This window comes from Limnohabitans sp. 103DPR2, assembly GCF_001412575.1.
Classification (GTDB): Bacteria; Pseudomonadota; Gammaproteobacteria; order Burkholderiales; family Burkholderiaceae_C; genus Limnohabitans_A.
The window spans coordinates 1,298,488-1,355,724 of the sequence record NZ_CP011834.1 but is presented as its reverse complement, the minus strand read 5'-3'; the positions used below and the strand labels follow the sequence as shown (position 1 = coordinate 1,355,724).

General features: G+C 54.1%; 51 protein-coding genes (2 of these 51 cut by a window edge). 23 read left to right on the top strand and 28 right to left on the bottom strand.

Going from position 1 to position 57,237, the window contains the following annotated elements:
* From L103DPR2_RS06640 to L103DPR2_RS06610, 7 genes are all read right to left on the bottom strand, one after another.
* Positions 1-20: the start of a hypothetical protein gene (locus L103DPR2_RS06640; protein ID WP_197274915.1), read on the bottom strand. Its footprint begins 466 nt before the window's first position; 20 of the gene's 486 nt are visible here — the first part of the coding sequence; it begins with the start codon at positions 18-20; its stop codon lies off the left edge, out of view.
* Between the two features lie 151 nt (positions 21-171).
* The gene (glnA, locus tag L103DPR2_RS06635; RefSeq protein ID WP_055360305.1) at positions 172-1,587 is read right to left on the bottom strand and encodes a type I glutamate--ammonia ligase; all 1,416 of its coding nucleotides are present in this window, start codon (positions 1,585-1,587) and stop codon (positions 172-174) included.
* Between the two features lie 201 nt (positions 1,588-1,788).
* Positions 1,789-2,643 (bottom strand): competence/damage-inducible protein A, encoded by an 855-nt coding sequence (locus L103DPR2_RS06630; RefSeq protein ID WP_055361908.1) that lies wholly within the window; start codon positions 2,641-2,643, stop codon positions 1,789-1,791.
* Between the two features lie 35 nt (positions 2,644-2,678).
* Positions 2,679-3,539, bottom strand: coding sequence for an EI24 domain-containing protein (locus L103DPR2_RS06625; RefSeq protein ID WP_231717699.1), 861 nt, complete (start codon positions 3,537-3,539; stop codon positions 2,679-2,681).
* A gap of 5 nt (positions 3,540-3,544) precedes the next feature.
* Positions 3,545-4,525, bottom strand: a complete 981-nt coding sequence (locus L103DPR2_RS06620; protein WP_055360303.1) for a sterol desaturase family protein — start codon at positions 4,523-4,525, stop codon at positions 3,545-3,547.
* A 25-nt stretch (positions 4,526-4,550) separates the two neighbouring features.
* The gene (locus L103DPR2_RS06615) at positions 4,551-5,372 is read right to left on the bottom strand and encodes a polysaccharide deacetylase family protein (protein WP_055360302.1); all 822 of its coding nucleotides are present in this window, start codon (positions 5,370-5,372) and stop codon (positions 4,551-4,553) included.
* Positions 5,356-6,312, bottom strand: coding sequence for a YncE family protein (locus L103DPR2_RS06610; protein ID WP_055361907.1), 957 nt, complete (start codon positions 6,310-6,312; stop codon positions 5,356-5,358). The genes L103DPR2_RS06615 and L103DPR2_RS06610 overlap by 17 nt, the downstream gene beginning before the upstream one ends.
* Before the next feature lie 151 nt (positions 6,313-6,463).
* Here L103DPR2_RS06610 and L103DPR2_RS06605 point away from each other — a divergent pair, with 151 nt between their 5' ends.
* The gene (locus L103DPR2_RS06605; protein WP_055360301.1) at positions 6,464-7,267 is read left to right on the top strand and encodes an alpha/beta fold hydrolase; all 804 of its coding nucleotides are present in this window, start codon (positions 6,464-6,466) and stop codon (positions 7,265-7,267) included.
* Here the strand turns inward: L103DPR2_RS06605 and L103DPR2_RS06600 are convergent.
* The 9 genes from L103DPR2_RS06600 to L103DPR2_RS14310 form a co-directional block, all read right to left on the bottom strand.
* Positions 7,216-7,941 (bottom strand): pseudouridine synthase, encoded by a 726-nt coding sequence (locus L103DPR2_RS06600; RefSeq protein ID WP_055361906.1) that lies wholly within the window; start codon positions 7,939-7,941, stop codon positions 7,216-7,218. The two genes, L103DPR2_RS06605 and L103DPR2_RS06600, sit on opposite strands and share 52 nt — an antisense overlap.
* Before the next feature lie 45 nt (positions 7,942-7,986).
* Entirely contained in the window at positions 7,987-9,648 is a 1,662-nt protein-coding gene (gene ettA / locus L103DPR2_RS06595; RefSeq protein ID WP_055360300.1) for an energy-dependent translational throttle protein EttA, read from the bottom strand.
* Between the two features lie 129 nt (positions 9,649-9,777).
* Positions 9,778-10,692 carry a 3'-5' exonuclease gene (locus L103DPR2_RS06590; RefSeq protein WP_055360299.1) on the bottom strand — a complete coding sequence of 305 codons (915 nt, stop codon included), beginning with the start codon at positions 10,690-10,692 and terminating at the stop codon, positions 9,778-9,780.
* A 28-nt stretch (positions 10,693-10,720) separates the two neighbouring features.
* Entirely contained in the window at positions 10,721-12,709 is a 1,989-nt protein-coding gene (gene recD, locus L103DPR2_RS06585; RefSeq protein WP_055360298.1) for an exodeoxyribonuclease V subunit alpha, read from the bottom strand.
* A complete protein-coding gene (recB, locus tag L103DPR2_RS06580) occupies positions 12,706-16,350 on the bottom strand; it encodes an exodeoxyribonuclease V subunit beta (RefSeq protein WP_055360297.1) in 3,645 nt (1,214 codons plus the stop codon). Before recB ends, recD begins: the two co-directional genes overlap by 4 nt.
* Positions 16,347-19,772, bottom strand: coding sequence for an exodeoxyribonuclease V subunit gamma (gene recC, locus L103DPR2_RS06575; RefSeq protein WP_082466742.1), 3,426 nt, complete (start codon positions 19,770-19,772; stop codon positions 16,347-16,349). Before recC ends, recB begins: the two co-directional genes overlap by 4 nt.
* A 74-nt stretch (positions 19,773-19,846) precedes the next feature.
* Positions 19,847-22,435 (bottom strand): ATP-binding protein, encoded by a 2,589-nt coding sequence (locus L103DPR2_RS06570; RefSeq protein WP_055360295.1) that lies wholly within the window; start codon positions 22,433-22,435, stop codon positions 19,847-19,849.
* A 24-nt stretch (positions 22,436-22,459) separates the two neighbouring features.
* The gene (locus tag L103DPR2_RS06565; protein ID WP_231717698.1) at positions 22,460-23,305 is read right to left on the bottom strand and encodes an ABC transporter substrate-binding protein; all 846 of its coding nucleotides are present in this window, start codon (positions 23,303-23,305) and stop codon (positions 22,460-22,462) included.
* Between the two features lie 115 nt (positions 23,306-23,420).
* Positions 23,421-23,570 carry a hypothetical protein gene (locus L103DPR2_RS14310; protein ID WP_156339867.1) on the bottom strand — a complete coding sequence of 50 codons (150 nt, stop codon included), beginning with the start codon at positions 23,568-23,570 and terminating at the stop codon, positions 23,421-23,423.
* Positions 23,571-23,592: 22 nt separating this feature from the next.
* On the opposite strand from L103DPR2_RS14310, the gene L103DPR2_RS06560 reads away from it, so the two are divergent.
* Complete coding sequence (locus tag L103DPR2_RS06560; protein ID WP_055361904.1) at positions 23,593-25,410, top strand: DEAD/DEAH box helicase; 1,818 nt, start codon at positions 23,593-23,595, stop codon at positions 25,408-25,410.
* A gap of 22 nt (positions 25,411-25,432) precedes the next feature.
* Here L103DPR2_RS06560 and L103DPR2_RS06555 read toward each other — a convergent pair whose 3' ends face one another.
* Complete coding sequence (locus tag L103DPR2_RS06555) at positions 25,433-25,717, bottom strand: TIGR03643 family protein (protein WP_055360294.1); 285 nt, start codon at positions 25,715-25,717, stop codon at positions 25,433-25,435.
* Positions 25,718-25,808: 91 nt separating this feature from the next.
* On the opposite strand from L103DPR2_RS06555, the gene L103DPR2_RS06550 reads away from it, so the two are divergent.
* The 3 genes from L103DPR2_RS06550 to L103DPR2_RS06540 are packed head-to-tail and all read left to right on the top strand — an operon-like array spanning position 25,809 to position 28,146.
* Positions 25,809-25,997 (top strand): DUF2256 domain-containing protein, encoded by a 189-nt coding sequence (locus L103DPR2_RS06550; RefSeq protein ID WP_055361903.1) that lies wholly within the window; start codon positions 25,809-25,811, stop codon positions 25,995-25,997.
* The gene (locus tag L103DPR2_RS06545; RefSeq protein WP_055360293.1) at positions 25,990-27,528 is read left to right on the top strand and encodes a cryptochrome/photolyase family protein; all 1,539 of its coding nucleotides are present in this window, start codon (positions 25,990-25,992) and stop codon (positions 27,526-27,528) included. Before L103DPR2_RS06550 ends, L103DPR2_RS06545 begins: the two co-directional genes overlap by 8 nt.
* Positions 27,529-27,537: 9 nt before the next feature.
* Positions 27,538-28,146: a flavin reductase family protein gene (locus L103DPR2_RS06540; RefSeq protein WP_055360292.1), complete on the top strand. Its 609-nt coding sequence runs from the start codon at positions 27,538-27,540 to the stop codon at positions 28,144-28,146.
* A gap of 29 nt (positions 28,147-28,175) precedes the next feature.
* Here the strand turns inward: L103DPR2_RS06540 and L103DPR2_RS06535 are convergent, their stop codons facing one another.
* The 3 genes from L103DPR2_RS06535 to L103DPR2_RS06525 are packed head-to-tail and all read right to left on the bottom strand — an operon-like array spanning position 28,176 to position 30,269.
* Positions 28,176-28,559 carry a hypothetical protein gene (locus L103DPR2_RS06535; RefSeq protein WP_055360291.1) on the bottom strand — a complete coding sequence of 128 codons (384 nt, stop codon included), beginning with the start codon at positions 28,557-28,559 and terminating at the stop codon, positions 28,176-28,178.
* Between the two features lie 25 nt (positions 28,560-28,584).
* Positions 28,585-29,328, bottom strand: a complete 744-nt coding sequence (locus tag L103DPR2_RS06530) for a FadR/GntR family transcriptional regulator (protein ID WP_055361902.1) — start codon at positions 29,326-29,328, stop codon at positions 28,585-28,587.
* Positions 29,325-30,269, bottom strand: coding sequence for a 2-hydroxyacid dehydrogenase (locus tag L103DPR2_RS06525; RefSeq protein ID WP_055360290.1), 945 nt, complete (start codon positions 30,267-30,269; stop codon positions 29,325-29,327). The genes L103DPR2_RS06530 and L103DPR2_RS06525 overlap by 4 nt, the downstream gene beginning before the upstream one ends.
* A 156-nt stretch (positions 30,270-30,425) precedes the next feature.
* Between L103DPR2_RS06525 and L103DPR2_RS06520 the strand changes: the two genes are divergently transcribed.
* From L103DPR2_RS06520 to gloA, 5 genes are read left to right on the top strand one after another with little or no spacing between them, the layout of a single operon-like run.
* Positions 30,426-32,162: an IlvD/Edd family dehydratase gene (locus L103DPR2_RS06520; protein WP_055360289.1), complete on the top strand. Its 1,737-nt coding sequence runs from the start codon at positions 30,426-30,428 to the stop codon at positions 32,160-32,162.
* A gap of 33 nt (positions 32,163-32,195) precedes the next feature.
* Entirely contained in the window at positions 32,196-33,200 is a 1,005-nt protein-coding gene (gene denD, locus L103DPR2_RS06515) for a D-erythronate dehydrogenase (RefSeq protein ID WP_055360288.1), read from the top strand.
* A 2-nt stretch (positions 33,201-33,202) separates the two neighbouring features.
* Positions 33,203-34,108 carry a 2-dehydro-3-deoxygalactonokinase gene (locus L103DPR2_RS06510; RefSeq protein ID WP_055360287.1) on the top strand — a complete coding sequence of 302 codons (906 nt, stop codon included), beginning with the start codon at positions 33,203-33,205 and terminating at the stop codon, positions 34,106-34,108.
* Positions 34,109-34,117: 9 nt separating this feature from the next.
* Complete coding sequence (locus tag L103DPR2_RS06505) at positions 34,118-34,753, top strand: 2-dehydro-3-deoxy-6-phosphogalactonate aldolase (protein ID WP_055360286.1); 636 nt, start codon at positions 34,118-34,120, stop codon at positions 34,751-34,753.
* Positions 34,754-34,797: 44 nt separating this feature from the next.
* Positions 34,798-35,187 carry a lactoylglutathione lyase gene (gloA, locus tag L103DPR2_RS06500; protein WP_055360285.1) on the top strand — a complete coding sequence of 130 codons (390 nt, stop codon included), beginning with the start codon at positions 34,798-34,800 and terminating at the stop codon, positions 35,185-35,187.
* On the opposite strand, the gene eda is transcribed toward gloA, so the two are convergent.
* Both eda and edd read right to left on the bottom strand, forming a co-directional pair.
* Entirely contained in the window at positions 35,169-35,813 is a 645-nt protein-coding gene (gene eda / locus L103DPR2_RS06495; RefSeq protein WP_055360284.1) for a bifunctional 4-hydroxy-2-oxoglutarate aldolase/2-dehydro-3-deoxy-phosphogluconate aldolase, read from the bottom strand. The genes gloA and eda overlap by 19 nt on opposite strands.
* Entirely contained in the window at positions 35,804-37,651 is a 1,848-nt protein-coding gene (edd, locus tag L103DPR2_RS06490; protein ID WP_055360283.1) for a phosphogluconate dehydratase, read from the bottom strand. The genes eda and edd overlap by 10 nt, the downstream gene beginning before the upstream one ends.
* A 203-nt stretch (positions 37,652-37,854) precedes the next feature.
* On the opposite strand from edd, the gene L103DPR2_RS06485 reads away from it, so the two are divergent.
* Together L103DPR2_RS06485 and pdxH are read left to right on the top strand one after the other, a co-directional pair.
* A complete protein-coding gene (locus L103DPR2_RS06485) occupies positions 37,855-38,433 on the top strand; it encodes a gamma-glutamylcyclotransferase (protein WP_055361901.1) in 579 nt (192 codons plus the stop codon).
* Between the two features lie 3 nt (positions 38,434-38,436).
* Complete coding sequence (gene pdxH / locus L103DPR2_RS06480; protein ID WP_055360282.1) at positions 38,437-39,069, top strand: pyridoxamine 5'-phosphate oxidase; 633 nt, start codon at positions 38,437-38,439, stop codon at positions 39,067-39,069.
* Here pdxH and L103DPR2_RS06475 read toward each other — a convergent pair.
* The 4 genes from L103DPR2_RS06475 to msrA are packed head-to-tail and all read right to left on the bottom strand — an operon-like array spanning position 39,066 to position 43,062.
* Positions 39,066-40,022 carry an AEC family transporter gene (locus tag L103DPR2_RS06475; RefSeq protein WP_055360281.1) on the bottom strand — a complete coding sequence of 319 codons (957 nt, stop codon included), beginning with the start codon at positions 40,020-40,022 and terminating at the stop codon, positions 39,066-39,068. The two genes, pdxH and L103DPR2_RS06475, sit on opposite strands and share 4 nt — an antisense overlap.
* A 50-nt stretch (positions 40,023-40,072) precedes the next feature.
* Complete coding sequence (locus L103DPR2_RS06470) at positions 40,073-42,124, bottom strand: TonB-dependent receptor (protein WP_082466740.1); 2,052 nt, start codon at positions 42,122-42,124, stop codon at positions 40,073-40,075.
* A 60-nt stretch (positions 42,125-42,184) separates the two neighbouring features.
* Complete coding sequence (locus tag L103DPR2_RS06465; protein WP_156339866.1) at positions 42,185-42,514, bottom strand: hypothetical protein; 330 nt, start codon at positions 42,512-42,514, stop codon at positions 42,185-42,187.
* Positions 42,511-43,062: a peptide-methionine (S)-S-oxide reductase MsrA gene (msrA, locus tag L103DPR2_RS06460; RefSeq protein ID WP_055360279.1), complete on the bottom strand. Its 552-nt coding sequence runs from the start codon at positions 43,060-43,062 to the stop codon at positions 42,511-42,513. Before msrA ends, L103DPR2_RS06465 begins: the two co-directional genes overlap by 4 nt.
* 158 nt (positions 43,063-43,220) lie before the next feature.
* Here msrA and L103DPR2_RS06455 point away from each other — a divergent pair, with 158 nt between their 5' ends.
* The 7 genes from L103DPR2_RS06455 to L103DPR2_RS06425 all read left to right on the top strand — a co-directional run bounded on the left by L103DPR2_RS06455 (position 43,221) and on the right by L103DPR2_RS06425 (position 51,930).
* Positions 43,221-44,408 carry an acyl-CoA dehydrogenase gene (locus tag L103DPR2_RS06455; protein ID WP_055360278.1) on the top strand — a complete coding sequence of 396 codons (1,188 nt, stop codon included), beginning with the start codon at positions 43,221-43,223 and terminating at the stop codon, positions 44,406-44,408.
* A 121-nt stretch (positions 44,409-44,529) separates the two neighbouring features.
* A complete protein-coding gene (locus L103DPR2_RS06450) occupies positions 44,530-45,165 on the top strand; it encodes a TetR/AcrR family transcriptional regulator (protein WP_055361899.1) in 636 nt (211 codons plus the stop codon).
* 8 nt (positions 45,166-45,173) lie between these two features.
* Complete coding sequence (locus L103DPR2_RS06445) at positions 45,174-46,304, top strand: efflux RND transporter periplasmic adaptor subunit (RefSeq protein ID WP_055360277.1); 1,131 nt, start codon at positions 45,174-45,176, stop codon at positions 46,302-46,304.
* Between the two features lie 20 nt (positions 46,305-46,324).
* Positions 46,325-49,501, top strand: a complete 3,177-nt coding sequence (locus L103DPR2_RS06440; protein WP_055360276.1) for an efflux RND transporter permease subunit — start codon at positions 46,325-46,327, stop codon at positions 49,499-49,501.
* A 57-nt stretch (positions 49,502-49,558) separates the two neighbouring features.
* A complete protein-coding gene (locus L103DPR2_RS06435) occupies positions 49,559-50,224 on the top strand; it encodes a protein-L-isoaspartate O-methyltransferase family protein (RefSeq protein WP_055360275.1) in 666 nt (221 codons plus the stop codon).
* 2 nt (positions 50,225-50,226) lie between these two features.
* Positions 50,227-50,565 (top strand): rhodanese-like domain-containing protein, encoded by a 339-nt coding sequence (locus L103DPR2_RS06430; RefSeq protein WP_055360274.1) that lies wholly within the window; start codon positions 50,227-50,229, stop codon positions 50,563-50,565.
* A gap of 45 nt (positions 50,566-50,610) precedes the next feature.
* Positions 50,611-51,930, top strand: a complete 1,320-nt coding sequence (locus tag L103DPR2_RS06425; protein WP_055360273.1) for a TolC family outer membrane protein — start codon at positions 50,611-50,613, stop codon at positions 51,928-51,930.
* On the opposite strand, the gene L103DPR2_RS06420 is transcribed toward L103DPR2_RS06425, so the two are convergent.
* Both L103DPR2_RS06420 and L103DPR2_RS06415 read right to left on the bottom strand, forming a co-directional pair.
* On the bottom strand, positions 51,908-53,182 hold the full coding sequence (locus L103DPR2_RS06420; RefSeq protein WP_055360272.1) for a 3-deoxy-D-manno-octulosonic acid transferase: 1,275 nt from the start codon (positions 53,180-53,182) through the stop codon (positions 51,908-51,910). The genes L103DPR2_RS06425 and L103DPR2_RS06420 overlap by 23 nt on opposite strands.
* A 61-nt stretch (positions 53,183-53,243) precedes the next feature.
* Positions 53,244-54,647, bottom strand: coding sequence for a phosphomannomutase/phosphoglucomutase (locus L103DPR2_RS06415; RefSeq protein ID WP_055360271.1), 1,404 nt, complete (start codon positions 54,645-54,647; stop codon positions 53,244-53,246).
* A 76-nt stretch (positions 54,648-54,723) separates the two neighbouring features.
* Between L103DPR2_RS06415 and L103DPR2_RS06410 the strand changes: the two genes are divergently transcribed.
* The 4 genes in view from L103DPR2_RS06410 to L103DPR2_RS06395 are tightly spaced (at most 7 nt apart) and all read left to right on the top strand, a layout consistent with a single transcriptional unit that may run on beyond the window.
* Positions 54,724-55,263 (top strand): methylated-DNA--[protein]-cysteine S-methyltransferase, encoded by a 540-nt coding sequence (locus L103DPR2_RS06410; protein WP_055360270.1) that lies wholly within the window; start codon positions 54,724-54,726, stop codon positions 55,261-55,263.
* Complete coding sequence (locus L103DPR2_RS06405) at positions 55,263-56,174, top strand: DMT family transporter (RefSeq protein WP_055360269.1); 912 nt, start codon at positions 55,263-55,265, stop codon at positions 56,172-56,174. Before L103DPR2_RS06410 ends, L103DPR2_RS06405 begins: the two co-directional genes overlap by 1 nt.
* A 7-nt stretch (positions 56,175-56,181) precedes the next feature.
* Complete coding sequence (locus L103DPR2_RS06400; protein WP_082466738.1) at positions 56,182-57,180, top strand: tripartite tricarboxylate transporter substrate binding protein; 999 nt, start codon at positions 56,182-56,184, stop codon at positions 57,178-57,180.
* 2 nt (positions 57,181-57,182) lie between these two features.
* Positions 57,183-57,237 carry the beginning of a flavin-dependent oxidoreductase gene (locus L103DPR2_RS06395; protein WP_055361897.1) on the top strand. 1,166 nt of this gene lie beyond the right edge of the window, so 55 of the gene's 1,221 nt are visible here — the first part of the coding sequence; the start codon lies at positions 57,183-57,185; its stop codon lies off the right edge, out of view.

Genomic DNA, 57,237 nt, shown 5'->3' with positions numbered 1-57,237 from the left:
GCACTGAATGCCAGTGACACCAGAACAAACGTGCCAAGACACATCCTCACGCTTGTGCTTTGCATTGCTGGACAGATGTATTTGTTCATTCGGTTTGTATCAGCCAAGAAAAAAGGACGGCCTGAGCCGTCCTTTTGAGGGTCGGGCTCAGGTGCCCAAACTCGCTGTGAATTACAGTGAGTAGTACATCTCGTATTCGATGGGGTGCACAGCTTGACGGAAGCGTGTGACTTCACCCATTTTCAATTCAATGTAAGCGTCGAGCATGGAGTCTGTGAACACGCCACCTTTTGTCAAGAAGGCACGGTCTTTGTCCAAATACTCGAGGGCTTGGTCCAAGCTGTGGCAAACGGTTGGCACCAATGCATCTTCTTCTGGAGGCAAATGGTACAAATCTTTGGTAGCAGCTTCGCCTGGGTGGATCTTGTTTTCCACGCCGTCCAAACCAGCCATCATCAATGCAGCAAAGCAGAGGTAAGGGTTGGCCATTGGATCTGGGAAGCGCGCTTCAATGCGGCGACCTTTGTCAGATGCAACGTGAGGAATACGGATGGAAGCAGAACGGTTGCGGCTAGAGTAAGCCAACTTCACAGGGGCTTCGAAACCAGGCACCAAACGCTTGTAGCTGTTTGTTGTTGGGTTTGTGATGGCGTTCAATGCACGTGCGTGCTTGATGATGCCGCCGATGTAGTACAGCGCGTAGTCTGACAAACCTGCGTAGCCGTTGCCAGCGAACAAGTTTTTGCCGTCTTTCCAGATGGACTGGTGAACGTGCATGCCGGAACCGTTGTCACCGACCAAAGGCTTGGGCATGAAAGTGGCAGTTTTGCCGTAGGCATTGGCCACGTTCCAAACCACATACTTCAATGTTTGAGTCCAGTCAGCGCGCTCAACCAAAGTGCTGAAGCGTGTACCGATTTCGTTTTGACCTGCGCCAGCCACTTCGTGGTGGAACACTTCAACAGGAATGCCCATGGATTCGAGAATCATGACCATCTCTGCACGGATGTCTTGTGTGCTGTCAACGGGAGGCACTGGGAAGTAGCCACCTTTGACGGTTGGACGGTGGCCGCGGTTGCCGCCTTCCATTTTCTTGCCTGTATTCCAAGGGGCTTCGTAGTCGTCGATCTTGAAGAACGTACCAGACATGTCGCTGCCGAAACGGACGTCGTCGAACAAGAAGAATTCTGGCTCGGGTCCGAAGTAAGCCGTGTCACCCAAACCGGAAGCCTTCAAGTAGGCTTCAGCGCGCTTGGCGATAGAACGTGGGTCGCGGTCGTAGGCTTTGCCATCACCGGGTTCCAACACGTCGCAACCCAAGATCAAAGTTGTTTCTTCGAAAAAGGGATCGATGTTGGCTGTGATGGGATCGGGCATCAACAACATGTCGGAGGCTTCGATGCCTTTCCAACCGGCGATAGAAGAACCGTCGAACGCGTGGCCGTCAGTGAACTTGCTTTCGTCAAAGTGAGAAATTGGCACGGAAACGTGCTGTTCTTTGCCACGGGTATCGGTGAAGCGGAAGTCAACAAACTTGACTTCGTTGTCCTTCACCATCTTCATTACGTCTGCGACGGTCTTTGCCATCAGAATCTCCTAAGGATGGATGTTGATAATTGGTTCTTCGGGCTTGCAGTTTTTATGCCAACAAAGGCAAGACGCCACAAATTCCCAAGAGCGCTATTGTGCCCCGAGGACAGGGTTATGACGAAGCCGCTTGCATGATTTTTTAGTGCGCACGCATGCACCATCCAAAAGCAATTAGGCACCATTATAGTGCAATGCTACTTAACGCACCATTTCGGGGCCAAACTCAACTTTGAAGGGTTGAAGGCCCGTTTTCAAGGCTGCAAAAGCCTCAGCAGAAAGACTCTCCTCGCCTTTGACGCCCAGTTCAATGTGTTTTCCCCATTGCGGATGGTCCACGCTTGGCAGACTGAAGACTTTGACACCTGGAAATTGCAACTCAATGGCTTCCATCAAGGGGGTTAGGGTTGCCTCCATGGCACCAAACACAATGACGGAACGCTCAGCACGTTTCGGGGCAGCTCCCCAGCTTTGGCAATAGACGTCCAGTTTGTCTTGCATCATGGGCCAGGCCATGACGGGGAAGCCCGGCACAAAATGAACCATGCCCTGACCTGCACCGCGGCATGTGAAACCCGGAATTTTGTTGTACGGGTTGTGAATGATCTGCGCGCCTTGCGGGAACATGCCCATGTTCAAGCGATGCTGGTTGTCTGCGCGGTCAGGCTCATAGGGCAAACCTTGCTCTAGGGCCACATCGCGCACGCGCTCCAATATCAGCGCCTTGGCCTCAGCTTGCAATGCCAGTGGCACGCCCAAAGCTTTGGCGGCACATTGCCGGGTGTGGTCGTCGGGTGTTGCGCCAATGCCCCCGCATGAAAACACCACATCACCCGATGCAAAGGCCCGCGCCAAAACGGCTGTGATGCGCTCTGGCGAATCACCCACGTACTCTGCCCATGACAACTGCAAACCACGCTCGGTGAGCAACTCGATGAACTTGGGAAGGTGCTTGTCGGCACGTTTGCCTGACAAAATTTCATCGCCAATGATGATCAGGCCAATGGCAGGTGCAGGCTGCGAGGCCTGCACTGGCGTGTGATTCAAGGAGGTCATGCGAGCCTTGTGGTGTTCAATGAAAGCGAATGCATTCAAGCATTCAATATTTTGGATTCGACATCGACGATGTCGGCGGCTTGGGTTGAATCCTTGCGCCAAGTTGCAGGCGGCTCCGCACGAACTTGTGAGAGCGCATCGAGCAAGAAATGCACAAACCAAAGTGCTGAAAAAATAAACACCAGGGTGTAAATCCAAACTGCAATGGGAATGAGGACCACAAAGGCAGCCACAAACAAGGCGCCTGAGGCCCATACCAAGCTGGGCGCCGCACCCATCAGGCCCGTGATCACTCCCATGACGAGTAACTGAAAACGATAGCGTCGCATCAACTCTAAGCGTTCGGCGCGAGAGGCATGGTCGGCCAACACGTCATAGGTCATGACGCGATAAGTCAACCAACCCCAGATGAGTGCGGGCATCACCATGGCCATGGGAGGCAACCACCACAGAGGCAAGGTCAAAACCAAAGCACCCAAGGCCAACACCACAGACAAAAGAGTCCAAGCCAAGCCCTGCAACATCGATCCGCCGCGCTTGCGTTCGAGCTGCGCAAAACGTCGATCGGCCACCATGTTCACCAAGGCGGGTGTCATCATGAAGGAGACGGCCAACAAAGACATGACCACCACCAATGGGGTGACAGCCACAATCAGCAGCAAGGGGGGCACGACCGATTTCAGGCTCATCAAGCCCATGCGCTCTAACCAAAGCCAAGCCCAGTCTAAGGTGCTGCTGGCATCCAACCAAACACGCACACTTTGCAATGCGGCATCCCAGTACAACGCCCCTAAGCCCATCACAATGACCATCATCAAGATCAAAGGGACCAGCGACAAGAAGATCACTTTGGGGTGAAAGCAATAAGCAACAGCACGCCAAAAAGAATCGGCCATGTTCCTCATGCGTTTAGCCTCCGCTCAAAAAGGCGAACCAAACCTAATTTCTGCTGAGCCCAATAACCACGGCCATAGTCTCGCCCTTCTTCGACTTGATCGCGAACGCCCGTGGGGTCGTAGCGATCGGAAAAATCAGCGGTTTTAAATAGCATGTCCCACCAAGGAAAGAGAACCCCAAAATTGTGGCCACCCAAAGTTTTTCGTCCTGCTGACTCGTGCCCAATGCCAATGCTGTGATGCAGTCGGTGAAAACGCGGACTGATCAACAAGCGATCGCCCAGCCAACCAAAACTGCATTTGAAATTAGCGTGCTGCAAGTTCTCCCACAACTGACTGACTGCCACCAAAGCTACAAACTGGCCAGGGCCGACGCCAATCAACTTGGCCACGATAGACAGCAGCATGGCTGTGATCACATCATCGAGCAGGTGATTTCGATTGTCCGTCCACAGCGTCATGTGGCGCTGCGAATGGTGCAGCGAGTGCAAAGCCCACCAGCGGTTGAACTGGTGCTGACCGCGGTGAATCAGGTAGTGCACCAAATCAAAAACAATCAAGTACAGCACAAAACTCACGGCAGCCTGATCGGTGACACCTGGCCAGATGGCATCGATGTTCAAAGTGGGAAAACCTTCAACCCGAAGCAAGCCAAAGCCTGTTTCAATGGCATTTTCAAACGTGAAAAACATGAACAACTTGAACAAGCCCAAACGCTGGACCAAGGTGTAAATGACATCTACACGCACGGCTGCTGCATCAGGCTGCTGTTCGATAGGACGCCATCTTTCCAAAGGTGCAATCAGGCACACCATGATCGCAATTTGAATCAAGCCCACCAACAACCAGCCCGTGCCTTCAAAAGCCACATCGAGCAGGTTGCCGGCACCGCCATTAAAGGCGATGGGTAGCACCACATTTTCAAACAGCAAGGTTTGCAAATTAGCAAACGCTTCCGTGAAAAAATTGACAACATTGGAAAGCATGTTGAAGCGTTCAGCCTAAGGAGTTTCAGTGAGGCACATCAGCCAAGAGTTTCGAATATTGCGGGTGCTGACGCAAGCTGGCAAAGCAAAAACCCTTTTCTTTCAAGCCTAAGACCAGAGGCTCCAGCACGGCAGGTGCCCACGGGTCTTGACGCGACCAGATGCCCAAATGCGCCATCAAAATATCCCCACTGCGGATGTTCTTCAGGGCACTTGCCAAAAGCTTTGGGTTGGGATGTGTTTGACTCGAAAGCTCGTCCCCTAAAAATCCTGCAGGCGACCACCCGACATGGGTGTAGCCGCAATCTTTGGCCGCCTGCAACAAAGCGGGCGATGTTTTGCCACCGGGCGCGCGAAACAAAGGCAAGGCCTTGCGCCCCGTCATGACTTCCAAACGATCACTGGCTTTCTTCAAATTGGCACAGTAATCCGCTGCGTGCCAGTTTAAATTTTGGCCATTCTGCTCACCTGCGCTAGGCCGAATTTTGAAATGTTGCGCGTCGATGTCGGCACGCCAATAGGCATGGTCATAAGTGTGGCTTGCAAAGTCGTGGCCATTGGCAGCTTGCGCTTTCCACCAAGGGGCCCAGTACTGGCCCAAGGTGCCGTCGCCCTCTTGCGTTTTTTCATGCGCCGCAAAATAGGTCACGGGCACTTGGTGCTTTTGTAACACTTGTGAGATCAGGGGCGCGACGCCCATGTGGCCCGTGTCAAAGGTCAGGTACACCGGCTTTTTGCACTGCGGCGTGGTGGGCACACCATTCAGGGCCCAAGCAGAACTTGTGAGGACTGAGGCCAACAAGCCCCAGCCCAAGCACTTCTTGCCGAGCTTACTGACGAGGCGCATGGTCTAAGGTCCACACACCATGCGGCGACTTGCCCACTTTGATTTGTCGAACCACTTTGCGCGTGCTCATGTCGATGACACTCAGTTTTTGCGCCCAACGTGATGCCAACAAAATGGTTTTGCCATCGGCCGTGATGTCCATGCAATCAGGACCGGTTGGGCCGGGGTATTGGTCCACCACGGTGAAGTTTTTGTAATCAATTTTGCTGATGGTGTTGGCCACTCGGTTGCTGACCAGCACGTGTTGTTTGTCACCAATGGCACGGAATGCATGCGCGCCCTTGCCTGTTGTGATTTTTTTGATTTTTTGTGCAGGACCGTTCGAAACGTCATAAACCTCCACCCCATCGCCGCCCGTCAAACCGATCAACAAGTGCTTGTCGTCGGGGGTGCCGAACACATCGGCGGGCATGGTGCCAGTTTTGACGCGCCACTTGATCGCTTGCGTCGCAAGATCTACTGCCACCAACTCATTGCTGTCTTGCATGGTGGCCCACACCGTGGTGCTCTTGCTGTCTATCCAAAGGTGGCTGGGTGTTTTGGAGGAAGATATGCGCTTGACCAAGGTGGGCGTTTGGCCATCCCACTTGTAAATGTCAAGGTGGTTGAGGCGGTTGGCCACCGTCACAAACCATTTCATGTCAGGCGAGAAACGCAACTGGTAGGGATCCAAAATGCCTGACACCACGCGCTGAACTTCTGCTGTGCGTGGATCGATAAAAGTGAGCGAGTCGGACAGTGCGTTGGCCACAATGACCGATTTTTCGTCGGGCGTGAGGTACAAATGATGGGGCTCTTTGCCTGTTGGAATGCGTTTGGTTTCTGTCCAAGTGACGGGGTCAATCACACTGACGTTGCCATCCAGCGAATTCAAAACAAAAATGGGCGCTGGCGCTTGAACTGCGGGAGCGGCAGGTGCTGGCTGCGGCGTTGCGGACATGGCAGAAGCGATGCTGAAAGTGGCCAAGCCTAGTGAGAGTGTCAGTGCGCGAAATATCATCCCTCAAGTGTACTGGGGTATTGCAACAGCGCGTTGGGGCATGGCCTCTAACTTTGACAAATTAAGGACATTCTGATGTCAAAATGTGCGCATGACGTCACCTACTTTGATCGCCGTCAAAGGTCTTGAATTAGAGGTTCTCCACATTCCTCGCGCGCAAGCCTCGAACACGCTCTCGCCCAAACCCAGCTGTGTCTTTTTGCACGAAGGTCTGGGCAGTGTGGCCTTGTGGAAAGATTGGCCCCAAAAAGTTTGCGAAAGCTTAGATTGCGAGGGGTGGGTTTATTCACGCAGAGGTTATGGTCAGTCCGAGGGCATCCCGGATGTGCGCGGCGCTGGGCGCCTTCGTGCCGACTACATGCACCATGAAGCACAGGTGGTTTTGCCCGCTTTGCTGGCAGCCTTGAACATTCAAAGCCCCCTGCTGATCGGTCACTCAGATGGCGGCACCATCGCCTTGATTCATGCCAGTCAATTTGAGGTGGCTTCTTGCGTTGTCATGGCGCCGCATGTGATGGTGGAAGACATTTCCATTCAGGCCATTTCTCAAGCCCGAGACAACTATGACAAATTAAAGCCGAGGCTTGCGGCGTTTCACAAAGATGTCGATGTGGCGTTTTGGCAATGGAACGATGTGTGGCTGAGTGAAGAATTTAGAAGCTTCGACATTCGCCCTTTGCTGCACCACATTCAAGCCCCCTTGTTGGCCATCCAGGGCATGGACGATGCTTACGGCACCATGGCGCAGATTGATGAGATTGCTGAGCAGGTGCCACATACCCAAGTGGTCAAGTTGTCCCAGTGTGGCCACAGTCCGCACAAAGACCAACCCCAGCGAGTGCTTCAGGCTTTGAAATATTTCTCAAGTTCGCTGGGCAAAATCCAACGCCACTGACCTGCCGCCAAATCTTCAGGCAATTGCAAATTGCCGATGGCACTGCGGTGCAAACCTTCAACCCGATTGCCTACTGCCGCCAGCATGCGTTTAACTTGGTGGTACTTGCCTTCGGTGAGCGTGAGCCTCAAATGTGTGTCTGACACTTTTTCGCAAGCCGCGGCTTTGACGGGTTTGGGACTGTCGTCCAACACCACGCCGGCCAACAATTTTTCAACTTGGCTGTAGGTGATCTCGTGCTTGGTAGTCACCTCGTACACCTTGGACATGTGGTGCTTGGGCGAGCTCATGCGGTGAATGAACTTGCCGTCATCGGTCAGCAATAACAAGCCCGTGGTGTCTTGGTCTAGGCGGCCCACTGCTTGCACGCCTTGCACAGCGGCCTTTTGGGGACGCGTTCTTAAGGGCGAAGGCAGCAAGGTGTAAATGCTGGGCCATGTGGATGGCTTTTGCGAACACTCAGTGCCTGTGGGCTTGTGCAGCATGAGGTAGGCACGGTCAAAGTACGGCCACTCGGTGCCCTGCACTTTGAACTTGAGGTTTTCGGGGTCGAAGAAAGCGCCGGGGTCTTCTTGCACCTCGCCATTGACGCTGACGTAGCCCTGCTGCACCAAGCCTGCGCAAACGCGGCGAGTGCCGAAACCTTGGCTGAAGAGAATGTCTTCAAGGCGCATGGGTTTCATGGCACAGCTCCGCGCATAAATTTTGCAGCCAAAGAATTACTTCAAGGCCTTGAAACGCACGCGCTTGGGCTTGGCGCCCTCTTCGCCCAAACGTTTTTTCTTGTCGGCTTCGTACTCTTGGTAGTTGCCGTCAAAGAACACCCACTGGCTGTCGCCTTCGGCGGCCAAGATGTGGGTCGCAATGCGGTCAAGGAACCAACGATCGTGGCTGATGACCATGACCGAGCCTGCAAACTCCAGCAAGGCATCTTCCAAGGCGCGCAATGTTTCCACGTCCAAGTCGTTGGAGGGTTCGTCCAGCAGCAACACGTTGCCGCCTTCGATCAGTGTTTTGGCCAAGTGCAAACGACCGCGCTCACCACCCGACAGCATGCCGACTTTCTTTTGTTGGTCGCCACCATTGAAGTTGAAGCGGCCGCAATAGGCACGGCTTGGCATTTGGAATTTGCCGACAGTGATGATGTCGAGGCCACCGGACACATCTTCCCAAACGGTTTTTTCGTTGGACAAGTCGTCCCGGTTTTGGTCAACGAAGGCCATCTTGACGGTCTGACCAACCTTGATCGTGCCACTGTCTGGTTGCTCTTTGCCAGCAATCAGTTTGAACAAAGTTGATTTACCGGCACCGTTAGGGCCGATGATGCCGACGATGGCGCCAGCGGGTACTTTGAAGCTGAGGTTGTCGATCAGCAAACGGTCGCCGAAGGACTTGCTGACGTTGGTGAATTCGAACACTTCATTGCCCAAACGCTCAGCCACCGGAATGAAAATTTCCTGTGTTTCATTGCGCTTTTGGTAGTCGTAATCGCTCAATTCCTCGAAGCGTGCCAAACGGGCCTTGCTCTTGGCCTGGCGACCTTTGGGGTTGGAACGTGCCCATTCCAATTCCTTTTTCATGGCCTTGGTGCGAGCGTCTTCGGTGCGCTGTTCTTGCTCCAAGCGGGCTTCTTTTTGCTCCAACCAAGTGGAGTAGTTGCCTTTGTAAGGAATGCCGTGACCACGGTCCAATTCCAAAATCCATTCGGCCGCGTTGTCTAGGAAGTAACGGTCGTGGGTAATGGCCACCACGGTGCCGGGGAAGCGTTGCAAGAACAACTCAAGCCAATCGACACTTTCTGCGTCCAAGTGGTTGGTGGGTTCGTCCAGCAGCAACATGTCGGGGCGGCTGAGCAACAAGCGGCACAAAGCGACGCGGCGTTTTTCACCACCAGAGAGTTTGCCAATGACGGCATCCCACGGGGGCAAACGCAAAGCGTCAGCTGCAATTTCGAGTTGGTGATCGGACGCATCGCCCGCTGTGGAAATGATGGCTTCCAACTTAGCTTGCTCGGCGGCGAGCGCATCGAAGTCGGCGTCTTCTTCAGCGTAGGCTGCATAGACTTCTTCGAGTCGAGCCTGCGCCGCTTTCACTTCGCCCATGCCGCCTTCAACCGCTTCGCGCACGGTTTCGTTGGGGTCCATTTGGGGCTCTTGGGGCAGATACCCAATTTTGAGTCCGGCCATGGGAATGGCTTCGCCTTCAATTTCCTTGTCGATGCCGGCCATGATTTTCAGCAAGGTGGACTTGCCGGAACCGTTCAAGCCGAGCACACCAATTTTGGCGCCAGGGAAGAAGCTGAGGGAAATGTCTTTGAGAATTTGACGCTTCGGCGGCACGATCTTGCCGACGCGGTTCATGGAAAAAACGTATTGGGCCATGGCTGGGATGCTCTTCAAAAGGGAGGGGAATGTGCATTTTCCGGAATGGAAAAGATAAATTCCCGAACCCGCGATTATCCCAGTCTTTGGCGCCCTGCGCCGCCCTCAGAGCGCTCGAAATCTTTCAAATTACAGGATGCGGTCACCTGATTTGCCACTTCGACTGGAAAACTGGACCCGCGCGTCTTGCGTTTCAAGCCCAATTCGGGCTGCCCTGCCCCCATAAACCTCCGCTTTAAGCCATTCGGCTTCGGCATCCAAAGCGTCTGCTGATTTCACAGCGGTGTACCAAACTCTGGCTTCTGCGTCCCAGCGGTAGCCGCGGGATTTGAGCTTGTCTTTGGTTTCAAAGGGGGAGCCGAAGGCTTTGACCACAGTGCGAGCGTTTTGGGACGCCTTGAAGAGTTGCAAGAGACCCGTGACAGCACCTTCTGGTTTGTCTGATTTCAAAGGCGTTGACAAGACACGCAGCAAGGCATGGCAGTCTACCTGTGCACGGTGGGCGTCGTAGAACCAACCCAACTCGCTGCACAAAAACTCTAATTTAGCGGAGCCCAAGCCTTGGGCTTTCCAATCGATGCCTTGGAACGAACAGGCCCAAGCCTTGTGTTCAAACACTTCAAGACGATTTTCAACGAAGGGGCGATCAAAGCCAGCGTTGTGCGCCACGATCAGGTCAGCACGCTCCACCATGTCTTTGATTTTTTCTTCATTCAATCTTTGACCCTTCACGTCTTGCGCCGTGATGCCCGTGAGCTTGACAATCTCGGGGGGAATAGGACGACCTGGGTCTTCGAAGTCTTCATAGACTTCAACCTCACCCACGGGTTTGCCGGTTTGCATGTCCACGTCCACAGCCAGCATGGCCAACTCAATGATGCTTTCTGCTCGCCAATCAAGGCCCGTTGTCTCGGTGTCCAAGATCAACACGCGTTGGGTGGGACCACCCGTACCAGGGCCAAAATCCAAAATGGGCACCAAGCGTCGCTTGACTTTGAAGTCGGGGTGCGCCGAGAGCTGATCGGCCATATCATCAAAATTCATCGCGAACTCACTGGATCTGTAAAAGGTCTTATTTTGCCGGATGAAACAAGCCATCGGCCAAACCGCCACTTCGGGTGACCCGTTGGCGCACAGCGTTGAACAAGACAGCGGGATTCGGAGCCCACCAAGTGAGCTGGGTTTTGGCACGGGTCACGCCGGTGTACAGCAACTCGCATGTCAATACAGGCGCATCGCGATCAGGCAGCACCATCAGCACATGGTCGTATTCAGAGCCCTGTGATTTGTGAACGGTCATGGCCCACACGGTTTCTACCGCATCCAGGCGCGAAGGCAGAACCCAACGCACGCCACCTTCGCCATCTGGGAATGCCACGCGCAATCCGTTTGCGGTTGGCAAACATTGACCTACATCACCGTTCATGAGGTTCAAGTGATAGTCGTTGCGCGTGACCATGATGGGTCGGCCAACGAACCAGTTATCTTTCGAAGTCTGCGGCTGAAAGCTCTTGTCACGATTGGCACTCAGGCCCAAAGCCACTGCAATGCGATCGTTCAAGGCTTGCACGCCCCAGGCGCCTTGTCTCAGAGCACACAGCACCTGAAATTCCGAAAAACTGTTGATCAATTTCAAAGCTTGCGCGTTGTCGCACACTGCGCCTGTTTGAAGAAGCGGCTTTAACTCAGACAACCAATGCGTCCAGCCCAACTTCAAAGCATTCACCACCTCGGGATGCAATGCGCCCTGTGATCTTTCGCGCCATGCGTCTGGCCAGCGCTGAATTTCCGTCAATTCATCGGACGGCGATTGACCGGTGATGGGCAATGCCTGCCATTGTTCTTTGAGCGCTTCGTGCTGACCTTCATTGATCAGCTTGGCCCATTGACCGATGGCACTGTTAGCATCAAAGCGCCGACTGACATGCAGCACAGCGGTTTGTTCAGTCAATGTGTAGGCGGTGTTGTTGTGCGCTTGTGTTTGCTCATCCGACTGCACTGCACCTTCGCACAATTGCGACCACACAGCACCTGCTTCGACCGAGGCCAATTGGTCTTTGTCACCCAACAAAACCAATCGTGCATGTGCAGGCACACACGCCATCAAGCGGGCCATCAGTTCCAAATCAATCATGGACGCTTCATCGACCACCACCAAGTCAGTGGCCAAGATGGGGGCTTTTCTAGCTGCAGCATCTGGGTTGTATTGCAACAGTTGGTGCAAGGTGACCGCTTGGGAAGGAATGCCCTCTGCCCAGCCCTCTGGCAAACTGGCCAAAGCCGATTGAATCGATGCACTCAAACGGCTTGCAGCCTTGCCTGTGGGGGCGGCCAAATGAATGCGCAAAGTTTGCTGTTGATCTTTCGCCGCACCTTGCAGCAATGCCAAGAGGCGAACCACGGTGGTGGTCTTGCCGGTGCCAGGGCCGCCCGTGATGAGGGTGATGCCAGCGCGCAAAGCCTTGGCACATGCAACGCGCTGCCAATCTGTGGCTTGCGCTTCATCACCAAACAAAGCCTTGAGTTTTTCTTCAGTATCTTGGGGTACTTCGAACTGAGTGGCCAGGCGCACTTGAATGGCGGCTTGAATGCTTTGCTCTGCTTGCCATGCACGCCTTAAATAAACGCGTCGAGGCTGACCGTCCGCCTGCTTGGACAAGACCATGGGCGAATGATCACCCATTGCCCATGGCATGGATTTGGCGGCCTCGGCCCATGGGTTCACGGTCTCAGAAAACAAGTCTGCGGGTGCCTCTTTTGCATGCGTGCTTTGCTGCTTTAAGGCTTTCACTTGCGCATCCGACCAGTCGAGCAAATGCGACGGGTCTTGCCATAAAAAAGCCAAGTCTAAGCAGGCGTGGCCGCGTCCCATTTGGTAACTGACCAACAGCGCCATCACATCATGCAAAGGATCGGTGCTGGCTTGATGCGAATTCAAAAATTTCAACCAGGCCACATCCAAAGGCGTCCACGGCCAAGTGACTGAAGTGGCCGAACCGGCTGGAGCGGCTAAGGGTTGAGGCACATTGAACTTTGGCAGAGTGGAAAGTTGCAAGCTCATGCGACACCCTCCACGGCAACAGCAGATGGCACCGCTTTGAAAGCGTCATCGAGGGCTTCAATCAGCGCAAGGGGTGGTTTGTTGAAATACACCCCCTGCCCCACTTGGTCGATGCCGCGCAAGTAAAGGTACAGCACGCCGCCAATGTGCTGCTCGTAGTTGTAATGTTTCAAGCGCGATTTCAAAAGACGGTGAACGGCCAAGATGTACAAGGTGTATTGCACTTCATAGCGATGGCTCAACATGCTGGCCTCGATGCTGTCTTGTGTGTAAAGGGGTAGCTTGTTCGATTTGTAATCGAGCACGTAATAGCGACCTTGATGTTCCAACACAATGTCCATGAAGCCTGTCAACAAACCATTCAGTTGTTGCGCTTGCAAGCTGGGACGCGCTTGGCCTGGATGCACCGCTTGGCTGATGAGATGGTCAATTTGCTGTGTTGACACACCATGTGTTTTGAATGTGAAACCCATTTCGGGCCACGCGTTGAGGCTGTTCAGTTGGGACAAACTGAAACAATGTTGATCTGACCCCAATTGTTCCAATTGAGTGGAGGCGCATTGGCGAATGAGTTGCAGGCAGAGGTTTTGGTGCTCGGGGCTGAGTTGCAAGCTGTCGGCTTGGGTTTGCCACCAGCGCTGCCAGCGGATGTTGGTTTCTGCAGAAATGGCGTGCGCTTCCTGCAACAATGGCCAACTCTCTTTGAGTTGCCATTCAAAGATGTCGTGCAGCAAAGTGCCGTAGGCACTGCCTGCAGGAAACGCGTTGTACAAAGGCTGTGAGGCGATGGTGTTGGCCGTGGTTTCTTCAGGATTCAGGTCGTCGGGTTTTGCAACCGGGTTGTCGATTTGCGAATCTAACCAACGCGCCTCCCGCGCCAAGCCCGAGTCAGAGTCCGAACCCAAGGACAGCGCATGGCTGCCGGACAAATTACGGGTCAAAGCACTGAAGCTGGCGGTCCATCCCGAGCGGGGCAAGGTGCGTGTCGGTTGTCTGGCTGGCGTTGGCGCTTCTTCTTGCGTGATTTGAGGTGACTCATAGAAATGGTCGTTGGCCTCAGGCGCAGACACCACGTCGATGTCTTCGCAGGCAGCCCAGTTTTGCAATTTCTCTTGCAAGTCATCGACCGATGTGCGCCTCAACAAAACGCTCAGGGCACTTTGCGCTTGTGCTTCTTTGGCTTTGAAATCGTCCTTGCGCTTGGCAACGCCCATCCACATGGCTTGCTGGGCCCGGGTGAGTGCCACGTATAACAAGCGAATGTCTTCTTGCAAGCGCTCTTCAGGGGAGCGAAGTGACTCGTCCTTGTCCTCTCGGAAGTTGGACACAAACGGCAAGAAGACCAGGGGGTACTGCAAGCCTTTGGCCTTGTGAAAGGTGATGACCTGTACCAATTGCGCATCGGTTTCAAGGCGCATTTGCGCCGCTTCACCTTGCGCTTGCGGGTTGGCCAATTGGTCGGTTAAAAACCGCAACAACGCTGTCTCACCTTGCAAACTGAGGCTGGCAGACTGCAACAACTCACCCAAATGCAAGAGGTTGGTCAAGCGCCGCTCGGCGGTGTCACCCTCTGCCTGCATGCGCCTGCCGATGTCTTGCTCGTGCACCATTTTGTAGAGCATGGGCAAAAAGCCTTGACGCTGCCACGTGGTGTGCCAAGCATTGAAGCGCTCGACCCAGATGTCCCATGCGGCCTCGTCGTTGATCGACTGTTCAATTTCAGCCAGGCTTAAACACAAAGTGCGCGTGGTCAAAGCGGCGCGCAGCAGCTTGGCATTGCGCGCCTGCAAAACAGCTTCTAAGATGCAAGCGAGGTCAAGCGCTTCGCGGGTGGCATAAACACTGTCGCGGTCGGACAAGTAGACGCTGCGAACACCGCGTTGAGCGAGGGCTTGTCGAATTTTTTTGGCCTCATTGCCGTCTCGTACCAACACGGCCATGTGACCAGGTTGCGCAACGCGTTGGTTCAGCAAGCTGACCATTTGGGTGGCGCAAATGTGCGCCATGGCGTCGCCATACTGGGTGCCACTGAGGGGTTTGTCTGCGTGTAGGTGCCACACCGTCAGCGCGGGTACTTTTTGCCCATTTGGAAAGAGCAGGCTTGTGGCTTTGGCCGGTGTAGGCGTTTGCACCTGTTCAAAGGGCACTTCTCCAAATGGCGCTTGTGCTTGAACAAAGAGATGATTGACCGCATGGACCACTTCTTGGCTGGAACGGAAATTTTCCGTCAAAGTCCAAATTGATTCAGCGGCATGACGTGCGTTCAAATAGGTTGGCAGGTCTGCACCGCGGAAGCTGTAGATGGCTTGCTTTGGATCACCAATCATCAAGAACGCGCTGGGCGTCAGTGATTGCGCGTGATCTTGTTCCGGCGATGAGTTGGCGCCGTAGATACAAGACAAGGATTCGTATTGCCAAGGATCAGTGTCTTGAAACTCATCAACCAAGGCCACTGGAAATTGCGCGCGAATGATGGCGGGCAAACGACTGCCATCCGCATGCAAGGCTGCATGCAGTCGTTGCAGCAAATCTGAAAAATCAAAACTGGCCAAGTTTTTCTTTTGCTGCAAATAGGCACGCCCCACTTTGACTGCAGCGTGTTGAAGCAGGTCCACACCCACATCGGGTTCTGCTTCGAGGTGCATCATCCACTGGCCAATGGCCGACCACACACCGTGCGCATCCAGCATTGGCGACGCATCTTTTTTCAAGCTGGCATTGAGCTTTTCAAGGGTGAACTTTTTCAGGGTGTCGATGTCGGCTTCTTCACCGGAGGCCCATTCCGACAAGTGAGAAATAAAGTAGCCATGCTTCTTGGGAACATAGATGTTGCCCTTCAGGTCTTTGGCCAGTGCATTGTTTAACTGATTCAAAGCGATGGCCATGTGCTCGGCCATCAACTGCCGCGCAGTCGACTCCAATTCATCGCACGTTGATCGCCACTGCGCCCACGCCTTCAAGGCGGCTTGAGGATCAGGGTCTTGCGACGCGTCGGGAAATCCACCGGGCGATTTTTCAAACTTCTGCCAATGCGATTGGATGTTTTTCAAAAGCGCATCGGGTGTCGCCCCCAAAGCCTTGAGGGCCCCAAGCTGCTGACCCTCCAGTGGATAGACAAATTCACGCCAGTAATCTTTGACCAACTTCAGCTTCAAAGCAGGCGCATCGTCCAAGCGTTTCTGGTCAAACAAACTTTGGCTGTCGAAGGCGTGCTGCCGGAGCATGCGACTGGACCAACTGTGGATGGTGTAGGTGGCGGCCTCGTCCATCCACTGCGCTGCCTCTTCTAAACGCGCGGCATGCGCAGCATTGTGCTCGGTGCCTAGCGTGGCTTGTAAATCGCGCAGAAAATCATCTGCGTCTTGCACCTGGCCTCTGAAAAACTGCGCTGCTTGCGCCAAGCGTGAGCGAATGCGATCGCGCAGTTCAGCGGTGGCGGCTTCTGTGAAGGTCATGACCAGAATTTGCGGTGGCATCAAGCCCTGACCTTGCCAACCATGGCCCAAGATCAGGCGCACATACAAGGCTGCCAGCGTCCAAGTTTTGCCGGTACCTGCACTGGCTTCAATCAGTTGAATGCCTTGAAGGGGCAGTTTCAACACATCGAGTTTGTGAGTGGCCAAGGTGCTCATATTGCTCATGGCGCCTCACCTTCCATGCAAGCCACTCGGATCAAATCTTCGTACAGCAAAGGCGCCCACTGAGGGAGCGCATGGCGCAGAAGATCAAAATGATCAAACGAACGTTGCACATACAAAGAACGCGCCAAGTCGGTGTCTTCTGCAAAGTTGTCGGCAAAGGCTTTGCTGGCTTTGTCTAAAGATTTTTCCAAAGACTGCGCCAACATCTGCTCATCGCGAAGGTCGGCATTCGCCTCTTTGTTGGCTTGCGCCTGTTTGGCTTGCTCCGTTACAAAGGCCAAGCCTGCCTTGAACGTCACAGGCAAGGGCTGTACCCAAGCATGGCGATAAACCGTTAACCACTGGGAGAGCAATTGCTTGGCGCTTTCTGCTTCCAAGCTTGGCAAAACCGCCACGCCATCCAAACCCACAGCAACAGAGCGCACCTTGTATCCCGCAGCGCACATCAACACATGGCTGGGCCACAAATTGATCAGGACATCTGCACGTGCAGTTTGTTGGTCCTTTTGACCCGTGGCTACTGCGCCGGGTCGGCTGGTGATTTGCAAATACCCCAAGTCGCCTTGACGCAAATTGGTTATTTCAGCTGAGATGCGCACATTGCCCCAAGGCATGGACAACAACAGATCAATGGATAGCGCGGCCAATTCGGTGGGGTAATTTTCAGAATAAGGTGCGGCGCGGTCTTTGACGCGCAGCGCTGCCTCGTACTGTTGTTTCAACACGCCTTGACCCGCTGCACCCATGGGCAGCAGCCCCATCAAAGTTTCTGCTTCCAGATGTTGCGCGATGTCGTCCGCTTCAAGCAATGAGCGGCCGACCAAGTAACGGTCTAAGCCAGAGAGTGCAAAATTCTCATCGTCTTGCAGCGCCTCTTCGGGGCCCTTCAGTTGCACGCCTAATCGACTGCGCCAATAGACCTCAACGGGTTGTTTGAGCAGGCGCATGCATTCGCTGATCGGCCATTCTGTGATGACGGGCAAATCGGCATCTGATTGCGTTGGTACTTCTTTCAACAATGGTGGCTGAACTGCAGCCATCAAAGCTGAACGCGCAGCTTGCGCTTTTCCCCAATCGTCCGCATATGTGAAGAACTTCGCATTCGGCTGAAAATATTGAGCAGAAAAAGCTTGCAAGGGCTGCAGGCAGGCTGGTGTTTCAGGCGTAAACCGTGCTTTGAGGGCATCGCGCAATTGCGAGACCAATACCGAAGGCGGCATGAGCTGGTTGTCAGTGCTTCGTCGGCCTTGCCAACTGATGTACAGCTTTTCACGGGCAGACAAAAATGCCTCTAAAAATAAATAGCGATCGTCTTCGCGTCGCGAGCGATCGCCTGCACGCCAATGATCGGTCATCAAATCAAAATCGCGTGGTGTGCTTTGGCGAGGATAGGCACCATCGTTCATGCCCAACAGGCACAAGCCTTTAAAGGGAATGGCGCGCATGGGCATCAGGGTGGAAAACTGCACGCCGCCGCCAAAGAAGCGTTGCTGCAAGCCCGCCGATTCCAAAGCCGAAAGCCAATGTTCGCGAACCACCGTCAGTGGCAAGGGCTCAGACAGACCCGCTTGATCACACAGCGACTGCCATTGCGTGAGTTCTTGTTTGAGGCGGAGCAACATGCGCTCGTCGGCTTCGTTGTCGGGTTCAAAAAAGCGCGCCATCAAATCATGCATCACCGCAGACCATTGGGCAGGCGTGTGCGCATGGCACAACTGCTCAAGGCTGATGGCCACAGCCTCTAGCCAACTGGCCAGATGCCCCACCTTTAGCGCACTGAGGCCAGCCACTTGCGGTAAAGGCAAGACACCTTGCCACGCTGCGTTGCCATCAGCTTGACCTGCGGCATAGCCCAAGAGCAAACGCTGCAAGCCATAGGCCCACGTGTTTTGCTGCGCATGCGGCATGTCAGTGGGGATGCCCCACTTTTGGCGATGCGCCAGATCTAAACCCCAACGCACAGCCGCCGCTTGCAACCAGTTTTTCAGGGTGTGTACATCGGCTTCGTCCATTTGGAACTTGCGACGAATCGCTGAGACTTCAAACAAACTGAGCCACTCAGACAAAGTGATGCGGGCCTCTGGTAAGTTCAGCAAAAACTCCAGCGCCTGCACCAAAGGCACTTGCCTAGGCGTGGTATCGGCAACAGAAAACGGAATGTGCCGTGGATGCTGCGGCGGAAAACGGCCAAACACGGCCTGAATGTGGGCTGCAAATGTGGCCATGTCGGGCACCATCACCATCACATCCGTAGGCTTCCACGCGGGGTTGTGATCAAACCAATCCCAAAGCCGGTCATGCAAAATTTCGACCTCGCGTTGGGCAGAATGTGCTTGGACCATTTGAATGCTGCCATCGTCGACCAGCGCTTCTGGCGCGGCGGGCATCGGATTCAAGGTAAGAATGTCGGATTGAATTTTTTGCAAGCGTGTGGGCTTTGCCTGCGCAGTGACGTCTGCAGGGTCCACAAAATAGCTTTGCTTGCTCATCAAGCTCAAGGCATTTTCGGGTTGGTCAAAGCGCTCAAGGGCATGCAAATAATCGCGGCCTTGTTGACCCCACGAAGCCAGCAAAGAATTTTGCTGCGCCATCAGGTCCATGTCATGGCCCCAATATTCTTGGCAAGGGTTTTGCACCATCAAAACGACTTGCGACCAACGCCCCAAAGCCGCCAAGGCTTCCACCACCTGCAACGGCAAGTTGGAGATACCAAACACCACAATGCGTGGCGGCAAACCTTCTGGCATCAAAGCACTGGGTTGTTGCACCTTGCGCATGAATTGCGAGTGCACTTCTGCGCGGGACACGCACTGCGAAGCCAACTCGGGCACTTGGGTCTGCATCACATCTTGCTGCAACAACTGCCACAACTGCGCTTGCCACACTTGATCGGGCGCCAAGGCTTTGCGTTCACCCATGTGCTGCAAAACGAAGCGCCCTTCGGCCCAATCGCTTAGCCAATCGGCACGGTAACTTTGATAGCCGTCAAACACATCGGCCACTTGCTGCGCCAATTGATAACGCTGCCGGCCCAAGGGATCGTTTTTGACATAGGCCAGCAAGGGGGCCACTTGATGGGTTTGTGCAAATTCGGGCAGCAATCGCCACAGTCGCCAGACCAAGGCTTGCTTGTCAAAAGGCATGGCCACCGGCACGACCGAGGGCCCCAGAACCAAGCGGTACATTCGCCAAACGAAGCTGGAGGGCAATTCGGTTTGGGTGGCCGCACAAATGCCCATGGCACTGTCGTCGGCCAATGCCATTTCTAACCAGTGCTTCATGCCATTGCTTTGCACCAGCAGAGTTTCGGGCACCAAGGGCGGCAAGGGATTGTTTTTCAGCAAGCCTAACGTGAGATCGCGCAGGTCTTCCAGGCGGTTGCCATGGAACACCATGAATCCTGGTTGAAGTGCGTGGGCCATGAAATGAAGCTTGCGTTTGTCTGAGAATCTAGTCAGGATTATCGACTGCGGCCAGGCTCATAGCGCGAGCTTGCTTATAAAAAACGTTTCAAAACACGCTGAAATTCAGACGCAGACACTGGCTTGATGAGAAAGTCTTGCATGCCTGCCTTTTGGGCCAAAACGCGGTCCTCGTCCAACACGTGGGCAGTCATGGCCACGATGGGCGTCATTCGCAAAGCCTCGGTGATTTCAATGCGCCGGATTTCGTAGGTGGCCGTGAGCCCATCCATGCCGGGCATTTGCAAGTCCATCAAGATCAAATCGTAAGCTGATGTGCGGATTTTTTGCAGCGCAACTTCGCCATTCTCGGCAATGTCCACTGTGCACCCCAACTTTTGCAAAGTCCACTGCGCCAACTGCTGATTCATGGGTGTGTCTTCCACAACCAAGACATGGCCCGCATGTTGCGCTTTAGGCTTTTGAGTTGAGGTCAGTTGATCACTCAACTCATCCCGCTGGGTCAGTTGAATCAGGGTTCTGTTCAATTCTTGGGCCGTGATCGGCTTGTACAAATTGGCCACTTTGACGCCCAAGGTGCGGGCCACTGCGCACAGGTTTTGCACATCATGGTTCAAACCAAAATCCGATAGCACCACCCAGGACAATTGGCGCCACATTTGAGCGTCTTGGGCCAACATGAAGGCAGGCTCAATGAAGGCCAGCATGCTGTGATCAATGACCCACAATGTTTGACGCGAAAGGCCTTGCTGCAACCACGCTTCCAAGCAAGTCTGCAGTGACGCAGGGGTGACTATTTCTTGAGGTGTGATTTGCTGGGATGCCAGCAGTGTTTTCAAAATTTCTCGGGCAAACGGATTGGACTCGATCAACACCACATCCACCGAGTGCGACAAAGCATCAAAACCATGACCCTGCAGACGTGTGTCTTGGTGTTCAATGTCGGCATGGGTCAGCGGCTCAAATTGCGCCGTGAAGGTGAACACACTGCCGCCCTCTTCGCGCGCATGAACACTGATCTCGCCCTTCATCAAATTGACCAAGTTCTTGGCAATCGACAGGCCCAAACCACTGCCTCCAAATTTGCGATTGACAGACGCATCGGCTTGGCTGAAGGGTGAAAAAATCACATGCATTTTTTCGATCGGAATACCAATGCCTGTGTCCGTCACTTCAAATGAACATCTGACTTGCGCGTTCAGCTCCGACAAAAATTGAACATGAAGTTTGACCCATCCTGTGTCACTGAACTTCAAAGCATTGCCCAACAAGTTTTGCAAGACTTGGCCTAATCGCAATGGATCGCCCATGACCCACTGGGGCACCTCGGGATCGATCACCAAATAAAGGTCTATCTTTTTTTGTTCAGCCTGAAAAGCGAAGCCCTTCATGGCCTGCTGACAGGCCGTGTGCAAATCAAAGGCCGTGCGATCCAAGGTCAGTCGATTGGCACCTAAGCGTGTGAAATCCAAAATGTCGTCAATCAGTCGCAGCAAACTTTTGGATGCCGTGCGAGACATTTCCAAGTAACCCTTTTGTTCCGGGTTCAAGGGGGTCCCCAGCGCCAACTCGGTCATGCCCACCATGCTGTTGATCGGTGTTCTGATTTCATGGCTCATTTGCGCCAAGAATGAGGACTTGGCCTGGTTGGCAGTTTCGGCCGCATTCAAGGCACGCGCCATGGCAAAGCTGTCTTGCTCGCGCCGAACCCAAATGGCGGCAATGTGCCTGGTGAGCAAATATGTGGCGATCAACATCATGACCGACAACGCCAATACACCTTTGGAAGACAACCACCACTGCGCTTCTACGCTGCTGCGTGAAATGGCAACAGCCACCGTCACTGGTAAATTGGCTGACGTTCGGAAATGAACTTCCAATTTTTCAACATCTTGTTTCGCATCCGTTTGGGTTTGCAGGTAACGCCCAAACTCTTGATTGCGAGACACACTTTGAACAGCCGGCATGTTGCCAAATACCTGATCATTGGGAAACCATCGCTTTGAACTGCTGGCCAAAATGCGACCCGCATAATCAAACACGTAGACAGCATCGCAATCGGCATCCACAGACTCGGCAAAGCCATCGATCAAATCCTTTGGATTGATCAACGCCAACCAACGAACAACTTGGCCATTGGGCCGTTGTGTGCGCAAAGCCAGAGGTAATACGGCAATGTCTTTCAGACCCGCGTGACCATTGTTCAGATCAAAAAGGTTGCGCGCAGGCTGCCAGCGACCCGCCGCCAAATCATTGCCGACATCGCGTTCAAGCCCCATAGAGGCCCACTTCACCACGTGATGAACCACCCCTTCTTCGGAACTGGCCAAGACTTGCCCGCTTTCCGACAGCATCGACAAAGATCGGATGAAGCTTGATTTTTCGATGGCCGTTTGCAGTTTGGCTTGATCCCGAAAGTCGGCATCTGACCATTGGTTGACGGCTGTAATGAGGGTGGTGGTGGACTCTAAGGTTCGACTGACATGATTGAACAAAATGCGTGTCAGCAACTCACCTCGGGCTTGTTCACGCGCCAATGTATCTTGCCTGTCTTGCCACAAATACACTGACGACACGACCCCAATGAACAAGGCAACTGCCGCACCAAACCGGTAGACCCCTAGCGCGGCCGATGTCTTTGAATGACCCACTTCAATTGCCATGAACTCAGTGCTTGCTTGTTGAGCTTACTTCAACACCACGATAGGGTCTAAATTGTGTTGCTTGGCAAATTGCAACAAACGCCCATCTTTTTTGGCATTGCTTAAAAATGCCTCAACGCGCAGCAGCAAACTGTTGTCGCCTTTGGCAAATGCATAAGCGTATTCGGTGGTGGGCATGTTGTTGGGCGCAGGAATGACAGCCGCCCAATCGGTCAACTCAATCATTCGCAAGCTGTAGGGATAGTCGGTCATGAAGGCATCCGCCCTGCCCGACAGCACTTCTTGTTCTCGCGTACCCGGCGCTTGGACTTTGACCAATTTGGCTTTCTTCAAAGACTTGGCCATGATGCCCTCCATCAGCGTGCCAGCTGCCACTGCAATCACGCGACCAGGTTGATCGAGACTGTCCCACGATTGCAGGCCTTCTTTGTTTTTAAGCGTGACCGCAAACAAGCCGCTCTTCAAATAGGCTTGCGAAAACTGCAAGCGCGCCAAACGCTCTGCCGTGATACCAATGGCGTGGGTGGCCACATCACAACGGTCTTGCTCTAGCGCGTCGTAGAGTTGAGAAAAATTGCTGTCAACGTAGCGCACCTTCACCCCCAATTCTTTGGCCAATTCTTGCGTGAGGGCAATGTCGATGCCGCTGAGTTCGCGGGTTTTGGGGTTGCGGTAGGTAATGCTGTAGTACTCTGGCCAGATACAGGCTCTGAGTTCCTTGGCTTGAAGCACTTTATCTAAGCGGCTTGTTTCGGCAAGTGCCACCGACGCAGAGCCCATGGCGATCAGGCCGCACATGACTTGAATCAAGCATTGAATGCCAAAGCGCCGGTTGACCACCCACAAGGCTTGAAATGAGGAGATGTTCATGAAGGCGAATTCAATGGATTTGGTATGAACTTTAAATTAAACACCAAAAAATTCCATCTGGGTTACAAATTCAATCTTTTGAATTAATTTTTGAACGCTGCGTTTCATGCGACAATCAGCCTGTTGCCGCCTCCAGTTGCCGCAACATCAGCACTTCTGCTGGGGTTTGACCCAGGCTCTCGCCTGTGGTTTCCATGCCCACCTGTGAATCCCATCGGTCTTTGACTGGCGGCTGTCTCCCAACAGCCTGACAAACCGATGCCATGCGCCGCTATAAGCGCTCCATCATGAAATTTGAAGAATTGAATTTGGCTCCGGCCATTCTGCAAGCCGTGCAAGAGCAAGGCTACGACACACCCACGCCCATTCAGGCCCAAGCGATTCCTATCGTCTTGGCAGGGCACGACCTGTTGGCCGGTGCCCAAACAGGAACCGGCAAAACTGCTGCATTCATGCTGCCTGTGCTGCACAAGCTCAGCCTGACCGAGGCCGGTCGCAACAAATTTGGCGGCAAAGCCATCCGCGCTTTGGTGCTCACCCCCACCCGCGAATTGGCGGCCCAAGTTGAAGAGTCTGTCAAAGACTACGGCAAGTACCTCAGCCTCCAATCCACCGTGGTGTTTGGCGGCGTGGGCATGAAACCCCAAGTTGACCGTGTCAAGCGCGGCGTCGACGTGTTGGTTGCCACACCGGGTCGCCTGCTCGACCTGCAAGGCCAAGGCCTGCTCGACTTGTCGAGCATTGAAATTTTGGTTTTGGACGAAGCGGACCGAATGCTCGACATGGGATTTATCCATGACGTGAAGAAAGTCTTGGCCCTGGTGCCCAAAGAAAAGCAAAGTCTGCTGTTCTCTGCCACGTTCAGCGATGAAATTCGCGACTTGGCCGCCACGCTGTTGAAGAACCCACAAAGCATTCAAGTCACGCCCAGCAACACGACCGTGCAGCGCATTTCTCAAGTGATCCATCCTGTGGGTCGCGGCAAGAAAAAAGAAGTGCTGGTGCACATCATCAACCAACACAATTGGAGCCAAGTGCTGGTGTTCACTCGCACCAAGTTTGGCGCCAACAATGTGGCCGAGTATTTGACCAAGAATGGCATCAAAGCCATGGCGCTGCACGGCAACAAAAGTCAGACGGCACGCACACAAGCTTTGGCAGGTTTCAAGAGCGGCGATATTCGCGCCTTGGTGGCCACCGACATTGCAGCCCGCGGCATCGACATTGAAGATTTGCCACACGTGGTGAATTACGAAATCCCCAACGTCTCTGAAGACTATGTGCACCGCATTGGCCGTACGGGTCGTGCTGGCGCCAGCGGCGAAGCGGTGAGTTTGGTGTGCTTGGACGAAGAAGGTTTCATGATGGAAATCGAACGCTTCACCAAGCAAGAAATTCCAGTTCAATTGCTCGAAGGTTTTGGCCCCGAGCCAGGCGAGAAAGCGGAACCCATTGCCATGGGTCGCCAGACTTTGTGGGGCGGCGCGGGTCGCCCACCCAGCCGTGATGTGATGCAAGCTGCAGCCAAAGCTGCGCGCTCCGACATGATGCAGCGCATTCGCGAATCCAAAGGCGCTGCCGGCGAAGGTGGCGGTGGCGGTCGTGGCGGTCGCTCCGGTGGCCAAGGCGGTGGCGGTGGCCAGCCTCGCCCCGAGGGTGCAGCAGGACGCTCACGCAACGGCCCTCCCCCATCACGTCGCGGCGGTTCTTCACAAGGCCCACGCGGGGATCGTCAAGATCGTCCCGAAAGAAGTTTTGATGGCGCGCCCTCCGATCGTTTCAACGATCGCAATGACCGCCACAACGACCGACGCAATGACCGTGGCCCCCGTGGCGACGAATTGCCACGTCACATTGATCCGCTCATGACCAACCAATTTGCACGTCAAGGTGCACCTCGTCGCAACAGCGGTGGCGGCGGAGGTCAACCCGATCCAACACGCACCAGCATCGACAGCTTGGCGGGCGGTGGCCGTGGTGGTCCTCGCCGTCATGGCGGCGGCGGTGGCGGCGGATTTGGTGGCGGTGGCGGCCGTGGTGGTCGCTCTGGCGGCGGTGGCGGCTATGGTGGTGGCAACGGCGGCGGCCGTTCGTTCGGCCGTTGATCAGCAACGGCTCAACGCTGAATTAGCAGTTCGCCCTTCGATGGTCGGCAATGGCCCGATCATCGAACTTCATTTCGGCACTCCGCAATTCGCGGTGCTTGGTCACCCTGCCCCGCATTCTGGTGCGCCACATCTTGAATGAACTGGCCGTGAGTTCGGCTCGCATGATTTTGATCACGCCGGGTTCTGTCACGCCCGTTCTTTCGTAGATCGTTTCAAACGTGGTTCGATCTTCCCAAGCCATTTGAATGACCGCGGAGATATCGCCGGCGCTCAAGGGTTTGGAAGATTCAAGCGATTTGGGCATGCTGCATTGGGCTCTGGTTTCATGTCGGTCTAACTAGGGACATTATCAAGTCGGTATGCACTGGCTTGCAGGTTCAAGTCAAAATAGCCCCATGAAGATCACGTTCAAGGGCAACAAACAAAGCCTTCCCAGCAAGCCCTGCACTGTGTGCGGGCGCGATATGACCTGGCGCAAAGCTTGGGCCAAAAACTGGGATCAGGTTTTGTATTGCTCTGAGGCTTGTCGCAAAAACAAATCTAACAGCACGCCCAACAACACGCTAGCGGCAAAGCATGGCTAAGTCCTTTCGACATTTGGTTTTGATCCTAGGCGATCAATTGAACCTAGACTCGTCTGCCTTGGCTGACTTCGACCCCAAGCAAGACGCCATTTGGATGGCAGAGGTGATGGAGGAGTCCACCCATGTGCCCTCCTCCAAGCAACGCAGCACGCTGTTTCTGAGTGCGATGCGGCACTTCGCGAAAAGCTTGCTTGACAAAAACTGGCCCGTTTTTTACACACGTTTAAACGATGCCAACAACACGGGCACCTTGGCCGGCGAACTTGAAAAAGCCATTCAGGCACATCAACCGCAGCAACTGGTGATCACAGCACCTGGAGAATGGCGCGTCTTGCAAAGTTTGCGCGCTGTGGCAAAGCAACAGGGCCTAAGCCTTGAGATCAGGGACGACACACATTTCTTCAGCACGGTGCGTGAATTCGCTGAGCATGCCAAAGGTCGCAAGCAATTGCGTCAAGAATTCTTTTACCGAGAACTGCGCCAAAAGACAGGTGTCTTGATGGAAGGCAAAAAGCCTGTGGGTGGTCAATGGAACTTTGACGAAGAGAACCGCGGCAGTTTTGGCAAGCAAGGTCCGGGCAAGTTACCAGCTCCCCTGAGGTTTGAACCCGACGAGATCACTTTGGAAGTGATGGCCTTGGTCAAAGACAAACTGCAACAAAACCCCGGCGCGCTCAGCAGCTTTGGCTGGCCCGTGACACGACATCAAGCGCTGCAAGCTTTAGACAGTTTCATACAACACCGCTTGCCTTCCTTTGGTTTGTACCAAGATGCCATGTGGGAAGGTGAAGTGTGGTTGTATCACTCTCACATTTCAAGCGCACTGAATTTGAAACTTCTCAATCCCAGAGAAGTCGTGGAAGCTGCCGAAAAAGCCTACCAACAAGGCCAGGTCCCCTTGCCCGCTGCAGAAGGTTTCATTCGACAAGTTTTGGGTTGGCGTGAATATGTCCGCGGCATCTATTGGACTCAGATGCCCGAGTACGTTGAGCGCAACGAAATGCAGGCCACCGCCAAACTGCCCGCGTTTTATTGGACGGGCAAAACAGACATGGCTTGCATGCGCGACGCCATCCATCAAACTTTGGAACACGGCTATGCCCACCACATCCAGCGTTTGATGGTCACTGGTCTTTACGCACTGCTGTTGGGCGTTGCGCCCAAAGAAGTCCATGAATGGTATTTGAGCGTTTATGTCGATGCCGTGGAATGGGTGGAGTTGCCCAACACCTTGGGCATGAGCCAGTTTGCCGATGGTGGCGTGATGGCCAGCAAGCCTTATGTGGCCAGTGGCAAATACATCGACCGCATGAGCAACCACTGCAAAGGCTGCAAATTCAATCCAGCCTTGGCCACAGGAGATACGGCTTGCCCCTTCACCACACTCTATTGGGATTACTTGAACAGGCATGTGGATGTTTTGGCCAAAAACCCACGAATGCTGATGCAATTGAAAAACCTCAATCGCTTGTCCGATGAAGCTCGCTCAGAGATTGCCAGCCAAGCCAACTTCATCAAGATCGCTTCTTAAAATACAGCCATGACACATTTTTACGAACCTCGCCTAGGCCATCCTTTCAAGCACGACCCCTTCAACGCCATTGTGGGTCCCCGGCCCATCGGCTGGATCTCTTCGCAAAGCGCAGACGGTGTTTTGAATTTGGCACCCTACAGCTTTTTCAACGCCTTCAACTACGTGCCGCCGCTCATTGGCTTCTCTAGCATCGGCCGAAAAGACTCGCTCAACAACATTGAAGCCACTGGCGAATTTGTTTGGAACTTGGTTACGCAGCCTCAAGTGGAAGCCATGAACCAAACGTGCAAGGCAGTGGCACCAGAGGTCAATGAGTTTGAGATCGCTGGCCTTTCCACAGCACCCTCTCGACTGATCAAGGTGCCACGTGTGGCGCAAAGCCCCGTGAGCTTTGAGTGCAAGTGCACTCAAATTTTGCAGATGAAAAATCTACAAGGCGAATCGATTGAAACTTGGATGGTGTTTGGCGAGGTGATTGGCGTTCACATTGAAGAACGCTTGATCAGCGATGGCATTTACGACACAGCCAACGCACAACACGTGATGCGTGGCGGTGGGCCCGCCGACTATTTCAGCATTGGGCCAGAACAATTGTTCAAAATTTACAGACCCTGAGGAATTTGAAAGATCCAAGCGCCTAAAGCTCAATCCTTCAAAAACAAAGTTCTCAGAGGTTCATCCCCCACCTGCCTGCTCCAATGCCCATGGACGGCAGGGTCAAACGTCGCTCCCTCTGGCAAAGTGTCTGCAGAATAAAAATGATCGCCCGCAGAAAAAATACGTGACGTGCCGTCTTGCAAACCAATTTCCATTTGCCCAGACAAGATGAACACCCATTGCGGTTTGCCGGTCACGTGAAATTGACTTCTAAAGCCAACAGGGCTGTAGCGCAATTGGTAGCCTTCGGCCGAAAAAATATCAGTCAGCTGACTTTGCGGGTTGCCCTCTTCCATGGGCAATGTTTCTTCTTTGAAGCGGGCTTTGCCATCGGTGTCGGTGAACAAAACGACTTTGGTGAAATGTGTCATGTGCAAAATGAATGTGTAGGGCGCCTCATGGCGCTTTGATCTGCTTGGCAGGACCTGCCAAACTGGGAAGTTTACGGCGCGTGGTTAAAACATGTTCCATGTCTTGGTGTGCGCCCTCAATCAACACCCGAATGGCCTTTTCCGCCTTGTCTGGGTTTTTGGCAATCACGGCATCCAGCACGGCTTTGTGCAAGGGCAAGGCGGCCTTGGGGGCGTCTTTGCGTGTGGTGGAAATTTCAAAACTGGTGCGAAGCAAAGCACCCAAGGCTTTGCTCATTTGAACAATCATGCGGTTGTGCGAGGCCACCAACATGCCCGTGTGAAAGTGCATGTCGTGCGTGACGTAATCACCCCCCTCTTCAATGGCCTTCTTCATGCCATCGTAAGCCGCTGATACACCTTCAATGTCGGCTGGCGTTGCGCGCTCTGCGGCCAAACGCACAGCGGCAGGTTCGACAACCCGGCGCAGCTCCTGCAAATCTCGCAAGAACTCTGGCGTGAGCCCCGCTTTGGCTTGCCAAGCAATCACATCGGTGTCAAACCAATTCCAGTGCTCTTCTGCCAAGACCCGCGTACCGACTTTGGGTCCGGTGAAGATCAAACCCTTGGCCACCAATGACTTGACCGACTCACGAATGACTGTTCGACTCACGCCCAATTGCTCGCACAGCACTGGCTCGGGCGGCAAACTGCCACCGACAGGGTACCTGCCGGCAACGATGGCTTCCCCTAAAAAATCGACGGTATTGCCGTGGACATTTTTGATCAAGTACGGCACTCCGGCACAGGTGTTTTGACAGGCTGGCCCGCAAAGTGGGCCGCTAAATTGGCCAGCGCCAAAGCCGACATGGCTTTGCGCGTTTCGACGGTGCCACTGGCGATGTGGGGCGTGAGCACCACGTTGTCGAGCTTGCGAAGTTCAGCGGGCACATTGGGTTCGTCCACAAACACATCCAAGCCTGCGCCTGCGATGGTTTTCTTTTGCAGGGCCTCAATCAAGGCGGTCTGATCCACCACGGAGCCGCGGGCTACGTTGACCAAGAAGCCTTGAGGGCCGAGGGCTTTCAAAACTTCAGCATTGATCAAATTTTTGGTGCCCGCACCGCCTGGGGTAATGGCCACCAAAAAGTCCACCTTCGAGGCCAAATCCACCAGATTGGCCACATACTGATAGGCCACATCGTTGCGCTGGCTGCGGGTGTGATAACTGATGTCCATGTCGAAGGCCGCAGCGCGCTTGGCAATGGCTTGGCCAATGCGGCCCATGCCCACAATGCCCAATTTGGCGCCAGTCAATTTACGTGTCAATTGAAAAGGCCCATCTAACCAATCGGCATTGCGCGTGAAGCGATCGGCGGCTGGGATTTTGCGCGCTACGGACAGCAGCAAACCCAAAGCCAAATCGGCCACATCGTCATTGAGCACGTCAGGGGTGTGCGTCACCATGATGCCGCGCTTTTTAGCAGCGACCACATCGACGCCGTCGTAGCCTACGCCGCACACCGAAATCATTTCGAGTGCAGGGAACAAAGCCATGTAGGCCGCATCAATTTTGGACTCACCGCCCCCCACCAAGGCACGAACCCGGCCAAAGACTTGGCGGTCGCGAATGTGATCACGTTCGTGCACCACAAAATTTTCTTGCAAGCCCGTGGTCAAAAACGGCGGAATGCGAGAGGTGACAACAACTTCAGGATGGTGAATGCTCATGGCGAATGCTCCAGGACATAAAAGGACAAACCCCTTCGGGGTCTATAGGTTTGAGGGTTTGCACGAGTGCCGTTTTTTGCACAAATCGATGCATTTACCTTATCATCATACGATAATATTTCTACTCGCAACCCACTTTTTCAAAGCATCAGACCCATGACACAAAGCCCTAAGAAAAAACCCGAAGACCTGCGCAGCCAACAATGGTTTGGCCGCCAAGACCGTGATGGCTTTGCCTACCGCAGTTGGGTCAAAGGCAAAGGCGTGCCGCACGACCAATTCGATGGCCGCCCTGTCATTGGCATTTGCAACACCTTCAGCGAACTCACACCTTGCAACTCCCACTTTCGCACGCTGGCCGAGCAAGTGAAGATTGGTGTCTACGAAGCCGGTGGCTTCCCCCTTGAATTTCCTGTGATGTCTTTGGGCGAAACTTTGCTGCGCCCTACCGCCATGCTGTACCGCAACTTGGCGTCCATGGACGTGGAAGAAAGCATTCGCGGCAATCCCGTTGACGGCGTGGTGCTGTTGATGGGTTGCGACAAAACCACCCCTTCTTTGTTGATGGGCGCCTCCAGTGTCGACTTGCCCACCATCGGCGTTTCGGGCGGCCCCATGTTGAACGGCAAATGGCGCGGTCAAGAATTGGGTTCTGGTACCGGCTTGTGGAGCATGAGCGAGCAAGTTCGCGCCGGCACACTCAAACTGCAAGATTTCTTTGAAGCCGAAAGCTGCATGCACCGCAGCCACGGCCACTGCATGACCATGGGCACTGCCAGTACCATGGCCAGCATGGTGGAAGCCTTGGGCATTGGTTTGCCAGGCAATGCGGCCTACCCCGCCGTAGATGGTCGTCGCAATGTATTGGCACGCGAAGCCGGTCGACGCATTGTGGACATGGTTCACCAAGACGTGAAGATTTCGCAAATTTTGACGCGCGAAGCATTTGAAAATGCCATTCGCACCTTGGCCGCCATCGGTGGCTCTACCAATGCGGTGATTCACTTGATTGCCATTGCTCGCCGCTTGAACATCAACCTCACCATTGACGACTTCGAAAAATTGGGCAGCGACATGTCCAACATTTTGAATCTGCAGCCCTCTGGCGAACACTTGATGGAAGACTTCTGCTACGCAGGCGGCCTGCCCGTTGTGATGAAAGAGATTCAACAGTTTTTGCACAAGGACATCTTGACTGTCAGCGGCAAGACTGTGGCCGAAAACGTGGCCAGCGCAGAAAACTACGACCCACGTGTCATCAAAACACTGGCCGCACCTTTCAAAGAAAAAGCGGGCATTGCCATCTTGCGTGGCAACTTGGCACCACGCGGTGCCGTGATCAAACCCAGCGCCGCCACACCGGCCTTAATGGTTCACACCGGGCGTGCAGTGGTGTTTGAAGACAGCGACGATTTCCACAAACGCATTGACGACGAATCCTTGGATGTCGATGAGAACTGCATCTTGGTTTTGAAAAACTGCGGCCCCAAAGGCTACCCAGGCATGGCTGAAGTGGGCAACATGCCCTTGCCACCCAAGGTGCTGCGCAAAGGCATCACCGACATGATTCGCATCAGCGATGCTCGCATGAGTGGTACAGCCTATGGCACCGTGGTCTTGCACACCACCCCAGAAGCCGCTGATGGCGGTCCTTTGGCCGTGGTTCAAAATGGCGACATGATTGAACTCAACGTGCCCGAGCGCAGAATGCAATTGCTCATCAGCGATGACGAATTGAAAGCGCGCTTGGCCAAATGGGTTCGCCCCGAACCACCTTTAAAGTCTGGCTACTGGAAGCTGTATGTCGATACGGTGTTGCAGGCCGACGAAGGTTGCGACCTCGACTTCTTGGTGGGCAAGCGCGGCGCCTTCGTGCCCAAAGACAACCACTGATCAACGAACCTCTATTTTTAGAAAGCATTCATCATGAAATTACTCGTTACCGGTGGCGCAGGATTTGTTGGCGCGCGCTTAGCCCGTGAAATTCTCAAAAAAGGAGAGCTCAATGGCCAAAAAGTCACCGAGCTGCACATTGCCGATTTATTCCCTGCACCCGCCGACTTGTTGGCCGATCCACGCGTCAAAGGCCATGCGGGCCCGATGTTGGAACAAGGCACTTTGTTTGCCAGTGGTTTTGATGGCGTGTTCCATTTGGCATCTGCGGTATCGGGTGAGTGCGAACAAGACTTTGACTTAGGCATGCGCTCTAACCTGGACAGCACACGTTTGTTGCTCGAAGGTCTGCGCAAAGCCGGCAATGTGCCGCGCCTGGTTTTTGCCAGCTCTGTCGCGGTGTTCGGTCCCGACCCCAGCAACCCCATGCCCGAGCGCGTTGCCGACCACACACTGCCCTCACCTCAGACCTCCTATGGCACTCACAAACTGATGCTGGAGTATCTGATTGCTGACTTCACACGCAAGGGCTTCATCGATGGTCGCTCAGCACGACTCATGACAGTCACCGTTCGTCCAGGCAAACCCAATGGCGCGGCCTCATCCTTCTTCAGTGGCATCATTCGTGAGCCATTGGCGGGCGTAGAGTCCATCTGCCCTGTGGACGAAAACGTGTCACATCCCGTTTCTTCACCCGGAAACACCATCAAAGGTTTAATCACCGTGTTCGAGGCTAGCCGCGAAGCCATGCAAGGTCGTTTGGCATTGAACCTGCCCGGTTTGAATGTGACCGTCAAAGAAATGTTGCAAGCGCTTGAAGATGTCGCTGGCCCTGAAGTTCGTCAGCGCGTCAAGTTTGTGCGCAACGAACAAATTGCCAACATTGTGGCCAACTGGGCTAAAGGAGGGACAGCTGAACGCGCCGCTGCTTTAGGCCTGAAGCCCGACACATCTTTCAAAGACATCGTGCAGCAGTACATCGATGATTGCAAGCAGCCTTACTATCCAGCCACCGCCTTGGATGGCTTGAAAAAATAAGCATGCACACATCGCTGCTGGCCTTGGACTGGGGCACCTCCTCTTTGCGAGGCGCACTGCTCAGCAGCGATGGTGTGGTGCTCGACAAACGTGCCTTTCCACAAGGCATTTTGCAAGTGGCCCACGGCCAATTTGCCAATGTCTTTGAGCAACGCTTTGGCGATTGGATGAAAGCCGATACGCTGTGCCTGATATCTGGCATGGCCGGTAGCCGGCAAGGATGGCGTGAAGCGCCCTATTGCCCCTGCCCCAGCGGCTTTGAAGACATCGCCCAACATCTGCAGTGGATTGAGAAAGATCGCATTGGCATTGTGCCGGGCTTGTCAACTTGGAACGACCAAACACCCGATGTGATGCGCGGTGAAGAAATTCAAATCTTTGGTGCACTCACGTCACAAAACATCCAAAACGCACAATTTGTATTGCCTGGCACACACAGCAAATGGGCACAGGTGAAAGACCGCAAAATTTCCGCCTTTAAAACCTTCATGACCGGAGAGTTTTACGCCTTGCTCAGCCAGCACTCCATCTTGGCAAAAACATGCTTGCCCGATGCGCCGCTGAAAAAGGAAGTGTTCTTAGAGGGCGTGATGCAAAGTCAACAACCTGGCGGATTGCTGCACCATGCATTTTCAGCCAGAAGCTTGGCCTTGTTTGAAAAGCTCAACCCAGCGCAGTCCAGCAGTTATGTCTCCGGATTGCTCATTGGCGAAGAAATCAAATCGGCCAAGGCTGACCTCATGGCGAATGACACACCCTTGCTGATCTTGGGCAATGGTCAATTGACGCAGCGCTACAGTTTTGCCATGGAGGCTTTGGGTCTCACTGCGCAAGCACTTACCGATGAAGTCACTTGGACCGGCCTTTGGGCGCTGGCTCATCACTTGTACCCCCATGATTTCATTTAAGCTCAGCACATGACACCTCTGCTCGCTCAATTTCACGCGCACATGGACAAGCTGCCCTTGGTGGCCATCCTGCGCGGTTTGAAACCTGAAGAAGCTTTGGACGTGGGCCGTGCCATTGTGAATGCGGGTTTTCACATCTTAGAAGTCCCCCTCAATTCGCCCGACCCTCTGAAAAGCATTCAAATCTTGGCAGACGCATTTCCCAATGCCTTGGTGGGCGCAGGCACAGTGACCACCGCACAACAAGTGCGTGACATCAAAGCAGCGGGCGGCCAGCTCATCATCTCACCGCACCTGGATGACAACGTGGTGTGCGAAGCCGTCAACTTGGGCTTGATTTCTCTACCTGGCGTTGCAACCCCCTCCGAAGCTTTCAAAGCCATTGCATTGGGTGCGCATGGTCTGAAATTATTTCCAGCAGAAATGATCAGCCCAGCCGTTGTCAAATCCATGCGCGCTGTATTGCCTTGCCACATCCGACTCGTTCCCGTGGGCGGCATTGGCACGCACAACATGGCGGACTACCGCAAGAGTGGTGCATCTGGTTTTGGCATTGGCTCGGCGCTGTATGCGCCTGGCAAGTCAGCACAGGCTGTGGGTGAATCGGCTGCCGCCTTTGTCAAAGCTTGGCAGGCGCCTGCTTAACACCTCGTCCCACTGGGTTTTTTCAATCAGACACAATACGTTTTATGCGATTACTACACACCATGCTTCGCGTTGGCAACCTTCAACGCTCGATCGATTTCTACACCAAGGTGATGGGCATGCAATTGCTCAAAACATCTGAGAACCCCGAGTACAAATACTCGCTGGCCTTTGTTGGTTACGGCAGCAACCCCGACCATGCTGAGCTAGAGCTCACCTACAACTGGGGCGTGGAGTCTTACGACATGGGAACTGCTTACGGCCACTTGGCCATTGCAGTACCCGATGCCTACGAAGCTTGCGAAAAGATTCGCAACGCGGGTGGCAAAGTGACACGTGAAGCCGGTCCTGTGAAAGGTGGCACCACGGTCATTGCCTTCATCACAGACCCCGATGGCTACAAAGTGGAACTGATTCAGCGCAACTTCAGCTGACAAGCTTCACGCGCAAGTTGCTCAATGCGAGGCCAATCGCCTTGAGCCAAAGCATCGGCTGGCACCAACCAAGAGCCACCGACGCAAGCCACATTGGACAAGCTCAAAAACTCTGAAGCATTCTGAGGTGTGACGCCACCCGTTGGGCAAAAGCGAACGTCAAAGAAGGGGCCGCCCCAGGCTTTCAGCATGGAAGGACCGCCTGCTTGCATGGCCGGAAAGAATTTCAATTCGGTGTAGCCGTCTTCTTGCGCCATCATGATTTCGCTGCCTGTGGCCACGCCGGGCAACAAAGACAAACCTTGGTCGCGACAGGCTTGGCCCACAGCTGATGTGTAGCCAGGGCTGACAGCAAACTTGGCGCCCGCATTGGCAGCCGCTTTGGCATCGGCCGCACTGCGCACCGTCCCTGCGCCCACCACCGCATCGGGCACTTCTTTGGCAATGGCTTCCATACAAGCCAAAGCTTGAGGGGTGCGCAATGTCACTTCCAACATGCGGATGCCACCGGCCACCAAGGCGCGCGCCATGGGAACAGCATGCGCCACATCGTTCAACACAATGACTGGAATGACGGGGGCGTCTTGCATCACTTGCAAGGCGGTGAACGGTGCATTTACAGCCATGTACAGGCTCCTTCTTCAGCTTTCAGCGCATGCTTGCGCAAATTGGTAAACAGTTCTCTTCCCATGCCGCGGCTGTTGGCCGCTTGCAAATCTGTTGGCATGGTAGCGGGAGTTCGTGCATTCCAAGTTTCTGGATCGATCAAAACTTGCAAAGTACCCGCCACCGCATCCAAGCGAATGATGTCGCCATCCAAGACACGCGCAAGGGGCCCACCTGATGCCGCCTCGGGCGACACGTGAATGGCTGCGGGTACTTTGCCTGAAGCACCACTCATCCGGCCATCAGTGACCAAGGCCACTTTGAATCCCTCTCCTTGCAACACAGCCAAGGGCGGCGTGAGTTTGTGCAACTCGGGCATGCCGTTGGCTTGCGGGCCTTGCCAACGCACCACGCACACCACATCTTTGGCCATGTTGCCGGCTTGAAACGCTGCCAACAATTCTTCTTGTGAATTGAACACCTGAGCAGGGGCTTCAATCACATGGAGTGCTTCGGGCACAGCAGACACCTTGATAACACTGCGGCCCAAATTGCCCTGTAACAATCGCAAGCCGCCAGTGGCACTAAACGGCGCTGTAGCAGGCCGCACCACGCTTTCATCTTTTGAGGCGCCAATGTCTTGCCACGCCAGCTGGCCATTCAAAGCCACGGGTGTTTGGGTGAACTCACGAATGCCACCGGCACGCACGGTCATCACATCTGCATGCATGAAACCTGCATCCAACAATTCACGAATGACATAACCGGGGCCCCCTGCCGCTTGGAATTGGTTCACGTCGGCACTGCCGTTCGGATACACGCGCGTCAACAAGGGCACCACATCCGACAGCGCAGAGAAATCGTCCCAGTCAATGATCAAGCCAGCCGCTCGGGCCACAGCCACCCAGTGAATCAGGTGATTGGTGGAGCCGCCCGTGGCCAACAAAGCCACCATCGCGTTGACGATACAACGCTCGTCCACCAACTTGCCGATGGGCGTGAATTGCTTGGCTTTGACCAACTTCAAAACAGTGCGCACCGATTCACGCGTCAGCTCACTGCGCAGGCCATCACCCGGATTGACAAACGCTGTGCCAGGGACATGCAGACCCATGGCTTCCAAAAGCATTTGGTTGCTGTTGGCAGTGCCATAAAAAGTGCACGTGCCTTCACCGTGATAGGCGGCAGATTCTGCTTGAAGCAATTCTGCGCGGCCCACCAAGCCTTGGGCCGCTTGTTCACGAACTTTGGATTTTTCATTGTTCGACAAGCCACTGACCATCGGACCTGCAGGAACAAAGACTGTGGGCAGATGACCAAAGTGCAAAGCACCAATCAGCAAGCCCGGTACAATTTTGTCGCACACACCCAGCATCAAGGCGGCATCAAAAACGTCGTGACTCAGTGCCACGGAAGTCGACATGGCAATCACATCACGGCTGAACAAGCTCAGCTCCATGCCTGGCGTGCCTTGCGTCACACCATCGCACATGGCCGGCACACCGCCTGCCACTTGGGCTGTGGCGCCCCACTTGCGCGCTTCGTCTTTCACCACATCGGGGTAATGCTGAAAAGGGGCATGCGCTGACAACAGGTCGTTGTAGGCCGTCACCACGCCGATGTTGGGACCGCGCTCTGTGACACTCACCACAGGAATGGCCGCCAAGCCCGAAGCTTTCGATTTGTCGGCCGGCGGCATGGCGGCAAATGCGTGCGCCACATTGGCACAGCCAAGCCGATCAGCGCCGGGTTTGCGTGCGGCGGCTTCTTCTACTTGCTGCAGGTAAGCAGCACGACTCGCTTGGCTGCGCTGGGCAATGCGGGCAGTCACTTGGGCTACGGTGGCATTCAGGGTCATAAGAGTTTGATTCAATTGAAAGACGGCTTGTAACTTTGTTACATAACGAATGGTAACTCCTCATCCCCCTCTTTGGTGCATTCACAGTTACAGATCAGTTACGAATTTTCTCAAGACAGCAACTGGCAAGCTCTGGTTTACCCTCAAAATAGACGCACTACATGTTGCCCAACACTTTGAAATTCAACAGCCCTCCTCTTGGCATGCGAGCCGACCAAGCCCTCTGCGAACCCACCCAAGAAGCCTTGCTGACGCAGTGGCCTGCGTCACAGGATTTGTGGGTATTTGGTTACGCCTCCCTCATTTGGCGGCCAGAGTTTGAAGTCTTGGAGCAACACCTCACCAAGGTTCAAGGCTGGCACCGCGCCTTGAAAATGTGGAGTCGTTTAAACCGCGGTACACCCGAGTGCCCAGGCTTGGTCTTTGCCCTGCTCTCGGGTGGCAGTTGCCAGGGCATGGTTTTCAGAACGCCTGCCGCCGATGTGAAGCAAACCATCGAAAAACTTTGGTTTCGTGAAATGCCCAACAGTGTTTACACACCGCGTTGGTTGCAGTGCCCAACGCCTCAAGGCCCCGTCAATGCCTTGGCTTTCACTCTGCCGCGCAACAGTCCCAGCTTCACTGGCGACCTAAGACCTTCTCAATACAGGTACATCTTTCAACATGCCAAAGGCCGCTACGGCACCACCTTAGACTACGCACAAGAAACACTGAACAGCTTGCAACAACACGGCATTCAAGACAAAGCTTTGGCAGCTTTGCTCGAACATGCCAAGGACTGAATCATGAACATCGCAGATCTGCGTAAAAGTTACGAAAAAGCCGAGTTGAGTGAAGACGCTTCGGATGCCAATCCCTTGAAGCAATTTGAGCGCTGGCTCAACGAAGCCATTCAATCCGAAGTGCCGGAACCCAACGCCATGACCGTGGCCACTGTGGCCAGCAACCTGCGTCCCAGCACCCGCGTGGTGTTGATCAAAGGCTATGACGAGCGCGGCATCGTTTGGTACACCAATTACGACAGCCGAAAAGGCCGTGAGTTGGCTGGCAACCCTTTTGCAGCTTTGCAATTTCACTGGGTTGAATTAGAACGTGTGGTGCGAATTGAAGGTCGCATGGAAAAAATCAGCGACGAAGAAAGCGATGCTTACTTTCACAGCCGTCCACTGGACTCGCGCATTGGCGCGTGGGCCTCACCGCAAAGTCAGGTGATTGAAGGTCGCACTGTGTTGGTGACCAATGCGGCCAAGTACGCTGCGCAGTTTATGCTGAACCCACCTCGCCCACCGCACTGGGGCGGCTACCGCTTGGTGCCCGATGAATGGCAATTTTGGCAAGGGCGCAAAAGCCGTCTGCACGATCGACTGCGCTATCGTTTGAATGAAGGCGAATGGTTGCGGGAGCGTTTGGCGCCTTAAGCCGGCAGCATGGGCAGCAATGCCATGACCAAGGTGACGCTGACCAATGCCAGCGCGGTGGACACTGCAACAGCGGCGGTCACCACATCCTCTTCCTTTTGATAACGCTGCGAAAACAAAAACACATTGGCACCAATGGGCAACGCAGCGGCCACCACCATCACCGTCAGGTGCAAGCCGCGCATGCCCATGGCATAGCCGGCTGCGGCCATGAGCATGGGGTGCACAAACGTTTTCACCACAGAAATTTTCATGGCGCCCTTGAAGTTTTCACCCACGGGGGTTTGCGCCAACGTAATGCCCACCAACACCAAGGCCACAGGCCCAAATGAAGCACCCAACAATTGCAAAGGCTTGTCCACAATGGGGTGCAGGCCCCAGCCGGTTTGTGCATAAATGAGCCCAATCAAAATAGGCAAAGGCACTGGGTGCAACACCGCATTTTTCATCGCCATGCCCACCGTTTTGAGCATGTGCCGAGACTCACCATGTTCAGCCGCATGTTCATATGCCATTTGCAATTCCAACACCACGGTGGCCATGGTGAGCAACACCAAGGCATGCAAAGAAATCAGGGTGAACAGCAACACTTGACCAGGCTCGCCATAGGCCAAACCAACGAGGGGCACGCCAATCATGAGGGTGTTGCTGAAGATACTGGCCAGTGCCAACACCGAGGCACGAGAATCACGGCCATACATCATCAGCATGATGAAAAACAAAGCACTCGCCACCACAAAATATTGGAAGACGGGTCGCAAGTCCAAAGTTTCCAGATGCACAGAACTCATGGTTCTGAAGAGCAAGGCTTGCGCCAACACCAGAAACACCAAATTGGTCAAATCACGGACCGCGTCTTGCCGAACCAATTTGGCGCGACCCGCCACAAAGCCCATCGAGATCAAAAAGACAACTGGCAGCAGGGACGATAAAACAGGATGTTCAAAATTCATGACCCCCCGATTATCAGTGCGTCATGCATCCCTGCTGGCCAAGTGCTGATTTAAAAAGTCGCCATCACGCCCAATTTGAAACTTCTGCCAGGCAAAGGGGATTTGCCAGGTGCCGTGGTCGTCAAAATGGATGTGGCGCTGTAAGCCCATTGATTGCTGGCGTTGTCGAGCTTGGCAAACCAATTCAAAGCGGCTCCCGACACCTTTTGCTTGTAACTCACAAAACCATGCCACAAGGTGTAGGCCGCTGTGGCCGCAGCGCCTGTGGGCACGCGGTCTTGTGCCGCATACCAATCAAAGCCCCAATCGGCACGCCACGGGCCAGTGGTGTGAATCAATTTGGCACCCAAGCGAACGGGCGAAATTCTGGGCAAGGGTTCGTTGACACTGAGGTTCTGTGCCCGCACCGCATCGGCCTTGAGCGCCAAGTCCAAGCTGCTGGTGGACTGCAACAATCGCCATTGCGCTGCCGTCTCAAAGCCTGTGAACTTGGCGCGCACGCCTTGGTACTTTTGTACTGGCAGGCCGTCTTCCACTTCCAAGGTGCTCATCAAACCAATGAAATTGGAAAACTGGCTTTGAAATGCTGTGATCTTGAATTGATGGGGCCCCTGCTGCCAATCTGCTGTGAGATCGATGCTGTTGGCCTTTTCTAAACCTAAATTGGCATCTCCTTTTTCCCATGCGGCCGTTGCCACGTGCGGGCCATTGGCAAACAACTCATAGTCCTTGGGTGCACGTTGAACCTGTGACACATTGGTGCTGAGACGCCATTGAGGCATCCATTGCCAAGACGCAGAAGCAGCCACACTTTGCGGCGAAAACTTGCGCTGCCCCACTTCAAAACGGTCTACGCTTGGATCTGGATTGCCCAGCGATGCCACCGTCACATTTTCTTTGCGCGCACCCACATTGAATAGCAAGTCGTTCAAAGCATATTCTTCAAACACAAACGCCGCGGTGCTTCGGGTATGGCTGAAAGGTGCAAAGGCCTCTGTACCATTGGCAGAGAATTTACCTTGTTCCGATTGCAAGCCCCAAACGCCTTCCCATGTGCCAGCGCCCAGACGCCAAGGTTTGTGGCGCAGCTGAACACGGACATCATGTCCTTGGTTTGCAAACAAGGTGCCTGGTGCACCTGCATCGAATTCAGTGTGCTTGTAATCTGTTTGGCTGGCTTGAAAATTGATTTGTTGGAAGAGACTGGAATCGGGTCGCCACTCACCTTCTAAGGCTGCGTGCTTTGAACGCATCCCAATGGTCACTTCGTCCTCGGCCACCGTGCCGTAGTTGCTTTGGTACTCACTGAGCGACATGCCCACATGACCACGCTCTAAAAACAGGCTGGCACCCACGGCACCACCTTGAGAATCACTTGCGGAATTGCAAATGCGTGAAGTGAGTTCGGGGGCACCTGGTTTGCCGCATGGCAAGTTGCGAGGCACCTTCACATCCTTGGTATGTCGATCAAATGCGTCCGCATGGAATACCCAAGCGCCTTGCCCCACTTCCAGCATCGCACCCTTAGAACGCTCGCCATTGCCAGAGGCCCATTGAGTTTGCGCTTTGCCCGCAATGCCTTGCATGGGTTGGCGGGGAATGCGGTTGTCGATGACATTGACCACACCCCCCATGGCGCTACCGCCGTATTGCAAGGCGGCAGGTCCGCGCAACACTTCAATGCGCTCGGTGGTCAGCACATCCGTCGGCACTGCATGGTCATAACTGAGCGAAGAAACATCCATGCTGGCGCCACTGTTGTTGAGCACACGAATGCGATCACCGTCAAAACCGCGAATGATGGGCCGGCTGGCATTGGGTCCAAAGTAAGTGCTGCTGACACCTGGCAGTTGATTCAAGGTTTCGCCCAAGGTACTTTGCCCCTGCTGCAGCAATGACTGCCCCGACAAACTGCTCACGGCATTGAGGCTTTGAGATTTAGACAATGGATTGCCAGTGATGACCACTTCCTGCACGGCTTGCGCCAAGACAGCAGGCACAAAAACACCATGACCTATCAGCACCACGGCGGATGCTGAAACCGACAATAAGGCATTGCAAGGCGCACGCATGACGCCTTGTCGAGAAGAAATTTTGAACATGAAAAACCTTTGAAAATGAACAAGCACTCAAGCCTTGGCTTGAGCAACTTCAAACATGATTCAAAGGCTGGTGGGCGGTGCGCGCGCAGAGAATGCCAGTGTGAGCGCCACATTACGTTGCGCAAACTGACCAGAAATGAACAAGGCCTCAGGCTGTTCAAACTGTAGCGTGAGGGCTGCTGACTGTGGTCCCTCATCGGATGCCAAATGGTCTAAGGCTTGGCAGACCAAGGAGCCTTCAGTGTGCTCACTGAAGAGTGATTGTTCAGAAAAGGCTGTGGACTTTAAACCGTGAATTGTCTTGTGAATTTGCCCCCAAACAGGCGCAAGCATGACCGCACTGATCAACAGTGCTTGCAACAAGCAGCGCAGTTTGGTTTGAATTCTCAAGGCGTTTTGGTCCACTCAGAAAAGGTCTTTTTGAACTTCCAAACCTTGGGGGCCGCCACAGCCATGCAGTAGCCCTGCGTTGGATTGCGCTCAAAGAAATCTTGGTGATAGTCTTCCGCGGCACTGTAGTTATCCAAGGGCAACACCTCTGTCACCACGGATGCGTCAAAAACCCCCTCCGCTTCGATTTCAGCGATGATAGCTTTGGCAACTTCAGCTTGATCTGGGGTGGTGAAATAAATGCCGCTGCGATATTGCGTGCCACGGTCATTACCTTGACGGTTCAAGGTGGTGGGGTCGTGAATGACAAAGAAAATCTCGAGCAAGGTTCGGGTGCTGATGACTTGCGGGTCGTACACCAACTTCACCACCTCGTTGTGCCCAGTTGTGCCTGAGCAAACTTGCTCGTAGGTGGGGTTGCGGGTTTGACCGTTGGAATAGCCGGACTCCACATCCAAGACACCTTTAACTTGAACGAACACCGCTTCGGTGCACCAGAAGCAGCCACCGCCAAGGACCAAGGTTTGCGCATGAGTAGGAATTTGCATGCGTTCATTCTGACCCAAAACGGCCGCTCCTAAGCTAAAACCCCGCCATAAGAAGGCACATGTCACCGCCTCAACAGGTTACTCGATGGGACAACTCCATGGAACATTTCGCATGACGATAAAATCCCAACATCTTTAATCTTGGATGGATTGACATCATGAAGCCTAGCTTTCAATGGGACGACGCCTTTTTGCTGAACGAACAACTGAGCGATGACGAACGTGCGATCGTCGACGCAGCGCACAACTTCTGCCAGGAGAAGCTCCAAACGCGCGTATTGATGGCGGCTCGCAATGAAAAATTTGACCGTGAAATCATGAACGAATTTGGCAGCATGGGCTTTTTGGGTTCCACCATTGAAGGCTATGGTTGCGCGGGCTTGAACTATGTCAGCTACGGCTTGGTGGCTCGTGAAGTTGAGCGTGTTGACAGCGGCTACCGCAGCGCCATGAGCGTTCAAAGCTCCTTGGTCATGCACCCCATCAATGAATATGGCTCCGAAGCGCAACGCCAAAAGTATTTGCCCAAGTTGGCCACTGGCGAATGGGTGGGTTGCTTTGGCCTCACAGAACCCAACCATGGCTCTGACCCTGCCAGCATGATCACGCGCGCCAAGCCCGTGGATGGCGGCTTCATCATGAAGGGCGCCAAGATGTGGATTACCAACGCGCCGATCGCTGATGTGTTTGTGGTGTGGGCCAAATTGGAAGGTGAAGGCGACGGTCAGTCCGCCATTCGCGGCTTCATTTTGGAAAAAGGCATGAAGGGCCTGACAGCCCCCAAGATTGAAGGCAAGATGAGCTTGCGCGCCAGCATCACCGGTGAAATTGTCATGGACGATGTGTTTGTGCCCGAAGAAAACATGTTGCCCAATGTGTCAGGCTTGAAAGGCCCCTTCGGTTGCTTGAACAAAGCCCGTTACGGCATTGCCTGGGGCGCTTTGGGTGCCGCAGAAGACTGCTGGCACCGTGCCCGCCAATACACCATGGACCGCGTTCAGTTTGGCCGCCCCTTGGCGCAAAACCAATTGATCCAAAAGAAATTAGCCGACATGCAAACCGAAATCACTTTGGGTCTGCAAGGCTGCTTGCGCGTTGGCCGTTTGATGGACGAAGGCAAATCAGTGCCCGAGATGATCAGCCTGATCAAACGCAACAGCTGCGGCAAGGCCTTGGACGTGGCCCGCATGGCCCGCGACATGCACGGTGGCAACGGCATTCACGACGAATACCATGTCATTCGTCACATGATCAACCTCGAAACCGTCAACACCTACGAAGGCACGCACGATGTGCATGCCCTCATCTTGGGTCGTGCACAAACTGGCCTTCAAGCCTTCTATTGAGATTGCTCAAGCTCTCTCTCAAAAAGACCGCTACGGCGGTCTTTTTTTTGGCCTGTCCTTCGCTGAGTGCTTGACGCTCCTAGGCCAAGACCGTACATTACTAACCAACGAGTCATTAAACGTGTCTGAATTACTTTCTCCCCCCAAACGCGAGCGTCGCAAGCAGCATCGCCCAGGTGAATTGCTGGAAGCGGCTTTAGACCTTTTTGTTGAAAAAGGCTATGCCGCCACACGTTCCGAAGAAGTGGCCGCCAAAGCGGGTGTGTCCAAAGGCACCCTCTTTTTGTACTTCCCCAGCAAAGAAGAATTGTTCAAAGCGGTGGTGCGAGAAAACGTGGTCAAAACAGTCACCGATGGTGCTCTGGAAGTGGCCAATTTCAAAGGCACCAGCAAAGAGTTGCTGCACTTCCTCATGCGCGAATGGTGGCGAAGGTACGGTGCCACCAAAGCCTCAGGCATTACCAAACTGATCATCAGCGAAGGCAATCACTTCCCAGAACTGGCGGCCTTCTACCAAGATGAAGTCATTACGCCGGCCGTCCGCATTCTCAAAGATGTGCTGCAACGCGGCCGAGACAGTGGCGAATTTAAAAACTTTGACATCGACAGCACCGTGATGGTGATCATTGCGCCCATGCTGTTTTTCATCATGTCTAAACATGCCAATGCCATGTGCCTCGCGGGCCAACCCAACACGCCACCCGAAAACTTCATTGCACAGCACGCCGACCTCATTGTGCGTGGGCTTTCCGTCTGAACATCACCATGAACTTTCTTTCAAAACGTGCGCTGATCGCAGCACTGCTCCTCATTGTCTTGGGCGCATCCTTGGGCTATTTCCGCGGTTGGTTTGGCAACACGCGAGTGAACACCAAGGCGCCGCAAACCAACGGGCCCATCAGCATCGAACTGGCACCCACGGATGTTGTCATCGCACAAAAGATCAGCATGACACACGGCCTGCCCATCTCTGGCACCCTCAAGGCAACTCGCAGTGCCATGGTCAAGGCCCGAGTGGCTGGTGAATTGCAGGCCCTTGAAGTTCGCGAAGGCGATGCCGTAGCAGCGGGTCAAGTTCTGGCACGTGTTGACAGCACTGAATATGTTGCGCGGCAAAGACAAGCACAGCAGCAAGCTGAAGCCGCTCGCGCCCAGGTCGAGGTGGCGCAGCGCCAATTCGACAACAACAATGCCTTGGTCAGCCAAGGTTTCATTTCTAAAACGGCCTTGGACACCTCCATCGCCAATTTGAATGGCGCCAAAGCAACTTACCAAGCCGCCATGTCGGCTTTGGATGTGGCCACCAAAGCCGTGGACGATTGCATCTTGAGGGCCCCACTCAGTGGCCTGATCAGCCAACGCTTGGCTCAGCCAGGTGAACGTGTTTCACCCGAAGCGCGCATCGTTGAAATTGTTGACTTGTCACAATTGGAATTGGAAGCAAGCCTCACGTCGACCGATGCATTGAATGTGAAGGTGGGCCAAACCGCCAAGTTGTTCATTGAGAACAGCAACCAATCGGTCACCGCCAAAGTTCTGCGCATCAACCCCAGCACGCAAGTGGGCAGCCGAAGCGTCTTGGTCTATTTAGGACTCAGTTCACACCCCCTGCTCCGCCATGGCATTTTTGTTCAGGGCAGTTTGGGAACGCAAAAGATTCAAGCCGTGGTAGTGCCTCTCGAGAGCGTGCGCAACGACAAAACAGAACCCTATGTGCAGACGCTTCAAAATGGCAAAGTGGTGCATGTGAAAGTGGCCACAGGGCTCAAGGGTGAGGTAGAAGGAAAAGCCGTGATGGCCTTGAGCGAACTGAATGAAGGTACTCAAGTTTTGGCCCCCAGTGCGGGTACTGTTCGCGATGGCACCTTGGTCACACTCAACAGCAGCAAGCCCTGAGCTTTTAAAGGTCCCCTCTCATGTGGTTCACCAGGATCAGTCTGAAGAATCCGGTTTTTGCAACCATGATCATGCTCGCCTTTGTGGTGATGGGCCTGTTTGCATTCCAACGCCTGAAAGTCGATCAGTTTCCCAACATTGACTTGCCCGTGGTGGTGGTCATCACTGAGTACCCCGGCGCTTCACCCGAAATCGTCGAGAGCGAAGTGACCAAGAAAATTGAGGAAAGCGTCAACACCATTGCGGGCATCAGCGCCCTCACTTCACGCAGCTACGAAACGCAATCGGTGGTGGTGATTGAGTTTCAACTCAATATGGATGGCCGCAAAGCAGCCGACGATGTGCGAGAAAAAGTGGCAGCCATTCGCCCCATGTTGCGTGATGAGGTCAAAGAACCGCGCATCATTCGCTTTGACCCCACCAGCAAAGCCATTTGGTCACTTGCGGTGATTCCAGAAGTGCGCAGCGGCGGCACAAGTACCAGCTTGGTCGAGCTCACCAACTATGCCGAACAAGTCTTAAAGAAGCGCCTTGAAAACATTCGCGGTGTGGGCGCAGTCAATGTGATTGGCGGCAGCCGCCGTGAAATCAACATTTATTTGCGCCCCGACGCCATGGAAGCCCTGGGCGTTAGCGCCGATCAAATTGCCAATGCCGTTCGCAACGAAAACCAAGACCTGCCCGTAGGAGCCCTCCGCTCTTTCACACAAGAACGCGTGATTCAAATTCAATCGCGCGTGAAACGGCCTGAAGATTTTGGCAACATCATTGTGGCGCGCAAGGGCAATACGCCTGTGCGCTTGTCACAGGTCGCGCAAGTGAAAGACGGCGCGCAAGAAATTGAGAACATGGCGCTTTACAACGGCGAACGCACCTTGTTGCTCACAGTGCAAAAGGCTCAAGATGCCAACACCATTGAGGTGGTCGATGGCCTCATGGGCTCCCTCAAAGAGTTGCGCAAACAAGTGCCTGCCGACATTCGACTCGAACCCGTGTCCGATGGCTCACGGCAAATTCGCGTGGCGGTTGACAACGTTCGCAGAACCCTGATTGAAGGCGCACTGCTCACCATTCTGATTGTGTTCTTGTTCTTGAATTCTTGGCGCTCCACCGTCATCACTGGCCTCACCTTGCCCATCTCGCTGATTGGTACTTTTTGGTTCATGAACATGTTTGGTTTCACCATCAACATGGTCACTTTGATGGCTTTGTCGCTTTGTGTAGGCTTGCTGATTGACGATGCCATTGTGGTGCGCGAAAACATTGTGCGGCACGTGCAGATGGGCAAAAATGCCTACGACGCCGCCATGATTGGCACGCAAGAAATTGGCTTGGCTGTGCTGGCCACCACCTTGTCCATCGTGGCTGTTTTCTTACCGATTGGCTTCATGGAAGGCATCATCGGCAAGTTCTTCCATGAGTTTGGCATCACCATTGTGGCTGCCGTTTTGATCTCCATGTTTGTGAGCTTCACATTGGACCCCATGCTCTCCAGTGTCTGGCACGACCCCAGCATCCACCAACACGACAAGCCTGCAGGCACTTTGAATTGGTACGATCGCAGCATTGGCCGTGTGACGCATTGGTTTGAACTGCAAACCGACCGCATGGCCGATCGCTACCAACACATGCTGGCCTGGGCGCTGAAACACAAGCGCAGTACCTTGCTCTTGGCTGTTGGCATTTTCGTCGCTAGTATCTTGATGGTGCCCTTGCTAGGCACCGAGTTTGTTCCCAAAGGTGATTACTCCGAAACCACCTTGAGCTTTCAAACGCCAGTGGGCACCTCACTTGAAAGCACCGCCTTGAAGGCCAAGCAAGTGGAAGCCATCGTGCGTGAATTTCCAGAAGTGCAGTACACCCTCACGGGCATGAACACCCCCAACGCGCAGGGCAAAAACAACGCCAGCATTTACATCCGTCTGGTCGATCGGAAATTGCGTCAACGCAGTGTCGAAGACATTTCCATTTTGTTGCGCGAGCGGCTTTCCAAGATTGCAGGCATCACCGTGACACACGTGGGCATTTTGGACAGCGTGGGTGGCAACAAACAAATTGAGTTTTCAATTCAAGGCCCCGATCAGCGCGAACTCGAGCGCATCACATTGAAACTGATGGACCGATTCCGTGCCATTCCCGGACTGGTTGATTTGGACAGCAGTGTCAAAGCCAACAAACCCACCATTGCAATTCAAGTGATGCGCGAATCGGCCTCCGACCTGGGATGGAACGCTTCAAGTTTGGCCAATGGTTTGCGAACTTTGGTGGCAGGTCAAACGGTTGGCAATTGGCGCGCCCCAGACGACCAGACCTATGACGTGAATGTGCGGCTGGCACCGGACTTCCGAAACAGCCCCCAAGATTTAGAGCGCCTGCCATTCAATGTGGCCTCACCGGATGGGCAAACGCGCATCGTTCGTCTTGGTCAAATTGCACAAGTTCAAGAGACCACGGGCTCCAATCAAATCAACCGTCGCGACATGGTGCGCGAGGTGGCCATCAACGCCAACGCCTCGCTTCGTTCGGCGGGTGAAATTTCTGCGGACATTCGCAAAATTTTGGACTCTGTGGCCTGGCCACCCGGCTACCGCTATCAATTTGGCGGCTCGACCAAAAGCATGAACGAGTCTTTCCAATATGCCACTACCGCGCTCTTGATGGCGGTCATTTTCATTTACATGATCCTGGCCAGCCAGTTCAAGAGCTTCTTGCAGCCTTTGGCACTGATGACTTCCTTGCCGCTGACACTCATTGGCGTGGTCTTGGCCCTGATGGCCTTCGGCTCGGCCCTGTCCATGTTCTCGGTCATTGGGGTGGTGATGCTGATGGGCTTGGTGACCAAAAATGCCATTTTGCTGGTCGACTTTGCCATCCGTGCCCGCGAAGGTGGGGTTTCGGACACAGGACAGCCAGTGGCCGGGCTTGATCGCACTGAAGCCCTGTTGATGGCTGCCCGTGTCAGGTTGCGCCCCATTTTGATGACCACCTTGGCCATGATTTTCGGCATGATGCCCTTGGCTTTTGCCATCACCGAGGGCTCGGAACAACGCTCCCCCATGGGTCAAGCCGTCATTGGCGGCGTGATCACCTCCTCCTTGTTGACCTTGGTGGTGGTGCCGGTGGTTTACTGCTACATGGACGATTTGAGTGAATTTTTAAAGCGACTGTGGTCCGGCAAGCAAAAAGGCACGTCTTAAGCCCCGCCAGAAGCTAAAATGGAAATGCTTAGAATTAGATACCCCCTGGAGTAACAAATGAACAACGATATCGCCCGCTTCAACATGATCGAACAGCAAATTCGTCCTTGGGAAGTTTTGGACGGACAGGTCTTGTCATTGCTGTCGGCCGTTAAGCGTGAAAACTTCGTGCCAATGGCGAACAAGGCATTGGCGTTTGTTGACATGGAAATCCCGTTGCAAGCCCATGGCACGCAGGGTCAAGTGATGTTGGCCCCACGCGTAGAAGCCCGTTTCTTGCAAGATGCCGCCATTCAACCTACAGACAAAGTTTTGGAAATTGGCACAGGCTCTGGCTATATGGCCGCATTGGCAGCGCACCAAGCTGCCTCCGTGCTCAGCTTGGAAATCGACAGCAACTTGGCCCAACAAGCCCGCGCCAATTTGCAAGCAGCTGGCATCACCAATGTGGAGGTGCGCAACACCGATGGTTGCCAAGGCGCGCCAGCCGACGGCCCCTTTGATGTCATCTTTCTAAGTGGCTCTGTGCCCGAAGTGCCACAAGTTTTGCTGAATCAATTGAAAACTGGCGGTCGCTTGTTGGCGGTGGTGGGCGAAGACCCTGTCATGCGCGCCAGCGTCATCACTCGCACCGGCGAACAACAGTGGCAAACCTCAGAGCCTTGGGATACCGTAGCGCCGCGCCTGCAAGGCTTCCCCGAGCACAATCGTTTTTCTTTTTGAACATGCAACAAATTAGCCCCTCAAAATTCAAGGACTGGCTTCAAGAGGCCGCCTCTCTGGGTGAACCGTTGGTTTTAGACGTTCGCGAAACTTGGGAGTGCCAGTTGGCCAGCATTGCGCCAGAGGGCTGTGACGTCATGATCATGCCCATGCAAACTGTGCCTGCACGTTTAACTGAATTGGACAAGGATCGGCCGATTGCATGTTTGTGCCACCACGGCGGCAGAAGCATGCAAGTGGGTGCATTTCTTGAACGCCAAGGCTTTACCCAAATCACCAACATCAGTGGCGGCATTCACGCTTGGTCAAGTGAAGTTGATCCCAGCATTCCCGTTTATTGATTTTCAATTTCCATCTCACTCTGGCTTTAGCCCCGAAAGATTTACATGAACATGCGCTTTCTTCCCATCACGTTGGCCATCTCTGCAGCTTTCGCGGGCTCAGCCCAAGCGCAGAGCCTGATGTCTTTGTACGAGACAGCTCGCGGCTACGACGCAGCTTACAAAGCTGCACAGTCTCAGTACACCGCCAACCTGTCTAAAGGCGATCAAGCCAAAGCCTTGCTTTTGCCCACAATTGGCCTGTCAGCCAACGTCAACAAAACAGAAGTCGAATTACTGGCAGCGGCCCAAACAGTCACATCCCAAAGCAAGGCAGCCACCTTGAGCGCTTCACAACCGCTTTACCGACCTGCCAACTTTGCAACTTACCAGCAAGGCATGCGCCAATTGGAATTGGCCAGCGTTCAGCTCAAAGCAGCAGAGCAAGACTTGATGGTGCGCCTCAGCCAAGCTTACTTTGATGTCTTGGTGTCGCGCGAAAGCTTGGACTTTGTCAAAGCACAAAAAGTGGCAGTTGCCGAACAATTGGCAGCGGCCAAGCGCAACTTTGAAGTTGGCACCTCCACCATCACCGACACACGTGAAGCGCAAGCGCGTTACGACTTGGTCTTGGCGCAAGAAATTGCAGCCGACAATGATCTGCGCATCAAGCGTTTGGCCCTGAACCAATTGGTTGGCCTGAACAACATTGAACCCAAGTCGCTTTCTAGCAAAGCCAAGTTATCGGGCCCTGATGCTCAAAGTTTGGAGCAATGGGTTCAGCAATCTGCCGAACAAAATCCAAGCGTGATTCAAAGCCGTGCTGCGTTGGAAATTGCCAAATTAGAAACCAGCAAAGCAGAAGCGGGTCACAAGCCCACCTTGGATTTGGTGGCAGGCTACACCCCTACCCGCTACAAAAACGGCAAGGGCATCAACACCTCACAAGTTGACACCAACACCAACAGCGTCACCTTGTCTTTCAACATGCCTTTGTTTGCAGGTTTTGCCACGCAGAATCGCATCAAAGAAACAGTGGCTTTGGAAGACAAAGCACGTTCCGATTTGGAAGCTGCCGAGCGCAACGTGGCGCAAGCCACTCGCTCTGCCTTCTTTGGTTTGCAGTCTGGTTTGGGCCAAGTCAATGCGCTGCAAGCTGCAGAAGCTTCCAGCCAAAGTGCCTTGGATGCCAACAAGTTGGGCTACCAAGTGGGTGTGCGCATTAACATTGATGTGTTGAACAGCCAAAGCCAGTTGTTCCAAACCAAACGCGATTTGGCCAAAGCGCGCTACGACGTGTTGCTGGGTCAGTTGAAGCTGCGTCAAGCGGCTGGCACTTTGACTGAAGCCGATTTGGCTTCCATCAATGCACTGCTGAACCCTTGATCAACCATTCGCGCACAGCATCCGCTGTGCGCTGCGTGGCGCCGCCGTGTTGTTTGGAAAAGCTTGAAGCTTTTGCGGCTTGACTTTCTAAAAGCGCGCTGTTTTGCACCAGTGCCACGGCGCTCTCTAGGGCCAAGGCCATGTTGGCCACACGCAACGCAGCCCCCTCCGCCAATGCAGCCTCCGAAGCCTCTGCAAAGTTAAAGGTGTGTGGCCCCATCACCACAGGACATCCGCAAGCCGCTGCCTCAATGAGGTTTTGCCCTCCCAAGGGCTCAAAACTGCCGCCCAACAAGGCCACATCGGCCAAGCTGTAGTACAGCGCCATTTCCCCTAAGCTGTCGCCCATGAAAATCGTTGAACCTGCAGCGTTGACGGGCGGCGAAGCGCCCTCTTCTTGCCCCCATGAACTTCGGCGCGACACTTGAAAACCTTGCTGCTCAATCAACTGAACCACCTCGTTCACGCGCTGAGGATGACGAGGCACCAGCAGCCACTGAACGTGCTCATCCGGGTTGGACTTCACAAAGCTTTGCCACGCATCCAACCACAAGCGCTCTTCACCTTCGCGTGAACTGGCCAGCATGATGATGGGCATCGCAATGCGCGAACGCCAAGCTTGACCTTTTGCAACTTGGGCTGCATCGGGTGTGGCGTCAAACTTTAAATTGCCGGTGATTTTTTTCACCTTGGCACCTAAAACTTGGAGCCGCGTGGCATCGTCTTGGGTTTGGGCCAGGACCGCTTGGAGACCCGCGTAGGCAGGCTTCATGAGCGAGGGCCAACGCAAGGCTTGCCGCATGGACTTTTCACTCATGCGGGCATTGACCAACACCAAAGGCACCTTGAATTGCTGCGCAAAGCGAACCCAATTGGGCCAAACTTCAGTTTCCAAGATCAGGCCAAGGCGAGGCTGAAAGGCTTTGAAAAATCGCGTCACAGCGTCCAGCGAATCCCAAGGCTGCCAAACTTGAACATCGCCTGGCTGCAATAACTTTTGGCCCTCTTCACGGCCTGTGGCTGTACCGTGGGTTAACAGCAATTTCATGCTTGGATATTGTTCGCGCAAGCCTTTGATCAAAATACCGGCGGTTCGCGTTTCCCCCAAAGACACTGCATGAACCCACACCCATTCACCTTGGGTGGCATGCGCGTAGTGACCAAATCGTTCCTCAACAAATTGGCCATACAAAGCTTCTGCCTTGGCGCGGCGCTTTAATTTTTGACGCAACAAGGGCTGTGCCCACTGCATCAGTGTGCTGTAGAGCCAAAGGGACAAAGTTGATTTCACAGAATGGATTCGGCCGTCAAGCTCAGTGGACCGAATGCTGCAATTTCGCATCGGGCTTGACGGTGCGAAGCAAGGCCAACATGGCATGCTCAATGCGGTCCAAAGCCACCTGCGTGTGGCCTTCAAATCGCAACACCAACACGGGCGTGGTGTTGGAGGCGCGAATGAGGCCAAAGCCATCGGGCCAATCCACACGCAAGCCATCGATGCTTGAGATTTCAGCAGGTGCATTGAAGTGTTGCGAGGCCACAGCTAGCAATTGCGCAGTGAGTTGATGCGGCTCCCCCTCTTGGCAAGCCACATTCAATTCGGGGGTGCTGAAACTGGTGGGCAGCGATTTGAGCACAGCGTTGGCGTCTGCACTGCGGCTGACGATTTCAAGCAAGCGACAACCTGCATAAGTGCCATCGTCAAAACCATACCAACGTTCTTTGAAAAAGATATGCCCACTCATCTCGCCACCCAAAGGTGCTTGGCCGCCGCCAGCTTCAATCTCTTTCATCTTGGCTTTGATCAAAGAGTGGCCCGTTTTGTACATCAACGGCGTGCCGCCTGCGGCACGAATGGCGGGCGCCAAACGCTGCGAGCATTTGACATCAAACAAAATGGTGCCCTGCGGAATGCGGCTCAGCACATCTTGGGCAAACAGTTGCATCTGACGATCGGGGTAAATGGTTTCGCCATCTTGGGTGACGATGCCCAAGCGATCGCCGTCGCCATCAAAGGCCAAGCCCAGTTCAGCGCCTGAACTTTTCAAAGTAGCGATCAGGTCTTGAAGATTTTCAGGCTTGCTAGGGTCAGGGTGGTGATTGGGGAAATGACCGTCCACCTCGCTGAACAGTTCAATCACCTCGCAACCAATTGCACGAAAGATGCCGGGGGCACTTGCGCCGGCAATGCCATTGCCTGAATCGACCACAATTTTCATAGGACGGCTGAGTTGAATGCCGCTCACAATTCTTTGAATGTACGCCGGCATGATGTCTGCCGATTGCACCTTACCCGCATTGGACAGCACCCAAGACTCGGACTCGATGAGTTGGCGCAGTGTTTGAATTTCATCGCCATAAATGGCACGACCGCCCAACACCATTTTGAAACCGTTGTCGTCTTTGGGGTTGTGACTGCCTGTGACTTGAATGCCGCTGTCACAGAGGGTGTGGGCGGCAAAGTAAAGCTGGGGCGTGGTGGTCATGCCCACGTCAATCACTTGGATGCCCACCGACACCAAGCCGCGCATCAAGGCACTGGACAAAGTGGGGCCACTCAAGCGGCCATCTCGGCCCACTGCCACGGTGTTGCGCCCCTCTTTCAAGGCCATAGTGCCAAAGGCTTTACCCAAGCCTTCGGCCAAGTCTTCATTCAGGGTCCGGGGGTAGGTTCCGCGAATGTCGTACGCCTTGAAAATGGATGCCGTCACTTGCATAAAGTACCAACCTATAAGAGGTGCAAACAGGACTCCATTGTAGGTGGATGCGCCCTAAATCGGATACGATTGCCGCATGCAATTTCATCGCCAAACTTGCTTCAAACAGATCCAAAGCCCTTGGGGGCAGATCACCTTGTCTGCCAGTCCGGATGGCCTGAATGGCGCTTGGTTTGAGGGTCAAAAACATTACCCCAACATCAGCACTTGGCAAGAATCGCCCCACAACGCCACGCTGCGCAAAGCAGAAGCATTGTTGCGTGATTACGGCCAATCTCAATTGCCACGCCAACAAGCCGCACGCCAATGGCTCAAGAGCCTTTCCCTTGACCTCAGCGGCGGCACAGCGTTTCAACAAGCTGTTTGGCAAGCGCTCCTGAGCATTCCACATGGCGCCACTTGCAGTTATGGCGAGTTAGCCGCAGCCATTGGCAAACCCAGCGCCGTCAGAGCAGTGGGCACAGCCATTGGTCGCAATCCCATCAGCATTTTGATCCCATGCCACCGGGTGCTGGGTGGCCAAGGGCAACTCACCGGCTACGCGGGCGGTCTTTGGCGCAAGCAAGCGCTGCTGCAACTTGAAAACGCGTTAAGGCCTTCGTCGGTCGCCAAATAATGACAACACTTCAAGACAACTCGCAAGATTGGCGAGTTGATTACCTTTTGCTGGCTGCTTTGTGGGGCTCTTCGTTTTTGTTCATGCGGATGGGTGCCTCCGAGTTCGGCCCCTTGGCAACGGCATGGACGCGCGTCTTTGTGGCCACTTTGTTCTTGAGCCCGTTCATGCTGCAACAGGGTCACTGGCCTGTTTTTAAACAACACTGGAAACTGGTGCTTGGCTTAGGTGCCTTCAATTCAGCACTGCCTTTTGCCTTGTTTGCTTACGCGGTGATGCACATCTCAACTGGCCTTTCCGCCATCTTGAATGCAGCAGTCCCCTTGTTTGCTGCTTTGGTTGCATGGCTCTGGCTTGGCGACCGGCTGAACCGTTGGCGCATTGCAGGTTTGATCATTGGTTTTGTAGGTGTCTCTGTCTTGGCCAACAACCAAACCACCGACCACAGCGCCGCCAACCCAGATGCAAGTGCCTGGGGGCAATACACGGCCATCGCCGCTTGCTTGTTGGCCACCATTTGCTATGCCATCTCGGGCAGTTTTACTAAAAAGTTTTTGCCCAATCTGCCGCCCTTGGTTTCAGCCAGCGGCAGTCAATTGGGCGCCACCCTGGCACTGACCTTGCCAGCCTTTTGGGCCATGCCCTCCGTGATGCCAAGCCTCAAAGCTTGGGGTGCCCTGATGGTACTTGGCGTGGCTTGCACTGGCATTGCCTACATCCTCTACTTCAGATTGGTGAACCGGGCTGGGCCGGCCAAAGCCTTGACGGTGACTTTTTTGATCCCTGTCTTTGCCCTGATTTACGGTGTGGCTTTTTTGAACGAAACAGTCACGCTGAGCATGGTCTTGCTGGGCGTGGTGGTCGTTTTTGGCACAGCCCTGTCGAGCGGAATTTTTCCGAAAGTGAAATAATCAAAACATGAAACGTCGAACATTCTCTAGCCAACTGATTTTTTCTTTGCTCGCCGGCGCCTTGGCCGCCACACCCGCTTTGGCGCAAAGCACACCGCCTGCCGCATTGACCCAAACGCAAGCGCCCATCAAATTGATTGTGCCCTTCACACCGGGTACAGGCATTGACCTCATTGCGCGCACAGTGGGTCCTCGACTTGCGCAGCGCTTGGGCAGACCGGTGGTGGTCGAAAACAAAGTAGGCGCCTCAGGCAACATTGGCACAGAGTCGGTTGTGCGCGCCGCACCCGATGGTCAAACGCTGCTGGTCAGCGTCAACACTTTGGTAATGAACCGCAGCCTTTATGCAGGCCTCAGTTTTGACCCTGTGAAAGACCTTGCGCCTGTCATCTTGACGAGCTGGGGGCAACTTTTGTTGGTCACCCATCCCAAGTCTAATTTCAAAACAGCTGCTGAATTGGTGGCTGCTGCCAAGGCCAATCCTGGTCGCATCAATTACGCTTCCCCTGGTGTGGGCACACCGCATCACTTGTCGATGGAATTGTTCAAGAACACAGCCCAAGTGTTTCTAACGCACATCCCCTACCGCGGCACTGCGCCTGCTGTTTCTGATTTGTTGGGCGGCCAAGTGGATGCCATGTTCTTGCCGATCCATGTGGCCTTGCCTCAAATCAAGGCCGGCAAACTGGTGGCTTTGGGCATTGGCAGCGATCAACGTCACCCCCTCCTGCCCAACGTGCCGACACTGGCTGAAGCCAAAACAGGCAAGGTGAATGTGGACATGTGGTACGGCATCTTTGCGCCCAAAAATACACCCAACGACATTGTCCAAGCCCTGAACAAAGAGATCAAAACCATCTTGGCCAGCGAAGAAATTCAAAAGGCTTTTCAGCCTCAAGGGATGGACCCCGCCAACAGCACCCCCGAAGAGTTTGGCAAGCTGGTTGAAAAAGACGCAACGCGCTGGGCCGATCTGATCAAGGCCCAAAACATCAAAGGGGAATGAGCATGAACATCGCAATTGTGGGCGGTGGGATTGCCGGCCTGAGTTTTGCCTTGGGCT

What these genes read in the sequence shown, in the direction of transcription:
- L103DPR2_RS06405 (WP_055360269.1), top strand. Translation starts at nt 55,263, where the DNA reads ATGACAACACTTCAAGACAACTCGCAAGATTGGCGAGTTGATTACCTT.
- recC (WP_082466742.1), bottom strand. Translation starts at nt 19,772, where the DNA reads ATGGCCCACGCACTTCAACCAGGATTCATGGTGTTCCATGGCAACCGC.
- L103DPR2_RS06610 (WP_055361907.1), bottom strand. Translation starts at nt 6,312, where the DNA reads ATGTCCGCAACGCCGCAGCCAGCACCTGCCGCTCCCGCAGTTCAAGCG.
- L103DPR2_RS06615 (WP_055360302.1), bottom strand. Translation starts at nt 5,372, where the DNA reads ATGCGCCTCGTCAGTAAGCTCGGCAAGAAGTGCTTGGGCTGGGGCTTG.
- L103DPR2_RS06420 (WP_055360272.1), bottom strand. Translation starts at nt 53,182, where the DNA reads ATGCAGTGGGCACAGCCCTTGTTGCGTCAAAAATTAAAGCGCCGCGCC.
- L103DPR2_RS06475 (WP_055360281.1), bottom strand. Translation starts at nt 40,022, where the DNA reads ATGAATTTTGAACATCCTGTTTTATCGTCCCTGCTGCCAGTTGTCTTT.
- L103DPR2_RS06550 (WP_055361903.1), top strand. Translation starts at nt 25,809, where the DNA reads ATGAAGATCACGTTCAAGGGCAACAAACAAAGCCTTCCCAGCAAGCCC.
- L103DPR2_RS06410 (WP_055360270.1), top strand. Translation starts at nt 54,724, where the DNA reads ATGCAATTTCATCGCCAAACTTGCTTCAAACAGATCCAAAGCCCTTGG.
- eda (WP_055360284.1), bottom strand. Translation starts at nt 35,813, where the DNA reads ATGGCTGTAAATGCACCGTTCACCGCCTTGCAAGTGATGCAAGACGCC.
- L103DPR2_RS06435 (WP_055360275.1), top strand. Translation starts at nt 49,559, where the DNA reads ATGAACAACGATATCGCCCGCTTCAACATGATCGAACAGCAAATTCGT.
- L103DPR2_RS06545 (WP_055360293.1), top strand. Translation starts at nt 25,990, where the DNA reads ATGGCTAAGTCCTTTCGACATTTGGTTTTGATCCTAGGCGATCAATTG.
- recB (WP_055360297.1), bottom strand. Translation starts at nt 16,350, where the DNA reads ATGAGCAATATGAGCACCTTGGCCACTCACAAACTCGATGTGTTGAAA.
- L103DPR2_RS06445 (WP_055360277.1), top strand. Translation starts at nt 45,174, where the DNA reads ATGAACTTTCTTTCAAAACGTGCGCTGATCGCAGCACTGCTCCTCATT.
- L103DPR2_RS06485 (WP_055361901.1), top strand. Translation starts at nt 37,855, where the DNA reads ATGCGAGCCGACCAAGCCCTCTGCGAACCCACCCAAGAAGCCTTGCTG.
- L103DPR2_RS06620 (WP_055360303.1), bottom strand. Translation starts at nt 4,525, where the DNA reads ATGCTTTCCAATGTTGTCAATTTTTTCACGGAAGCGTTTGCTAATTTG.
- L103DPR2_RS06540 (WP_055360292.1), top strand. Translation starts at nt 27,538, where the DNA reads ATGACACATTTTTACGAACCTCGCCTAGGCCATCCTTTCAAGCACGAC.
- L103DPR2_RS06570 (WP_055360295.1), bottom strand. Translation starts at nt 22,435, where the DNA reads ATGGCAATTGAAGTGGGTCATTCAAAGACATCGGCCGCGCTAGGGGTC.
- L103DPR2_RS06400 (WP_082466738.1), top strand. Translation starts at nt 56,182, where the DNA reads ATGAAACGTCGAACATTCTCTAGCCAACTGATTTTTTCTTTGCTCGCC.
- L103DPR2_RS06630 (WP_055361908.1), bottom strand. Translation starts at nt 2,643, where the DNA reads ATGACCTCCTTGAATCACACGCCAGTGCAGGCCTCGCAGCCTGCACCT.
- ettA (WP_055360300.1), bottom strand. Translation starts at nt 9,648, where the DNA reads ATGGCCCAATACGTTTTTTCCATGAACCGCGTCGGCAAGATCGTGCCG.
- msrA (WP_055360279.1), bottom strand. Translation starts at nt 43,062, where the DNA reads ATGCAAATTCCTACTCATGCGCAAACCTTGGTCCTTGGCGGTGGCTGC.
- L103DPR2_RS06430 (WP_055360274.1), top strand. Translation starts at nt 50,227, where the DNA reads ATGCAACAAATTAGCCCCTCAAAATTCAAGGACTGGCTTCAAGAGGCC.
- L103DPR2_RS14310 (WP_156339867.1), bottom strand. Translation starts at nt 23,570, where the DNA reads ATGGCATCGGTTTGTCAGGCTGTTGGGAGACAGCCGCCAGTCAAAGAC.
- L103DPR2_RS06625 (WP_231717699.1), bottom strand. Translation starts at nt 3,539, where the DNA reads ATGGCCGATTCTTTTTGGCGTGCTGTTGCTTATTGCTTTCACCCCAAA.
- L103DPR2_RS06600 (WP_055361906.1), bottom strand. Translation starts at nt 7,941, where the DNA reads ATGCGCCTTGAAGACATTCTCTTCAGCCAAGGTTTCGGCACTCGCCGC.
- L103DPR2_RS06455 (WP_055360278.1), top strand. Translation starts at nt 43,221, where the DNA reads ATGAAGCCTAGCTTTCAATGGGACGACGCCTTTTTGCTGAACGAACAA.
- L103DPR2_RS06470 (WP_082466740.1), bottom strand. Translation starts at nt 42,124, where the DNA reads ATGTTCAAAATTTCTTCTCGACAAGGCGTCATGCGTGCGCCTTGCAAT.
- L103DPR2_RS06590 (WP_055360299.1), bottom strand. Translation starts at nt 10,692, where the DNA reads ATGAATTTTGATGATATGGCCGATCAGCTCTCGGCGCACCCCGACTTC.
- L103DPR2_RS06555 (WP_055360294.1), bottom strand. Translation starts at nt 25,717, where the DNA reads ATGCCCAAATCGCTTGAATCTTCCAAACCCTTGAGCGCCGGCGATATC.
- L103DPR2_RS06440 (WP_055360276.1), top strand. Translation starts at nt 46,325, where the DNA reads ATGTGGTTCACCAGGATCAGTCTGAAGAATCCGGTTTTTGCAACCATG.
- L103DPR2_RS06510 (WP_055360287.1), top strand. Translation starts at nt 33,203, where the DNA reads ATGCACACATCGCTGCTGGCCTTGGACTGGGGCACCTCCTCTTTGCGA.
- glnA (WP_055360305.1), bottom strand. Translation starts at nt 1,587, where the DNA reads ATGGCAAAGACCGTCGCAGACGTAATGAAGATGGTGAAGGACAACGAA.
- L103DPR2_RS06560 (WP_055361904.1), top strand. Translation starts at nt 23,593, where the DNA reads ATGAAATTTGAAGAATTGAATTTGGCTCCGGCCATTCTGCAAGCCGTG.
- gloA (WP_055360285.1), top strand. Translation starts at nt 34,798, where the DNA reads ATGCGATTACTACACACCATGCTTCGCGTTGGCAACCTTCAACGCTCG.
- L103DPR2_RS06505 (WP_055360286.1), top strand. Translation starts at nt 34,118, where the DNA reads ATGACACCTCTGCTCGCTCAATTTCACGCGCACATGGACAAGCTGCCC.
- L103DPR2_RS06605 (WP_055360301.1), top strand. Translation starts at nt 6,464, where the DNA reads ATGACGTCACCTACTTTGATCGCCGTCAAAGGTCTTGAATTAGAGGTT.
- denD (WP_055360288.1), top strand. Translation starts at nt 32,196, where the DNA reads ATGAAATTACTCGTTACCGGTGGCGCAGGATTTGTTGGCGCGCGCTTA.
- edd (WP_055360283.1), bottom strand. Translation starts at nt 37,651, where the DNA reads ATGACCCTGAATGCCACCGTAGCCCAAGTGACTGCCCGCATTGCCCAG.
- L103DPR2_RS06525 (WP_055360290.1), bottom strand. Translation starts at nt 30,269, where the DNA reads ATGAGCATTCACCATCCTGAAGTTGTTGTCACCTCTCGCATTCCGCCG.
- L103DPR2_RS06415 (WP_055360271.1), bottom strand. Translation starts at nt 54,647, where the DNA reads ATGCAAGTGACGGCATCCATTTTCAAGGCGTACGACATTCGCGGAACC.
- pdxH (WP_055360282.1), top strand. Translation starts at nt 38,437, where the DNA reads ATGAACATCGCAGATCTGCGTAAAAGTTACGAAAAAGCCGAGTTGAGT.
- L103DPR2_RS06535 (WP_055360291.1), bottom strand. Translation starts at nt 28,559, where the DNA reads ATGACACATTTCACCAAAGTCGTTTTGTTCACCGACACCGATGGCAAA.
- L103DPR2_RS06425 (WP_055360273.1), top strand. Translation starts at nt 50,611, where the DNA reads ATGAACATGCGCTTTCTTCCCATCACGTTGGCCATCTCTGCAGCTTTC.
- recD (WP_055360298.1), bottom strand. Translation starts at nt 12,709, where the DNA reads ATGAGCTTGCAACTTTCCACTCTGCCAAAGTTCAATGTGCCTCAACCC.
- L103DPR2_RS06520 (WP_055360289.1), top strand. Translation starts at nt 30,426, where the DNA reads ATGACACAAAGCCCTAAGAAAAAACCCGAAGACCTGCGCAGCCAACAA.
- L103DPR2_RS06565 (WP_231717698.1), bottom strand. Translation starts at nt 23,305, where the DNA reads ATGAACATCTCCTCATTTCAAGCCTTGTGGGTGGTCAACCGGCGCTTT.